Origin of the sequence: Microcoleus sp. M2_D5, from assembly GCF_036701935.1 — a bacterium.
In the GTDB taxonomy this organism is placed as follows: domain Bacteria; phylum Cyanobacteriota; class Cyanobacteriia; order Cyanobacteriales; family Microcoleaceae; genus Microcoleus.
This window is the reverse complement of sequence record NZ_JAUBRP010000030.1, coordinates 1-57,671: the sequence shown is the minus strand read 5'-3', so window position 1 is coordinate 57,671 and position 57,671 is coordinate 1. Positions and strand designations below refer to the sequence as shown.

Below are 57,671 nucleotides of genomic sequence, written 5' to 3'. Positions count from 1 at the left end.
TTTAAGTGAAATAAATGCGAGATTTGATTGAGTTGATGGGGATATTCAATGAAGCTATCTTGCAATTTTAATATTAACTCAGAAGGCGCTACTTGTAAAGACATTTTGTGCAATATTTCTGCATTCACAATCTGGTGCCACAAAAATCTGTGGTGAGAAAGGCTAAACTGCACGTCTCTAGCTTCTATTGCTTCTCTGACATCTTGGCGGTATTCGGGACAGTGCAAATAAATCTGCAATAATTGCGCTTCTGCTTCTTCTAAAAGACTGCGGGCTACGGCAGATAAGCTTGATTTTGAGTTTTTGTTTTCGCCGCTTGCACGCTGCTTTTTATATTGTTTGTTCGGCTTCAGTTTGTTTCTAATTAACAGGGGCATTGTCAAAGATTCGTCTTGACTCTGCCGCTTTGCCCAATCGCTGACTACTTGATTGAGCAAGTTTTCAGCGAGCATTTTTGTGAGTCGAAAATCTCCTTTGCTGAGAATTTCTGCGCTTTTTTGCAAATAATGTGCTAGCTGATTGTCGTCAGTGATGTTAGTTAATAATTTGATAATCTTTTTGGTGACTTGCTGGGAAGTATCTGCTTGGTTCAAATCTTGATTGACGAGCATTTGTTGCAGTTGCCAGTCGATCCACAACGGAGCATTTTCGAGCAATTCTCGATATTGTTCTGGCGAGTAAGTTTTGAGGTATTCGTCGGCATCTTTGCCGTCGGGAATGTTGAGTACGCGCAGTTGCACTTCTCCTTGATAAGCGAGTTTTTCTATTTCTCCAATCGCGCGTTCTGCTGCTTGAGTTCCTGCTTTGTCGGCGTCGAAGTTGAGGATAATTTGTTTGGAGTCAGTGTAGCGCAATAACTGGCGCACTTGGTTTAAACTTAAGGCTGTGCCTAGGGAAGCGACGGCGTTGGAGATGCCGGCTGCCTGAAGTGCGATCGCATCAAAGTACCCCTCTACAACCACTGCGCGATCGGCTTTGCTAATGGCTGTTTTTGCTGTATCTAAGGCGAATAAAGTTTTGCCTTTGTCGAACAGTTCTGTTTCGGGAGAATTGAGGTATTTCGGCTGTTCGTCGCCGAGAGCTCTGCCGCCGAAACCGATGACTCTGCCTTGGGTGTCGCGTATGGGAATCATAATGCGATTGCGGAAGCGATCGTAATAACCGCTGCCGCCATTTTTTCGGGGTACAATTAATCCTGCTTGTTCTACTAATGGCGCCGGATAGTTTTTCTGTTCTACTAAATAACTGTAAAGTGCTTCCCAACCTTGGGGTGCATAACCTAATTGAAATTGTTGGATAGTTTCTTCGGTTAGCTTGCGTTCTGATTTGAGATATGCTAAGGCTTCTTCTCCCTGGGTTTGTCGCAAAGCGTGTTCGTAAAAGTTGGCTGTTAGTGCTGAGATTTCATAGAGTTGTTCCCGCAGAGAAATTTGCCGCTGCAATTCTTGTCGGTGTTCTGGTTCGACTGTTTTGACGGGGACTTGATAATTTTTAGCTAGTTCTAATACTACTTCGCTGAAAGGGCGTTTCTCCAATTCCATGAGAAACTTAAAAGCGTTGCCACCTGCACCGCAGCCGAAACAATAATACATTTGTTTGCCGGGACTGACAGTAAAGCTGGGAGATTTTTCGTCGTGGAAGGGACACAAACCTACGAATTCTTTGCCGCGTTTCCGCAAGACGACGCGACCGGAAATAACGTCTACTATGTCTGCTCTTTGTTTGACTTCTTCGATTGTTTCTGGATGCAGCCGGGGAACTTGCATAGGTCTATTTTAGGCGAATTGAAAGTATGTTTATTTTGAGCGATTCCCTGCGGGATAGCTTCGCTTCACGCACAATTCGATCGTCCGGTCGGCAGAAACCGGGTTTTTTACGAAAATACTGGATTTGAGTCTTTGATACTGGTGAAAAACCCGGTTTCTCTGGTGTTTACGCGTAATTGCTATTTGAGTAAAGCTAGGGCATAACTTTATTGTAAGATATTTACACTAACTGTAAGGAGCATCGAAATTAATGCGAATTTTAATGATGGGCGGTACTCGGTTTATTGGGGTTTATCTTACTAAGATTTTAGCAGCACAAGGGCATGAAGTGGTGTTGTTTAACCGGGGCAACAAGCCTGTACCGGTTTCGGGCGTGAAACAGATTCAGGGCGATCGCACAAATGTCGAACAACTAAAAGAAAAGTTATCGACGGTCGAGTTTGACGCTGTTTTTGACAACAACGGCCGCGAACTCAGCGATACAAAGCCTTTAGCTGAAATATTTAAAGGGCGGGTGCAGCACTTTGTTTACATGAGCTCTGCGGGGGTTTATTTGAAGTCGGATCAAATGCCTCATATTGAAGGGGACGCTACCGATCCTAAAAGCCGGCATTTGGGTAAATGCGAAACCGAAAATTACTTGGCCGAGTCCGGTTTGCCTTGGACTTCGATTCGCCCGACTTACATTTACGGCCCCCAAAATTATAACGATTTAGAGGCTTGGTTTTTCGATCGCATTGCGCGCGATCGACCGATTCCGATTCCCGGTAACGGAATGCACTTCACGCAGTTGGGGCACTGTCAGGATTTGGCTAGGGCTATGGCGGCGGTTTTGGGCAACGAAAGGGCGATCGGGCAAATTTACAACGTTTCGGGCGATCGATTTGTCACCTTTGACGGTTTAGCCCGCGCCTGCATTCAAGCGGCAGGCAAATCCCCTGATGCTATTAAGATTGTACACTACGATCCGAAACAATTTGACTTCGGCAAAAAGAAAGCTTTTCCGATGAGATTGCAGCACTTTTTTGCTTCAGTAAATAAAGCTGTCACCGATCTTAACTGGCAGCCGGAATTTGACTTATTTTCTGGTTTGAAAGATTCATTCCAGAATGATTATGTAGTTTCGGGGCGGGACAAAGCCGAGATAGATTTTTCAGTCGATGACGAGATTTTGAAATCCGTTTAAAGTAAAATCAAAGTAAGGTGCGCGCTGTGCACCTTACGCATTTGAAGGAAGAAAAATAACATGAGATTTATCAATCCTAAAATTAGATTTGCATTCAATAAAATATTTGGTTCCACCAAAAATACGGATCTTCTGATTAGTTTTTTGAATGCTATGCTCTATGAAGGGCAACCCATAATTGAAAGTTGAGAGATCGTAGACCCTTATGTTGTCCTCAAAATACTCGGAGCCAAAGATAGCTACTTAGATATTCTAGCAAAACTTAACAACGGCACGTCTATAATTATTGAAATCCAAGTTCTATACGTGCAGACATTGGCTAAGCTAGTTTTGTACAATAGTGCAAAGACTTATGGAACTCAATTAATGATGGGAGAATTGTACAAGGGATTTCAACCTATAATTTCTTTGATGATAGCGGACTTTGAAATGTTTGAGAATTGTCAAGATGTTACTTCACGATTTGTTTTCAAAGAAAAAACTCACCTGTTTGATTATCCATACAATCAGATTGAGTTGATTTTTGTGGAATTGCCAAAATTCAATAAGAAATTGGAGCAACTGACAACGATTCAAGATAAGTGGATTTACTTTCTCAAACATTGCGGTATTTTAGAAGAAATTCCAGCACAAATGAGTGAAGTTCCGCAAATTCAGATAGCTTTTGAAATGGCTCATGAGGGTAATTTAAATTTTCAGGAATCTGATACGTTACAGAAGCAAGAGTTTTTTGTGCAAGATATGCAAACTTTGGTTGAGGAAGCCCTAAAAGAAGGTCGAAAAAAAGGGCAAGAAGAAGCAAAACAAAAAGGCCAGCAACAAGGACAAGTAAAGTTAATTATGCGTTTGCTGAGTCGCTGTTTAGGTCAACTAGACCTCGACAGTCAAACCAAAATTAGCAGATTGCCGATCGACAAATTAGAGAATCTTGCAGAAGCCATGTTAGATTTTTATAATGCCGAAGATTTAACAGCTTGGTTGGAAGCTAATTCTCCAAAAGACTAGGAATATTAGGTAAATCTCATGCTTGGAATCACACTCAGCAGTCGCTACAGTATTATCCGTCACTTGGGAGGCGGCGGATTTGCTCAAACTTACTTAGCTGAAGATAAGCAGCTACCAGGCAATCACCTCTGCGTCGTCAAGCAGCTTAAACCTCAAGCAACAAATCCCGAAACTCTACAGGTAGCTAGACGTTTATTCGATACCGAAGCACAAGTTTTGTACAAGTTGGGAAATCACGATCGCATTCCCCGACTTTTTGCTTATTTTGAAGAAAATCAAGAGTTTTATCTCGTTCAAGAATTTATAGAAGGGCACGATTTAAGCCACGAAATTATACCCCCCCAAACCCCCCCTTACCAAGGGGGGGCTGGACTTGGTTCCCCCCCTTACCAAGGGGGGGCTGGGGGGGGTTATCCTGGAAATTCGGGAGGTATGAAAGAAGATGAAGTTATTTGTATATTGGAGGAAATTCTCGAAATTTTAGATTTCGTACACCAGCAAAATGTGATTCACCGCGATGTCAATCCCCGCAATATCCTCCGCAGAGATAGAGACGGAAAATTAGTTTTAATTGACTTCGGCGCAGTCAAAGAAATTACTACTCAAATCACCAATCCTCAGCCCAAGAATAGCTTGAGTGTCAGTATCGGTACTCCCGGTTATATGCCCAGCGAACAAGCTCACGGCAACCCGAAACTCAGCAGCGATATCTATGCTGCAGGTGCGATCGCAATTCAGTTCCTCACTGGCATAAATCCTCACCAAATGCCAAGAAACCCCGATACAGAGGAAATTATTTGGCAGGACAAAACCTCAGTCAGTCCTGAATTTGCGACTATTTTAGATAAGATGGTAAAGTACGATTTTCGGCAGCGTTATTCTAGTGCCGGCGAAACGCTGCAAGCTATTAAAGAATTGAAAAATTCTTTCAGCGGTACAGTTCCTGTATTGCCTCCGGTTGCTGCTGCGAATAAGCCTCTAAAATCCAGAAAAAAACTGTATTTTAAAATATTGTCGATCGCCAGTTTAATTGGCATCAGTATTATAGCATCAATTTATGGTGTAAATACTTTTAATTCTGCCAATGCAACTGATTTGTACAACCGAGGCAATACTCTTTACAATTTAAGCCGATTTGAAGAAGCTCTGGCCGCTTACGAGCGAGCAATAACTCTCAAGCCGGACTACGCGGAAGTTTGGCAGGAAAAAGCTAAAACTTTGTACGAATTGAAAAAATACCGAGAATCGCAGGCAGCTTACGATCGAGCCATAGAATTAAAGCCAGAATACTTAGAAGCTTGGACGGGACGCGGTTATGCTTTGGATAAGTTGCAACAGTCTCAAGAGGCGATCGCATCTTTTGATAACGCTTTGAAAATCCAGCCCGACTATGCCGAAGCCTGGGAAGGCAGAGGCGATACTTTGTTAGATTCGCAGCGGTACGAAGAGGCGATCGCATCCTACGAAAAAGCTGTACAATTTCAGTCCAATTTGTACCGTGCTTGGTACAACCGGGGACAAGCTTACCAAAAATTAAAACAGTACGATCGAGCCGTAGAATCCTATCAAAAAGCACTTGAAATCAAATTCGATAATTATGAAGCTTGGTACAATTTAGGCAATGTTTTCCTAGAATTAAACAAAAACCAAGAAGCTTTTGAAGCCTACGAAAAAGCTGTTCGGTTTCAGCCAATTTTTTATCAAGGGTGGTACAGTAAAGGCATCGCTTTGCTGAAAATGCGGAGGCATGAACAAGCGGTAGAAGCTTACGAAAAAGCTGTCAAATTAAAACCTGATTATTATCAAGCCTGGTACAATTTAGGCTGGTCGTACCACGAATTACGCAGGTACGAACAAGCAATTGAGTGTTACAGCAGAGCCTTAGATTTAAACCCGAAAGAATATCAAGCGTGGTACAATAGAGGAAATGCTCAGTCCAATTTAAAGCGGTACGAAGATGCGCTAGTCTCTTACAATGAAGCCGTCTATGTCAGGCCTGACTACTCGGAAGCCTGGTACAGCCGCGGCAATGCACTGATGGCGGTAAAAAGATACGAAGATGCTATCGCCTCCTATGACAAAGCAATTCGCTACAAACCCGATTACTCCGCTGCAATGGAAGCAAAAAAGCGGGCAGAAAGTCAGCTAGGAACCATTCAGCCACAGCCCAAACCACAATAATTATTAATACCAATTTAAAATGTGAAGTTGTATATATTCCGATCCCCCTAAATCCCCCTTAAAAAGGGGGACTTTGAATTCTTGCTCCCCCTTTTTAAGGGGGCTGGGGGGATCGAATTTTTTTAATCTTAACTTTTAGCGAACAGCGGGAGCAATTACGGTAACTCGGCGGCTGTCTACTAACATCGGCCAAAAACCTCGATCGCTCAATGCTTTTACTGCTGCAGTAGCGGCGTTTTGATCCGTTGTATAAGCGACGAATAAAAAGGGACGCTGGCCGTAGGAAGCTAAGCCTACTTGCGTGCCTAATGCTTGCCTGACTTGCGAGGCTAATTCCGGTTGGTTGAAGTAATCTACTAACACTGCATAACCAGGGCCCAGGGGTTGGGGATTAAAGTCAAGATTTCCGGTTGCAGGATTGGTGGTTGGTTCAAAACCTGGTGCTGGCTGAGGGTTGTAGACTGGCAAATTTTGGGGTAGTGCCGCTGCGGGCGATCGTACTACGTAAGCTTGCAATCCGACAACATCTTCGATGTATTTAACCCAATCGCTGGCGATTTGCGAGTCGCGAAAGCCACCAACTCGCGTCACCGTGTCATTGATGTACCGACAAACTGTGTTGTTAGTATTTCCAGGGAAAGAGCGTTTTGCTCTTTCTTGCTGTTCGGGTGTTCTGGTGACAATTAACAGTAGATATTCATCGGGCTGCGGCGGTTGGCAGCTCGACTGAGCTTTAACAGAACTCGATAAAATTGTCAAGACTAAAAGGGCGATCGAAGTAGCAGAAAATAGGGGGAGAGACAAAATAAATTTGTACAATTTACCCCTAATTGTTGTTAGTTGTTTTGTCGGATATTTTGGTCTTTTATTCATGCTGTCTGTAGGGATGCGAGGGCATCAGGAATAGTTGGTGATGGTGCTTGAAATTCACCTGTCAGTACATATTCTAATCGCAGTTTCAACCAGGTGATGAAGACAGGATCGGTAGAAATAATAGCGGCGGCTGGCTGAGGGCATTTTGCTTTAACTTCTGCCATTGTCGGTGCTTCTAGGAAAGCCGGCTGCTTGACCAACCAGAAGTCTATTTGTTTTTCTTGTTCGTTGTAGTTGCGAGTTCTTTCTTTAAACACTTCATCTAGGGCTTCTTCTTCTAGCAAAAAGCGTTGGCTGGCTAAAACGTAGTAGTAGGTTTGCATTTTTCTCGGTTGTTATGGGTTGACGGTTTGCGGTTAATGCCGCCTGTACTGGCCAGTTTTGCCGGTCAAGGGCGGGTTTGCCGAGTTGCGGCAGTTGGAGAGTTCTAGACTCTTGTGCCGTTTACTTTACCTTATTTGCTGTCATCTTGGGTAGATGCAGAGCAAGTCGCCTCAGAAAAATCTTTGGTGGTGAGTGTTGGGGGAGTTGTGAGAGTTGCGAGAGTTGCTGGTTTTTTCGGGATTTGGGCGATTATTTTTCGGGCTGGCGATTTTCGGGAAAATTTAGGTGACAATAGGAAATTAGATGGAATTGCAGGTTGAATAATTACCAATTATTGAGGCAATCTGGGGGCTGTTAAACCTGATTGGGAGTGGTTTGCATATGAAAAGTTGTTGGAGTGCGATCGCCAATCGAGCTTGTTATGACGACTGTAATATATAGTGTAATATAAATCGTAAGGCTCAGAGTTTAAACTCTGAACGTTGTAAACTTTGGTACTTTTTGGGAGCGATCGCCCTAATTAACCCAAACTTTCTCAAACGGGCGATCGCCCTTCACTTCTGCCGTTCCGTCAAGGGCGATCGCCCCTTACGCCCAATTTGTGGTATTTTCCTATTTATACAAATTCCAAGTATTTTGACTTTCTAGAGCCATTTCTTGCCGCAAATCCCAAGGTAGTAAAACTTCAACTTTTGAACCCAACGCTCTCAACCATCTGACGACATAGTAGTCTGTAAGTCGGTACTTGAGTTCGTAGTAAATATCCGTGGTAGGACGAGACTGAAGTATATCTAAAAGAATCTGTCGATTTTCTGGTTTGGGAGTGTATTGTGTGATTAATGTGGCAGCGCGATCGCAGTCTATGGCGCTAAAGGTATGGTGAATGCTGATTCCCTGCATATAACTTTGATGAAAATCGCGATCGAACCGCAATACCATCACCCCGATTTCTTTATAAAAGTCGCAACCCCAAGCTTGTTTTAACATCGCGTTGACTGTTTGAGGGGTTGGTAAGCAATTTACTGCGTATTGCTCTCTTAATAATTGAGGGACGCGGGTGTCTTGCCAATTGAGAGGTTCTAGACGTTTAGAAATAATGCGATCGAGGCGATATTTATACCAATTGATTTCACCTCTAGGGGTGCTGCCATAGGCACAGAGGTATTTGGCATATTCCATAAAGTAAATGCAAACCGGGTAAACAACGCATTCCTTAATCAGATTTTGATGAGCGCTGTGATAGGTGAGGAGTAAAGGGGGAATTTGTCCCGAGTCCCAAATTTCTTGCAATTCGCTCTGAATTTGATCTACAGTATCTTCCATAGGACTAGATTCTGGGACTACATAATCCACGTATAAAAACACGCGATTATTATCTTCATCTAGTTCCTCTTCTGAAATTTGTTCGGCTAACACGGGGAAACTAGGATCGAGAAAACTAAACCTACCCAATGCGCTAGCTACATAAGCTTGAGCTTTTGGAGTTAAATGGCGATCGAGGGGAGAGTTTTCTGTTTGACTGTAAATTGACGGTTTTTTTTCCACCCGGCGATATTGCTTGCTCCTACCAGCAACATCAGCAACCCGTTCCAAGCAATGGCGACTCACCAATAAATCGAAATCACTTTGAAGGGATTTGCGAACTTGAGCAAATAACCTTTCTTCCAATAACTCGTCTAAATCAGTATCGGCAATAGATATTTGCTTTTGCAAAGACTGTCGCCACTCAGTTACAGATACATTCCATTTTGTCAACCACTGTTCCGTTGTTTTGTTGCAAGCACAATGGGGGTTCGGATAGTTAAGAATATCTTCTTGCTTTTCATCCTTATAATTCTCCCCAAAGAAGGCGGCGCGCCAATCGGCATAGGTAAAGGAATTGTCAAGGGCAATATATCCCTCATCGCTGTACAGCCAACTTACCAAAACCCACAATCTGATGGCACGGGTGAGATTTTGAATTTGGTCGAGGGTTCCGTTGGCTAAATCCTGTAACAGCCGGGGTTGTGGGGGATTGCGAAAAGTTACGTTCACTGTCGGTTGATGAATTTATGTTGTATTTTCTAGAGTAACAGCGATCGGAAGGGGGTATTTCCGATAGGATGCAATAATCGGCGTGAAAGTTGAGAAAGACGGAGAGACAGGCTTTATGAGTACATCTGAGTTAGACAAGTACAAGGTTGACCACCTGTTTCTGCTAATTGGGGAGAACCCTTTGCCAAATTATGTAGCGGCGAAGACCTTGGTAGCAGAAGGCGGTAAAGCCTATCTAGTCTTCACCGAACACACCCAAAAACCTGCCGAACGTCTTAAGGACGCATTAGGCTTGAGTGACAACGAAATGCTTCCTTTGGATAACAACGAATCCAATCCTTGCGAAATCAAAAAGAGGATTCGAGACAAAATCAAGGAAATTCAAGACAACCCAGATAATGCAAACAAAAAGCAGTTTGGACTGAACTACACAGGCGGAACAAAAGCAATGGCTGTTCATGCTTATCAAGCGCTACTTCAGCCCAGTCTTGAAGACCCTACATACAAGCTTAACCCTGAACCTAGATTCAGTTATTTAGATTCTCGTAATCTAAAGATGCTGATTGACCAGTCAACTAATCCCATTCCTTTAGATATACCTAAAGACAAACTTGATTTTTCGTTAGAAAAGCTTTTCAAATTACATGGCTTTACCCTCAGTAAACCGCCAAAAACTAAAGTCACACTTCCTGAGTTGGTAGAAGCTATAGTTAAGCACAAATCTGATTGGCAAAATTGGTGTCGCAAGGTACTACGTTTAGAAGCCAGAAATAAGATAGAGCTAGGAGAGGTCAAAAATACCAATAATGAAATAGAAAAAGTTTTTGAATTAGGTGACTGGAAAAATGCTGGTGAAATTAGGAAAATAGCCTTACCAACTCTTGAGTTGCCACAAGAAATTACTAATTTTATGGAAGAGAAAAAATTACTTGATGATAACGGATGTTTATCTATCCCAAAAATAGAAAGAGCAAGCATAATACCAAAACCAAGTCAACCAAACAGATATCCAAAAGAGATTTGTAAATGGCTTGAGGGAGTTTGGCTAGAAGATTATGTTTTACAAAAGTTAAAAGACCTTCAGCAACAAGAGCAAAAAGAAATTGATGAAAAACTAAAAAAAGAGGAGGAAAGGTTAATAGATGAAGTAGGAATGTCATTCAATTTCCCCGAAAATGCTGATATTGGTCATTTTGAATTCGATGTTGCCTTTTTGCGGGGATATCAACTTTTTGCACTATCCTGTACGACTGATACTGAGCCTGGGTTATGCAAGTTAAAACTATTTGAAGCTTATCGTCGAGCGCGACAGATGGGAGGAGATGAGGCACGAGTTGCTTTAGTCTGCTGCTATGACAGGCCTGAGAGAATCAAACAAGGGTTTATGTCTCAAATTAAAGATGATAAGGTGAATGTTTTTGGTTTAGGCGACCTGGCAGACCTATCAGAAAAACTGAAAACCTGGATTCAGGAGGTAGATAAATAATGAGTAAATATATTGCCACAGTAATTGATACCACTGGAATTCAGAAGTACATTTTCGGCAGTAACCGACTGAAGGAAAATGTTGCTGGTTCTTACTTGGTGAAATTAGCGACCGATGATTGGGTGAAAGAATGTTTGACAGATATGGGTAATGTTTACATTCCCGATCGCAATCCCAGTCAAGCTGAACCGCGCATTAACGAAGAGCCTGAAATTATTGCTGAGTTAATCTACTCCGGTGGTGGCAATACGTTTTTATTATTCCGAGATACGGAAGAAAACTATGCCAGAAAGTTTACTGAAGCTTGGAGCAAAAAGATACTTTTTAAAGCCCCAGGACTTAATGTTGAAATTGCCCATCAATCATTTGATTGGAATCAGAGGTTGTTACAAGATGTCATTGAAAATGACCTAATCAAAGGCAAGCTAGACATTCAAAAAAGAAAACCAAGACCTTCGGCTCCTTTATTGGGTTTAGGAGTGACGGCTAGCTGTGTTTCAACTGGATTAGTCGCTGTAGAAACAAGAGAAATTGATGGAGTTACAAGACCAATATCCAGAGAAGTTGTTAAAAAGCTGGATAAAGTTAATGAAGCTAACGGGGAACTGAGAAAAATACTATTTGACGATCGCAAACCTAGAAAGCGTAACGAACAGTATGACATTCCTCTGGATGTTGACGATTTAGGACGCTCAGAAAATGAAAGCAGCTATATTTCAGTAGTTCATATTGATGGTAATCAGATGGGTAAACGATTTGAACGTTATGGAAAAAACCAATCTGATAACCAAAAGTTTATTATTGCAATGCGTAAGCTTTCCTGGGGAGTTAGTGAAGCTAGCCGCAGAGCATTGGAAGCAGTGGGTAGTGCAGTAATTAAGTTAGTTGATGAAGAGAAATTTGAGATTAAAGATAACTACTTACCATTTCGCCCAATTGTGTACGGTGGTGATGATGTTACTTTTGTGTGTGATGGACGATTAGGTTTATCGTTAGCAGTTAAATTCTTAGAAAAATTTGAGGAATTTACTCAGGACTTACCTGATGGAGAAGGTAAAGCAACAGCTTGTGCAGGGATTGCTATTGTTAAAACTCACTATCCTTTTTCACGAGCTTATGCGTTGAGTGAATCATTATGCAGTCAAGCTAAACAGTGGATGAAAAAAGAAACACATGATTATAAAAAACCATTATTTTCTGCCCTTGATTGGCATATTGCAGCTAGTGGTCTTTTGGGAAGTATTGGTGAAATTCGCGATCGCGAGTACAGCGTACAAATTCCAGAAAGGGATAAACCTGGATCGTTGACTATGCGACCAATGCGATCGCACCCTTGCCCAAATCAGTGGCGTACTTGGGCTGGTTTCTCCCAAGTAGTCAATGATTTTCTAACACATAAGGACTGGAAGGAGCGTCGCAATAAAGTTATGGCGCTACGCGAAGTATTGCGACAAGGAAAAAAAGCAACAGAGCAATTTAGACAAGTTTACAGTTTAGAAAGTCTACCAATATTTCCCGAAGCCAATTCTAGTCTTGCAAAAGAAGGTTGGTATACAGACATATGTGGCTATTTTGATGCAATTGAAGCAATGGATTTTTACACATCTCTATAAAAATAACCAGATGAGTACCTACACCCTAAAAATTAAACTTTGGAGCGATACGACCTTTGGACGTGGTGATGGAGTGGCAGGTTTAGTTGACCAAGAGGTAGAACACGATCGCTATGGATTTCCCTATTTACGGGGACGCACTCTTAAAGGTTTGCTGAGTGAGGAGTGCGATAACTTAATCACTGTGTTACCAGATGAGAATCAGCGTCAGCAATGGCAAGAAGTTGCCAATCGTTTGTTTGGTATACCGGGAAGTACCCTTGATACTCAGGCAAAAATTCATGTCGGAGATGCTTGTTTACCTGATGATTTACGAAAGGCGATCGCAGCACAGCTAGATGCAGAGCAAGACAGAAAGCGAAGGGACTCCACATACAAACCTACTATAACTTCAACAGATATTCTTGAATCTCTGACTACCATTCGTCGTCAGACTGCGATCGATCCTGAAGATGGCGCACCTAGTGAACACAGCTTGCGCTCGGCTCGTGTAATTCTGCGAGAATTGCCTTTTGAATCAAAACTTTTATTTGAAACTGAACTCAATAAAGGTTCTGATGACCATAAAGATATGTTAGCGCTTATGGCAGTGGGTACATTAGCACTGCGACGGATTGGAAGCGGACGCAATCGAGGTCGGGGTCACGTACAATGCAGCCTACACAACTCTACCAATGAGATTACAAAAGATATGAATTTTATCGAGCGTTTTGGGAGAATCAGATGAAAGCAGTGAGGTTTTTATTGCATACTCAGCAACCGATTCTAGCGACATCCATACAGGGAGATCCTAACAGTGATGTATCGTATCCCTATATTCCTGGCAGCATGATTCGCGGGGTGCTGATTGGCCGCTATCTCAAGCGTCATGGACTGCGAGAAACCGATGATATTCTAGATAATCAGAGTTTCCCAGATGTAACCAGATTGTTTTTTGACGATGGGAAAACTCGTTATTTGAATGCCTATCCCATCGCTCGTCAGCACAAACGTACTTTACCTGTACCGCGTTCCTGGTACAAAGATAAAGGTGTGGAATTTTCGGAAACAGAAAATAAAACTGTATATGATTTTATTAGCCAAATTCCAGTTGATGAACGAGAGGAAGATTTATCGCCTAAACTCTTAAAGGAAGACTTCTGTACTGTAGAGGATGATGAAATAATTCTGTACAGAGTGAAGCGGCGGATCAATATTCACAATCAGCGCGATCGCCAAAAAGGCAGGGGAACAGAGGCTAACGGTGCTATATTTTGCTACGATGCCATAGATGCAAGGCAGAGTTTTCAAGCGGTTGTCTTATGCGACTCTCAAGACGATAAAGACATCATTGAATCTTTACTGCAACCAAAGGATATCTGGTTAGGTGGTTCCCAAAGTGCAGGCTACGGTCACACCACAATAGAGCTAATATCAAACGATGACGATTGCCATGAAGTAGGAATGGCCACTCAAGAGCGAATAGAACAAAACGAAAATTTAACGATTACGCTTCTCAGTGACATGATTCTACGCAATGAATGGGGACAAGTAGTAGCCGAGCCTGAAGTATTACGTCAGCTACTTTCAGCATCGCTAAATGTAGAACTTGAATTTCAAGAAGGGGGAATATATGCCAGCAGTCTTATTGTTGGAGGATTCAATCGTAAATGGGGACTACCTTTACCTCAAACTTTAGCTTTTGCAGCAGGAAGTGTCTTTGTTTTTCACAAAGTTAACCTTGATTTGCAAAGAATTAAACTACTTGAGGAACAAGGGATTGGAGAGAGGAGGGTAGATGGTTTTGGACGAGTTATCACCAACTGGTTAAATGATGAACATACAGAATACAAGGCAAGACTGCCACAGTCAGAACCCAAATCCGCTAACACACCTGAATCATTATCACCCGACTCATTAAAAATTGCTACCAATATAGCTACTAGAATACTACGGACCAAACTCGATCAACTGTTGTTAAAGGAAGTTAGCAGTATTGAACTGACAAAGAAAGAGCTAATTTCAAATAGTCAACTTTCTCGGTTAATGCTTGTAACTAGAAAGGCATTGTCTGAGCTTGATATCGAGAATGACAAACCGGAAGCTGAACGTAAGACTATTACAGAATTAGCTGAGCCTGTTCGTGAGTTACTACGCAATTTGCCATCTAATGCTCGCAGACAATTTGAGAGTATCAGACTAATCACAGGTGAAAGACTGGATGAGAAAATTCATAATTGGCTGAATTTTCCAGATAGGTGGCTTAATAACTCTTGGCGTAGCGATCCACACACTAAAAACTTAGTGGTTTCTGATCGGCCAACAGTGAGGATTGCTAGTGTACCGCAAGGTTTTGATAATTATACAGCACTCGAATATTCACTCCGCTTAATTATGGCAGTTGCAAAAAAGACCATGAAGGAGAAAAACAATGACTGAACTGCGTCATAAGTCAAATCGCCATATTATCAAACGGATTATTGTACGCGGCACTCTAGTATTAGATACACCCACCTGTCTGGGAAGTGGTGATGCAGATAGTCCAACTGATTTGCCGTTGCTTCGGGATAGTATCAGTAACCATGCTTTGCTGACAGGTTCATCAATTGCAGGTGCTTTACGGAACTATTTACGGGAACGAAACAAGGGATATCAAGAAAGCGACAGACGCTACGACTTAGCAGCCAAAGTATTTGGCGACCTCTTTGCCTATAAAGATGAAAAGGGTAAAAGTGAAAAAGAAAAGATTAAGTTAAGAGAACAAGATTCTCAAAGTCTTCTGATTATTGATGATGCGATCGGCACTAAACCAATCAAAGCTGAACTCAGAGATGGAGTAAAAATCAATGGGGCTACAGGAACTGCAGAAGATAAAGCTAAGTATGACTTAGAGTTGCTGCAAGCTGGGACAGAATTTCCTCTAAGTTTTGAGCTCTTGGTCGAGAGAGAAGCTAATGAAGCTGATTTACTAAAAGGACTAGCGATCGCACTTTCCGGCTTAGAAAATCATGAAATCAGCCTCGGCATGAAAAAGCGGCGCGGTTTTGGTCGCTGTCATGTCAAAGAGTGGCAAGTTTGGAACTTTAACCTCGAAGATCCGGACGATCGCACTGCCTGGTTAAATTTTGAACATTGGCGCACAGATTTATTGCCCGATCGCACAACTTATCCGTCAATTGCGACAGCGCTGGAAGTATCATTAGAGAATGAGAGCGATCGGCGCGATCGCTTCGTCATCCACGCTCAATTCCAATTAGTCGGTTCTCTCCTCATCCGTTCCGGTCAAGATTCTACGGGACGAGCTCCCGATGTCGTACACTTGAAATCTCATCAACCAAATTCACCTAATCCAGAATCAGTATTATCCGGTACGAGTTTAGCAGGAGTATTGCGCCATCGAGCCGAGCGAATTGTTAACACGCTGGGCGCTAGTTCCACACTTGTGAAGGAGTTATTTGGTTTTGTTGAGGGGAAGGAAGCACAATCAAGCCGATTAGTTGTTCGCGAGAAAGTCATTGAAAATGCAACTGATTTAGTACAAACTAGAATTGCGATCGATCGCTTTACCGGAGGTGCATATCACGGCGCACTATTTGAGGAACAACCTATATTTGGTGGCGATAAAACCCTTGTCACTGTTGAGCTAGAGTTACGCAAGCCCGCAAAGTATGAAATAGGATTGCTGTTACTATTGTTGAAAGATTTGTGGACAAGCGATTTACCTGTAGGAGGTGAAAGCAGTATTGGCAGAGGGCGTTTAAAAGGAATTAAGGGAGACTTAATCTGGCATCATCCAGACAATCCGCAACAATGGACAATTTATGAAGAAAATGATGAGTTAAAAATTCTCGATTCACTCAACCCAACTCAGTCGGAAAAGTCAGTTAGAGATAAACTAGAAGGATTTGTTAAAGAATTGTGGGCACATTTAGAAAAGGAGGTAGAGGTATGAAGAATGCGATCGATTGTTCGGGAGAAGTTAAAGAATTTGCGGATGACGATGCTTTGCACATTTGGCTAGAGGAGCAAGCCAAGTCTTATCAGCTACCTTATTTGTTAGCTCATGCTGAGGATGGGGTAATTTGGGGCAGTTTTGATAATGGAATGTTGATAACGGCTGAAAAGGTATTTCACAAACCGGATTTTAATGTTGATTTTCCCAAGCTGCGGTTATTGACATTGCAACAATGTCGTGTATTTGGTGAAAATGGTGAAGTCTTTCTTTGGCAGAGTGGAGGGAAGTGGAAAGGGCGTTTCATCGCTCAGTCAGAACAGGATAAAATTATAGAAAGCCAAATTCTTTATGGAACGCAGGGAAAAGAGAGAGAAGGCTTTACCTTACTTTCTGATGGTTCTCAAGGACTCAGACACGCTGTACCCTTAACAAGTATTACTTTTGATGGAAAAAACCGTCCCGTGCGTCTTGTAGTACATCATTATATTACTCACGATGTTACAGGTGTAGCTCGGATATATCTCAGCCGTCTTGTTGATTTAAAGACTCAGAAAAACTAGGAATATTGAGGATTTAGTATGGCTCCGAAACATTTGAGACAAATCCCAGAAAATCGGCAGGCGATCGCCCCATACAATTTTATCGAACTACCAGATCGAGTTGTAGAAGTGACTGAAGATTATCTGCCCAACAGTAACTGTTACGAACCAAAACGTCACACGGGCAAAATATACTGTACTTTAACTACTTCATCACCTCTATACATTCGCTGCGGATTAACGACAGAAGAATTTAAACAGGAAACGGAAGCTAAAGATTTGCCCGACTTTTTCTATACCAATCCTACTGCGAAAGTCCAAAAGCCTGTAATTCCTGGTAGTAGCTTGCGCGGAATGCTAAGAACGCTTGTTGAAATTATTAGCTTTAGCAAGATAGAGCGAGTATCGGATCGGCAACATTTTTTCTTTCGGGCAGTTGCCACTACTGGAAATGATGATTCTTTAGCTCAAGCATACAAGCAACATATAAATCCTCAAAATGTCAAAGCGGGTTATCTCAAAAAAGAAGGCGATCGCTGGTTTGTTTGTCCTGCAAAATCTCTCAAAGGTGTTACATTTGCTTGGGTTAAAGAGGAAGATTTATCAACTGCTGATTTTCCTAAACTAATCAGGATGGATGAGCTTGGATATTTACCTCAGTACATCCCAGTTAGCTTTAGGGGTATCAATAAAAATAAGACTAACCGTTTTTTTGCAGAGGATGTTAGCCCGCCTCATACTCATCCAATGAATAACGGGATGTTAGTCACCAGCGGTAATATGAAACAAAGTGATGACTCATCTAAGAAAACGACCCGCCGCAATCATTGTATAGTATTTCAGCAGAGTCCAAGTCTGAAGAGATTAGAAATTGACCCGATTGCTATTCAGCATTACTGCGATGCGCTAACTGACTTTCAAAAGTTGAATCCGTTTGATAGTAATTTAGGTGTTTTACAAGATAGCAGACCTATCTTTTACTGTCAGCCACAAAATGGGCAAATTGTGAATTTATTTGGTCAAAGTCCTAATTTTCGCATTCCATATTCTCCTAAAAATGATGGAAAAGCTGCTTCAGCAGTAGATTTTATTCCTGACGGTTTAGGCAAGTCGGATAAAATAGACTTAGCTGATGCTATCTTTGGATTTATCAAAGATAAGCAACCTGGAGAAAAACAAGCAAAAACTCGTTCTGGGAGAGTATTCATCAGTGATGGGATTTGTGACAACGCTACCTCTGATATATGGTTAAGTAAAAACACAATCACACCCAAAATTCTCGCCAGTCCTAAACCAACTACTTTTCAACACTACTTAGTTCAAAGCAGTCATGCTAAAAATGCTTTGAAACACTATGCTAGTAAGCCCGAAGAAGATACTGCGCTCCGGGGACATAAACTTTACTGGCATCAAGGCTCATCTCCGGCAATTCAACATGACAAACCTGATGATGTCTCTGATACGCAAAAAACACAAATTCAGCCAATAAAGCCAGGAGTTGATTTTCAATTTACTATTTATTTTGAAAATTTGACAGATGTAGAACTTGGGGCTTTATTATGGGTGCTTGATATTGCTAAAAATGAAAAATATCGCCTGTCATTAGGCATGGGTAAACCCTTGGGAATGGGAGCGGTGAAGATTGAGTCTAAATTGTATCTCAGCAAGCGTAACATACGATACAGCGGATTATTCGACGGTCTTAAGTGGGCACTTGGCGAAGACTTTGAAGAGAACCCTGATTATCAAAGAGATTTTGAAAATTACGTGCAGGTAAATATTAGGCAAACTGGTAATTTCAGAGATATTGAACGGATTCAAATGCTGTTGGCGATGCTGAGTTGGCAAGATAGTCCTTCAGCAAATAAAACACGTTACATGGAAATTGAACGCCAACAACAACCATTGGACGGCGATCCGAACGAGTATAAAACTCGGCGCGTACTACCTACACCATTGCAGGTAATAGAGAAGCCCGGAGGCTCGCGCCCTGTGCGACGAGCTTCAACACCTCCCCCAAACCAGGAATCAGCCCGTATCACTACTTCACCTCCTGTCAAAATTCCTCAATCTGAGCAAGCCAATACATTCTATAAAGGTCAAATTGTAGAAGCTAAAGTTTTAGAAATTGTGACCAAAGTTATAGACAGTAAAAAAACTAAAACTACGATAGCCTATGAGGTAAATGGCTCAAAGCTTGGGAAGACAGAAGAAATTTATAAAAAGTCGGTTCCGTTCGCTCTTGGTGATGTTGTAAAACTCAGAATTACAGAGGTAAGAAATGACGTTATCAAAAAATATGAGCGTCTGGAACAGCACGATCGCGAGTAACGATCCCCGCCGATCGCCCCTACCGCACCCATCCCACCAAAAGCGATCGCCCTTCACTTCCCCATAAGGCTAAACTAATCTCAGCTTTCCCCTAAAAAATTCTCCCCGATTAATGAACATCGCCTATCTAGTCAACCAATACCCCAAAGTCAGCCACAGCTTCGTCCGCAGAGAACTCCTAGCAGTCGAAACCTGCGGTCTCAAAGTCGGGCGTTACTCCATCCGATCGTGCGAGTCCGAACTCGTAGACGGCGCAGACAAACAAGAACAAGAACTGACCAAAGTCATCCTCGGAGTTGGCGTACAGGGCTTAGCGTGGGGTTTGCTCCGCGCTGCCGCAACTAGACCAATTCGATTCCTCGAAGCTGTGCGGTTAATGTTCAAAGTTGGCTGGCACTCGGAACGGGGGATTTTGCTGCATCTAGCTTATTTAGCAGAAGCTTGCATTCTTTTAAATTGGTTTGCAGAATCCGGTACAGCGCACGTTCACGCTCACTTCGGGACAAATTCGACAACAGTCGCAATGCTGTGCCGGGTGCTGGGCGGCCCGACTTACAGTTTCACCGTTCACGGCCCTGAAGAATTTGATAAAGCCACACTTCTTTCCTTAGACGAAAAAATTAAACGATCGACCTTTGTAGCAGCAGTTAGTTCCTTCGGTAAAAGTCAGCTTTTTCGGTGGTGCGATCGCACTTTTTGGTCAAAAATTCACGTCATACACTGCGGCGTAGATGCTGCATTTTTAGCTGCACCCTACGTCCCCATACCCGCAGCACCCCGCTTAGCTTGCATTGGCCGGCTCAGCGAACAAAAAGGTCATTTGTTATTGCTAGAAGCGGCTAAATTGCTAGCAGTTCAAGGCCTAGAGTTTAAGTTGGTACTCGTAGGAGACGGGCCGCTGCGATCGGAGATTGAACAGCAGATTCAGCAACTCGGCTTGCAAAACCATATAGAAATTACCGGTTGGGCCAGCGGCGATCGAGTTCAGCAAGAGATTTTAGCTTCTCGCGCAATGGTATTGCCGAGTTTTGCTGAAGGTTTGCCCGTCGTAATTATGGAAGCCCTCGCTCTCCACCGGCCCGTAATTAGCACATATGTTGCTGGCATTCCGGAGCTCGTAGAACCCGGTGTTTGCGGTTGGTTAGTTCCTCCCGGTTCTGCAGAAGCATTAGCCGTAGCGATGCGCGCGGTATTGGAAGCACCTGTAGAAAAGCTAGAACAAATGGGGAAAACAGGAGCCGAAAGAGTTGCTCAACAACACAATGTTGATTTAGAGGCAAAGAAATTAGTGGCGCTGTTTGAGAGTGCTTGAGAATGGTGCAAAACCTATTGATTAACTGACAACTTGCACCATTATTAATAAGTGTTTCAATGGCGGGATCTCCTGCCCACCCCACAGGAAAATTAATTGTTTGTGGAACAGGCATCTTGCCTGTTCCTTTAATTAAAGCAACCTACTTACAAACTTTTTAAGGAATAGGAACAGAGCGCAATAACTTGTCAACAATCGTTTTAGCCCTCCTTCCCCCCGCCGGAATCAACCTGTGAGAAAGTACGTGCGGCGCCAAATCCTTCACATCATCCGGGGTAGCAAAATCCCGCCCCGAAATAAACGCCAAAGCCTGGGACGCCCGGTGCAAAGCCACCGCACCACGGGGACTCACCCCCAGAGTAATCTCCTCATCCTCCCGCGTCGATCGCACCAAATCTACAATATACTGTTTCAAAGAGCCTTCCACCTTCACAGCAGCGCACAAACGGCGCAATTCCTGCACTTCTTCCAAAGAAATACAAGGCTGCAAATCTTCAACAGCAAAACTATCAGAAAGCCGTTCCAACATTTGCAACTCTTCCAAAGCAGCGGGATAGCCCAAAGTCAAAGACAAAGTAAACCGATCCATCTGCGCTTCCGGCAGCGGAAAAGTGCCTTGATATTCGATCGGGTTCTGAGTCGCAATCACAAAAAACGGCGCCGGAACATTCCGAGACACTCCATCTACTGTCACCTGCTTTTCTTCCATCACTTCCAGCAAAGCTGACTGAGTTCGCGGCGTCGCCCGATTGATTTCATCAGCAAGCAAAACATTAGCAAAAACTGGGCCCGGCAAAAACTCAAACTCTCCGCTGCGCGGATTCCAAATATTAGTACCGGTGACATCCGTCGGTAACAAATCGGGAGTGCACTGAATCCGCTGAAACTTCCCATCGATCGATCGCGCCAAAGACTTCGCCAGCAGCGTTTTTCCCACACCCGGCACGTCTTCCAGCAGCGCGTGTCCGCCCGAAAGCACGGCTACCAGCACCAAGCGAATAGCATCCGCTTTGCCGACCATAGTTTTGCCGAGATTTTGTTTGAGCCGCTCAATATGTTGTCTCATATCCCTGATTTCTAATTGTTAATTGCGAATTGCTAATTGCTAATTGTTGAAAAGATATCAAGATTGCCAAATTCTTGAGTCTTTGCCTTGCGGACTTCGTATTTCTACAACTAGAATTTAGTCTGACTCCGAAGAGCACCATTTTTAAAAGCGATCGCCTGTTCTAGATCGCAGAATTATTAGACTTTAGCAGCTAATACGCTTCTAGCAATATCGCAATCTGCCTCAATTTGAGTTTTGAGATCATCCAGAGAAGCGAATTTTTGTTCTGGTCGCAAAAACTCAACCAAACTCGCGCTCAAGGTTTGACCGTACAAATCCCCAGACCAATCTAACAGGTGAACTTCCACAGTGGGTTGCAGGCCGTCTACTGTCGGGCGACAGCCAACATTCATCACCCCATTGACAAAAGATAAATTTGATGCTGTGCCGGAGATTAGAGATTTGGGATTTTCCCGCCGATAGGAAGAACTTTCCTCTTTCATCTTTTCCCATCCATGCTTCACCGAGACTCGCACCGCATACACGCCAAAACGCGGCAAAAATTTTTCCGGCGGCAGTTCGATATTAGCAGTAGGAAATCCGATCGTCCTGCCCAGCCGCTGTCCGCCCACCACAGTCCCGACTAAACTGTAAGGTCGCCCCAGCAACTGATTCGCTCTTGTGAGGTCGCCGGATGCCATACCTTCGCGGATTGCAGAACTGCTGATCCGATCGCCCTCACCGCAATTGTGCAGCGGTACAAGACCAACATCAATACCGTAACCAGAGGCGATCGACTTTAGATCGGCTGCCGTCCCAGCGCGTCCCCGTCCAAACCGAAAATCAACCCCCACACTTATTCGACTCGCTTTTAGTTGTCGCACCAAAATTTCCTCGACAAACTCAATAGCCGTCAAAGCCGCCAATTCTCGATCGAACGGCAGCAGCACAAGTTGCTCGACGCCCATTGCTGCTAGCAATTCTACCTTTTCTGCCAGAGGCGTCAGCAGTTTTTTCGGTTGACCCGTAAAGAATTCTTGCGGGTGCGGATCGAATGTGACCACAGTGCTGTAAAGCCGATCGACCAAATCAGAATCGCCACCAGAGAGGCTGTTGCCATCAGCCCTGGGGCCTATCAAACCATCATAATTACGGCCGCTGCCGGCTCGATCGGGCGGTGCTGCTGAGTCATTTTCGCAGGTCGCCGGATGTTCTGTTTCCCAATTTTGCTTTTTGCCAGCGTTGGAGAGCAAGTTTTGCCCCGACGCAATCACCGTCGCAGAATTTTGGCCGGGCGATCGATTTAAAATTGGCTGCACGACTTGTCGATGCCCTAGGTGCAAACCGTCAAAGTTTCCCAAGGCAACAGAAGTTGGAGTCAGAGCAGCGATACAAGAAGAAGTTACCCACACGCTTAAAATTTTGACATACTTAGTGCGATCGCCAGTCGATTTTAGATTTTAGATTTTAGATTTTAGATTTTACTCCACAGATTAATCTGGAAAGTTGAACTTTGGTAAGCAAGTTTTTGGTTTTCCACGACAGGAGTACGTGGCACGGTATCCGCCTTGGAGGTCAGCCCTAAGTTAAATTTGAGATTTCCCACCTCAAGATTTCAGAACCATCGGGCAATCTCACATCCATCAGACAGGCACTTGAGGCCCTTGCACCGACACTTCAGACAAATCGTTATCAGGAGGCAGCAATTGTAACGACAAACCTTCCCGCGCCATCAAACTGTTCGGGAATCTTTGAGCCACTTGTTCTCCCACCTTGTCTAAAAACTCGTCATTGTGCAGCGGGTCGTGGTGAAAAATCACCAACTTTTTGACATTAGCAGCCTTTGCCACCTTCACCGCTTCCTGCCAAGTCGAATGTCCCCAGCCGACCTTGCTGCTTTTCTCCGCATAATACTCCTCATCGGTATAAGTAGCGTCGTAAATCAGCACCTCAGCATCCTGAGCCAAATACACCACATTTTCGTCTAAACGATCGGGAAAATGCTCGGTATCAGTCACGTAAGCAGCCGCATACCCCCGCCAGTTTACGCGGTAGCCTATAGCTTCGCCCGGATGGTTCAGCAAAGCAGTTTCCACCTTAATCTCTCCGAGTTCCAGCGGTTTGCCCACTTCTATATCGTTAAATTTCAGGTCTGCCCCCATAATTTGCAGGGGTACCGGAAAATTGGGGTGCAGCATCTGGTCGTGGAGGCGCTGCTGGATAGTAGCCTTATTAGGAGCAATAGCCCCATAGATGTGAAAGCAGTTGCCAGGAATAAAAGCTGGGACAAAAAATGGGAATCCTTGAATGTGATCCCAGTGAGAGTGAGTAAAAAACATATGAGCTTTTACGGGCATCTGGGACAGGAGAGTTTGTCCCAAAACCCGCAATCCAGTACCGCCATCGAAAATTAGGCGACTCTCACCCACTCGCATTTCTACACAGGGCGTGTTGCCCCCGTAACGTACTGTTTCTGCTCCGGGAGACGCTATGCTACCTCTAACGCCCCAGAAGTGAACCGTGAATTGGTTGTGCATACTAGACATGGGTTTTCTTGCAAGATTGTTCCGGCGAGTTATCAGTAAGGTGTTTACATATTACTAAGGGCTTGTGCGATCAAACCCAAGTTCTTTGACCGTCGAGTTCCCCACTTGTTGGAAGTGCCAAGAGTCCCGCCGATGGCGAGAATGCAAAACTGTTGGGCTTGACAACTGAGCAATAAATTACAAGCTAGACTAATGAAGTCTCGATCGTAACTATTCTTTTCGTCTCTTCACTAGCCTAACCTCCACAGACACACTTTGGGGCATCAGTTCTGTCTGACTTTGGTCAAAAGCCGCTGTTTTTCCAGCCTCCGCAATTGCCGAACACGATCTGTGGGTTGTTTGCCTTGCTGCTTTACCGGTTGGAACCCGGATGATGGGCTTCCTCAACTGAGTCAAGCTCCCATTGATTCAAAAATCTTAGCAGTTTAGGAATGCTCCTGCTAATTATCCAACAATACTGTCTGTGTCTGGATTCTCTGCCCGCCCGGAGGCTGCGGTTCGTCCCGCTAGCGGTCAAGCTGAACCCAGCTTCATCTGACACCGGGGTAGCAGCGAGAGTCCGGGGCTGCGGGCAAAAGGCTAAATTTTCGCCGTGCATTTCTGGGCGGACGAATTGAATCACTCAAAATTCCCCTATTTTCGGAAATTAAAAAATTTCGATTTTTTGCCATCATGCCAACTCCGATCGCCCTTGGGCCTCAACAGTGATTCAGAAATATTCGCTGTTAACCTATCGTGATTTTCTCAACAATCTTCAATTGCTCTATTTTTGGTAAGGATTTCTCGGAATTCGGCGCCTTTGCGGTACTCGCCACGGGTTTGAATTTCCGGTATCATAGAAGCTTAGAGTCTTATTTGCCGAGAATCTAAATCAGTGCTAAAAAAGCCTGGATAACTTTAAGTTATTTTTCAAAAAAGTCAGTATGAATCAAGTTAAAAAAACTACAACCAAGCTGAATAGATCGCCGGTGAAACTGTCCGATCGCACTTTGGAACTCGGTAATCCCCCCTTGAGCGACCTGTCTTTAGAAATAACTGATGGTCAAGCTTTGAGAAACTTGAGTTCGGACGATCGCCCGCCGGCAACCCCAACAGCCACAGGCCAGACTGCCGAAACAAGACGCCGGAGGGTAGATGGCAAGACCTCCTGGGCCCGATCGCCTGTGGTTTCTACTGCGTTTCTCAAATGGCTGCTAGAGAGTTTGACTCGATCGAAAGGTTGGCTGGCAGTTGTCACCCTGGCAGCAGTTTGGGGGTGGTGGAACAGTGAATTACTGTTTTCCACGGGCCTGGGGATAGCAGCGATGATGCTGGTTTACCGAGGGCAGTCGTGGGACTGGCAATTGCTGCGAGCAAAAGGCGAGGAATTTTGGGAGGGGCCGAACCGCCGATTCGTTTTAGCCGTGGGTACGGGCGGGATTGCTACCTTGGGCGCTTACATGAGTTTGGCGATTTGGGCGGACTCAGAGAGCCACTGGATGGCTTTGAGCCTAATTTTGCAGAATTTGGGTACGATCGCAATTGCAGGACTGTTGCTGTGGCAAGGGTTGAGTCTGGGGGCCACAAAAGATGAAGTGGCGCTCGATCGCATCTTGGCGGATTTGACTGATGCTGACCCCGTGAAGCGTTTGATTGCTGTGCGGCAAATGACCGATTTGGTGAATCAGGGTGGGTTTGGCCCTGTGAGCTCTGTCAAAAGTTCGCTCGCCCGTTCCCGCGCTGCCGAGTGCTTTCGCCTGATGCTGAGTCGGGAACCAGAAGCTTTAGTCCGCAATGCCCTTCTCGAAGGTTTGCAGACTTGGGACGCTACTTATGGCATGGCTTTAACTAATGCGAATGGGAAGTCCCGCGCTCTACCGAAGGTGAGCGTCGGGATGAAAGCTCGCGGTGAAAATAAATTGAGCGACAGCGAATCAATATAGTTTTTGTGTGCTAGGCTCATCTTATCGGTATTCTGCAATCTTGATAAATGTATAAAGCCTACAAGTACAGAATCTATCCCACAAGTGAGCAAGAAACCTTGCTTGCAAAGTCTTTTGGTTGTGCGAGATGGTTTTGGAACTATGCTTTAAATCTATGTCAAGAAACTTACAAAAATACTGGCAAAGGACTATCTAGGGCATACATACAAGGCTTGCTCCCTCCACTCAAAAAAGAATACGAATGGCTAAAAGAACCCTATTCTCAATGCTTGCAGGTGGTGGCATTGAATCTATCTACTGCCTACAAAAACTTCTTTGACAAGAGGGCGATGCTGCCCAAATTCAAGTCAAAGCACGGCAGGCAGTCGATCGGCTACCCTCAAAATGTCAAATTCGACGGTGACTATATCAACCTACCTAAGATTGGTTTAGTTTTCTGTCGGCGACATCGTGATTTTGAGGGCGACATCAAGACCGTTACCGTGTCTCGCAACCCGGACGGCAAACATTTTATTTCTGTTTTGATTGACGATGGGAAAGAAAAGCCTGAGTTAGTCCCAGCAGATAAAGCTATTGGCATTGATGTAGGGTTAACTCATTTTGCGATCGCCAGTGATGGTTCTAAGTTTGGCAATCCCAAACATTTTATCAAGCGTCAACGCAACCTAAAACGTAAGCAGCAAAAGCTTTATCGCAAAAAGAAAGGTAGTCAAAACCGAAAAAAGGCAAGACTGGTAGTGGCAAAAGTTCACTCCAAAATTGCTAGATGCCGTGAAGATTTTATACAGAAGCTATCCCGCAAGATAGTTAACGAAAACCAAGTTATTGCAGTGGAAAATCTCAATATCAAAGGCATGGTCAAGAATCATAATTTAGCTTCATCAATTAGTGATGTTGGCTGGGGTATGTTCTGCACGATGCTTAAGTACAAGTCCGAGAGTGAAGGAAAACAATATGTCGAGATTGATCGATGGTTTCCTAGCTCTAAGACTTGCCATGTATGCCTAAATCGAGTTGATAATCTCACTCTTGATGTTAGAGCATGGAGTTGTCAGCGTTGTGGTACTCACCATGACCGTGATGTAAACGCAGCAATCAATATTAGAAATGAAGCCTTGCGGATTTTGGCGTTAGGAACTAGCGCTTCTGCCTGTGGAGAGGATGTAAGTCGATCTGGTAAAACTTCGGTTTTATTGGACGCTATCCCCGTTGAATCAGGAAGCCAGCGCTGTACCCCTTAAGTGGTCAGCGTCTGGTAGTTCACAATCCAAACATCAAGTCATCGACTATTAGCTGACCGTCAAAAGCGTAAAAAGTAATTTTATGAATATTCGGAGCTTTTACGCGCAGGGGAGTCCTAGGGTCGATCGGAGAATTAGACCCCACCAGATTGGGCGCGGGCATTTCATCCTGAACTATTGGGTTGCCGTCAATGTCACACGCAGATAAAACAGTTCGCCGCGAACTGGTGACAAGTCCTGACACCCAGCGAACTGGATACTTAAAAGTTACTTCTATCAGTCCGCTTTTGGGGGCCCCCATTAACACTGTTGCCCCAGAACCTGTGAAAAATGCTGGGTTTGAAGGTTGGATGGCGACGGCATTGCTAAAAGTCACCCCCCAATGTGCAAACTGGTGTTCTACTACTTCAAAGCATTTCAAGTCTTCTAAAGCTACCCGGACGATCGCAGGTACCGTGGCGCGCGATCGCACCTCTGACCCTGCGCCCGAGCGTTCTGGAGTGGCGACAACAGACTTTTTGCCGTTTAAATCCATGCTTCGACAGGCTGTGTCAAACTCTGCCAACCCGTCTGATTGAAGACTTTTCGCATCAACCATAAAACCCTCGCGATCCCTTTTTCTGAGCAGTTGCATTTTAGTAGACCTCCCTGAGATTAGTTATTTCTTGTGTTTTGGAATTGATAACGGCGAGGCCCGTGATTGCCAAACCTGGAATTAGGAATCGAAACCCCATCGCCCGCCCTCCAACAAAGACTTTCGACCTCAAAAGCCACTGCTCCGCAAAATATCGTGATTAATGATTTGTGATTGGCGAGCCTCCGCCAACCTCCCGCCTGCCTGAAAGCGAGTTCTAATACTCCTCCTTTCCGAGCGCCTGCTTTCGGGGTTGGCGAACAGACTCTATTTTGTTGAGGGGTCTTACCCATCATTTTGCTATTATCTCCGATCGGCGGTAGTTTGCAAGGGTAAGGATAACTACACAGCCGAATTGCCCAAATCGCAAAACTTACTTGCTGTGTGTAGTTTCAGGCTTCACCTGTACTAAAATAGATTTGAATCATTACTCAATCTTTACAAAAACGCCACCAGCTTTGCAAGTTTTTTAAACAAAGACGGGGCGACCCAAAAGAATCTAAAATATAACAGCGATTAAGGTTAGTTTATGCTTGTACCCCTCGGCTTCGGTCAGCGATCGATAGTTACTTCTCTCGGCAGAATGGTTTACTACACTGCTGAAAAAATGCCTTGGATGGGGTTGCCGACCTCAACTTCGGAAAATAAGCCGAACTTAGTATTTTTTCACGGTTTTGGCGGCGGGTCGAGTGCCTACGAATGGTCAAAAGTTTATCCGGCTTTTGCCGCAGAATATCGAATTTTAGCACCGGATTTAATCGGTTGGGGGCGATCGGAACATCCGGCAAGAAATTATCAGGTGGAAGATTATATCACAACTTTGATCGAATTTCTCGAAAAAACTTGCGGCAGTCCGACAGAGGTGATTGCTTCTTCGCTAACAGGGGCGATCGCGATTCGAGCTGCGATCGCACGGCCGGATCTCTTCAAATCCCTAATTTTGACCATACCCAGCGGTTTGTCGGACTTCGGACAAGACTACGGCAGCAGTTTCTTCGCTAAGCTAGTCAACACGCCGATTTTAGATCGCTTGCTCTACAGTACCGGAATCGCCACAGACGGCGGCATCCGTAACTTCCTAGAACAGCGCCAATTTGCAGATTCGCGTCGCGTTTACCAAGAAATTGTTGATGCTTACCTCCAATCTGCTTTGGAACCAAATGCAGAATATGCAGCCCTGTCTTTTGTGCGGGGAGATTTGTGCTTTGACTTGTCGCTGTACATCACTCAGCTAACAACGCCGACAGCGATTATTTGGGGAGAAAAATCGCAGTTTACCGGGCCCGATATCGGCCAGCGGTTGGCAAACCTCAACCCCGAAGCAATCAAAGTTTTTCAACCTCTGGAAAACGTAGGTTTGACTCCGCAGTTAGAAATTCCCGCTGTCACGATTGGCTTAATTAGGCAATACTTAAAATTGCTTTCGGAAGGGTAAAGAAGTTCGGCCACGGATTTTTTAACGAATTTTGTAACGGATGTAACGGATGTAAAGGATAGAAGGAAGAAGGAATATGAATTCCCTCTTCCCATTAGCAATGACTACTGACTACTGACTACTAATTATTCTTTTACTCGCACGTCGATAACGCTGGCGTTGAAAATGTACTTGTTGCCTTCAAGCTCTAGCGTAGTGCCAATTTTGACTTTCGTATTACCTAAAACCGGGCCATTTTCAGTAAGTTGACCTTTTCCCTCTAAGGTAAACATCATATTTTTGCTGAAAGCTTCTTCTTCTCTGGGATCGGGGAGAGCTTTCAGAGTGCCGTTGGGCTGAGGAACTGCTAGGGTTCTGGTGAGAGTTTTGGCAGATTTGATGGTAATCTGACCGGAGGGTTGATTGCGGATCACCACATTGATTTTATCACCTGGTTTGAACAAATCTTGAACGTTTGTTCCTTTGAGACCGATCGCAATTGCATCAATTTCTACAGGTTTGACACTGGTGCCGACTTGGGCGACGGAACCCCCAGAAGTGCCGGGAAAGAAGAAGATTCCGACTGCAACTAGCAGTACGATTAGAGCGGCACCTACGTCTAGGATGCTGAGTTTGCCGAACAGCCGGCCTTGAGAATCCAAAATTTTCATAAATCGCCTATTATACTGATAGCGACAGGAGTATGTTTACAAGCTCAGGACTTACGCAGACATCGATGAAAAACAGATGCTGCTATTGCTGAGCTACCGCTGCCAATGACATACTTTATTGATGCGTAAGTCCTGAAGCTAAAAGATATTACCACAACGATCGCCCAAAATCCGCATGACTTGGGCACTTAACCCAGAAGGCAGTTGACGGCGGTTGGTTAGCCGACAGGTCTATCGCCCAGAAGCTGGTGGCGCGGTTAAAAATTGACAAAAAGCTAGAATAGCAACTAAGCAGCCTCAAATTGCGTCTGCCTATTTAGTGACTTTTCGAGTTTTTCCTACAATTTTATCTAACTTCTGGCACGTATCACTCATGTTAAAAAGTTTTTGGTTGACTTGCCGGCGTACTTGTGGCCGGGGGATTTATCTGTTTATGTCCCTGATTGTGGCTGCGGGTATCTGGGTGGTTTCCCCGGAACCGACTCAAGCATTTTCTTTGCCTGAACTAATTTTTCGAGGGATTCAAGTTATTCAATTGTCGAATATGTCCGATCGCCAAGAGGTGACTATTGGCAGACAAATTAATCAGCAGTTGACCAGGAGCCAGTTTAAGATTGACCGCGATCGGGACACTACAGAATATATTAACCGTATCGGTCAACGACTCGCTCAAGAAAGCACTCGCCCCAATATTCCTTATACTTTTCAAGTGATTGACGACGAGGATATTAATGCTTTTGCAACTATGGGCGGTTTTGTTTATGTGAATAAAGGTTTGATGACAGCGGCGGACAATGAGGCAGAATTGGCAAGTGTGATCGCCCACGAAATCGCTCACATTAATGCTCGCCACGCGATTCAACAAATGCGTCAAATGGCCATCGCTTCAGGTGTAGCTTCGGCGACTGGGCTCGATCGATCTCAGGCGGTTCAGATTGGCGTGGAATTGGCTTTGCGCCGTCCCCACAGTCGCCAAGCTGAGTATGAAGCCGATCAGTTGGGATTGCAAACTATGGGGCGAGCGGGCTACGCTCAATCTGGGATGGTTGATTTTATGAAAAAGTTGCTCAACAAGCCTTCTCCTCCTAGCATTTTGAGCACTCACCCGGCAACTGGCGATCGGATTGCTGCTATTTCGCAGGCTATAGATCCGGATCTTGCTAGCGGTGAAGGTTTGAATAATGAGGATTACAGGCTAGAAATCCGCAGGCTTTTGGGTTCGTAGAAATTCTCAATCTGTCAGGGGCTCTATTGTTTTCTCTTCTATTTTCTTCTCTTTTCTTACTTCGCGCTCCTCGCGTCTTCGCGGTTCGTTAAAAAATAAATCCAGTTATATCATGTCCCATGGATTAACCATAATAGCCCGGTAGGGGCGGGTTTTTGAGATTGGAGATTGTTGGCACGTATTCTTGGTGAACCCGCCCCTACAAAAATCGCGGTTCCTCCACCGGACATGATATTACTAGGGTACGTCAGAAGCAGGTTAATTTCGATTTAATCGATCAAACTTAAACTGACGCAGCCTACAAAGAAAACTTGATTTAGCACTGCTGTTGAACAATAGAATCGATCGCAGCTTGGGGGGGTGGAATCGGCTGCGGCTTCAATTGCCTGACAACTTCGTCAAAGGGCAAAATTCGGACTTGATTGTTAAATACATTTACTTGGTAAACTCTGCGGTAGCTGAGGTCAAATCCTGTCAGCCAGCCGCTTTTGGGATGATAAGCACCCGTGTCAATATCCAACCACCCTTCGCCCCTGACTAATTCGCCCGGTCTGACCCCATGAAAGGTAAAGGTGATCGTGTGACCGGTGATAATTAATTTATTGGGAAAATAGGGTTTCGACATGGTGTGAAATTCCCTGCGAATCCAACACAGTTGTTCGATCGACTGTTCATCGACCGACAGATGGGGGTCAACGCCGGCGTGAACCAGCCAGATGTCCCCTAAGTCCAGGTGCGTGGGGAGCGATCGCAGCCACTCTAAGTGTTTGTAGGGCATCATCCCTGTCTCTCTGTAGCTCGCTACTGTCGCATCGCCGCCGCTGTAGAGCCAAGATTGCCACGCTCGCATATCCATCGGCGTTCCCGACAAAGCCTCCAGCATCAGTTGTTCGTGGTTGCCCAACAGAGTGTGGTAGGGGCTTTGCTGCACAAAATCTAATACCTGAGCGCTTTTGGGGCCCCGATCGATTAAGTCTCCCAAAAAATAGACGCGATCGTCCAAGCCGGGGGCAAGTGCCTCTAGCAGGGTCATTAACCCGTCGTAATGCCCGTGTACGTCCCCGATAACAATGCGCCGGTGCTCCATTGTGTTTATCCGCTTCCCTGACTCAAAACCCCCATCTCCAGCTTATAGCATCTGATTTTGCTGCTATTTGCCTCCCCTCTTGTACGGTGGAGGGGTGTCACCCATTATACTGCTTTGTATAAATGTCGTGTAAAGCTCGCCAGTATCTGTTTGCGTAGCTACTGATAGAAACACAGGCAAGCTGTTAATTGTGCTTCTGCAACTGCTGTTACTGAGGCAAAGCTTTGAGTTATTTCACACTTTAGGGTGCATCAGCGATTAGCCGACGGATTAAGTCGAAAATAATCCTAGCTGACACACCGTAAAATACGATCGAGCTTTAACGATTGTCACTGAGTCAAAGCTTTGAGGAATGTCTGGAGTTCTGCCAAAAAACCTTTCTTTTTTAGGGGTTTTGCAGGTGCGGTGGAGTCAGGATCGGCGCTTGGGAGAGAACCGGCTAAAATCCGCTCTAAATCGTCTCCCACAGGTTTTTGGGCGGTTTCAGAAATTAGTTCGTATTCGTCGTTTGTTTCCAGCCACACTTGCCACGATTGGGGGTAACAGCGGAATAAAGCAGCAGTGTCTAGGGGTCTGATGTAGTAGCAGGATTCAATTTTGCTGAGGAATCGATCGCGCAATTGGCGGCCCGCATAGCCTATACCTATGGTGGCAACATCTTCCAGACGCGGGTTGAGTAGAATTACGGGGCGACCGGCCGCAGCTATATAAATTTTTTCAACTTGGGCAACTTCTACGGCGGCTGGATCGATCAAAATGAAAAGTTGATCTTCCGGTGATATTTTATCTTCAACAGGGGTGCGACTGCTACCCAAATCAGTGACTTTAAACGGTGTTTCTCCCCAGTCGCGGCGCGCGAGGGCTGCCGCACCGGTGTCGGGAAAAAAGACTTTTACTCCGGGATAAATTTCCTCAAATTCTGGGAGAAATTGTAGGGTGATAGACTGTGCTTGCAGGGCGATTTCTGGAAATACTAATTCGACTTGCAGTAGAGTTTTGCCGTCCGAGAGGGCAGCGGCGGTGGCAATGCGGGATTGGGCGATCGCCTCGTTGAGATCCTTGGGCAGTTCTGTCATTAATTTAATTGTTTTTACTCGACTTCTCTCAATCTAATTTTACCTGAGATATTGCACCATTCTCAATTACCTATTTAGGAACAGGCAAGATGCCTGTTCCACAAAGAGTTAATTTTCTTGTGGAACAGGCATCTTGCCTGTTCTTGAGCATAATGCAAAATGTAAATTTTACCGCCTCAAGCAACAAAAGCTAACACCGACACGGGCGAACCGGAACCTCCCAAAAGGCGCAATATTCCGATAACTAAAGTGATTTCAGCCGCAGGTAATAAGTCGAGATTTGCTAGATTTTCCAGCACAATTCGCTGCTTTTCCAATACCAATTTGTTAACCGCAAAACTTTCATCTTGCCCGGTATCGACTCCGTGAGTGTCGGTTCCAATTCCCGCGATAGAGCGTTCTTCTAGCAAAAATTGAGTGGCTGCTTTGCCAAATCCGGGAAAGTGGCAAATCCCGCGATCGTCTCGGTTGAAAAATGCTCGCGCGTCATCCCATTTTTCTTGCCATCCAGTATACAATAAAACTATATTTCCCGGTTCTATAAGTTTGTGCTGCCGTTCCCAAGTCAATATATCATCAATTGTTAAAGTGTAGTCGGGATTGGCAAGGCTTTGCTCTCGGATGTCGATCGCAATTGCCTGCACAACGAGCGACTGCGGGGAATAATTATCAATGCTGGCGCCTCCTGCATAAAAGCTGTTGGGTGCGTTGATGTGAGTGCCGCTGTGTTCTCCGATTGATAATTTTCGCAGGAAATACCCGTCTGTTTCTATTTGAGAGACAGTGGCAATTTCTGTGGCTGGATCTCCGGGCCAGATGGGAATATTTGGGTGAATTGCATGGGTTAAGTCTACAATTTGGCTGTAGGCGATCGTTTTGAGATTATTTAAGTCTAATTGGTTTGTCATATCGTTGGCGATTGTTTTTGAAGTATTTAACCGCAGAGGGCGCAGAGGGCGCGGAGTTAGAGAAGAGAGGGATGGATGATTCGGATACGAATGGATTTGATATCATTAGGTAAAGTAGATTGATTATTTATTAAAGCTGGTTGATTTTTTGACCGTCTGCACTCTCAATCTAAAATCTAAAATCTAAAATCTAAAATTCGATTAGTCGATCGAGCGTTGCTTCCATCACATCCTTTGTTTGCCCGGAAACAGTATACACCAAAGCTTCTCGATAAACTCTGCCGGCGGGGTGTAGCACACCGTTAGCAGCGCCGCTAGAAACTGCAACCGCAGCGTGCCCGCAACGCACCGCTAAGTCAATGGCTCGAGCTCGCAGCGCTAATTGTTCTGTTTTGGAGCTATGTTGAGATTGTGGGAAATTCTGTTTTAGCCGATCGAGCTTTTGCTCTAGTTTTTGGCAAGCCGCCGCTATAAAAGGTGAATTCTTAGCAGCCGCCGCTGCTGCAATTACATCCAATCCCGCTCGAATACAGCCAAAAGTAGCCGGAACAAAATTCAGTATATTTTTGCTGTCGTTTTCCGCAATCCAGCCGACAGGTTTAACTGAAATTATTTCCGATTCATGCAGCAACCAATTATCGAGAGTTGCTGTCACAGTATTAGTCGAGTTCATGGCGATTAACTGCATGATTTCGCTACAAGCTATTTTACCCGATTCGCGTTCAATATTGGCAAAAGGTACTAAACCGAAAACAGCGCGTTCGTCAGGAAGTACCGCCGCTACAATAAACTTTTGAAACAAGCCAAAACCTGTTACCCAAGGAACTTTTCCTGACAGTAAATAGCCCGCTTTTGTGGGAGTTGCGGTGACGGCAGGATTGCCCGATCGCCTCAAATGCGAAAACCCAATACCCAAGCGTAACTCTTTTTGGGCGATCGCCCGCAAGTATCTGCTTTTTAGCATTTCATTGTCGCTGTTGGCAAGCATCGCAGTTGCGCTGTGGTGCTGAGTTTGCAGGAAAGACAAAGCGCCGGAATATCGAGCCGTCAATTCCTGATATTGGTAAAAAATCGGGAGTGCAATTTCGGCGCCGCCCCATTTTTGGGGAACTCGCAATGCTAAGAGCGATCGATCTTCCAATCCCGCAACTGCTGTTTTTAGCGCTTCCGAGTCGCTGTCGATACTTTCCGCGTGGGGTGAAACGCACTTTTGCAGGTAAGTTTCTGTGCTGTTGAGAATAGCTTGGGAATCCATTTTATATGATTATTATATAGTTTTTTTTCTCTAAATTATTGTAAACCAACCTAACACTCTGCCCCCAAACTAACTTCTTTCCTCACATTTTGCACCATTATCTAGAACAGGCAAGATGCCTGTTCCACAACCAATAAATTCTATCTATTGTGGAACGGGCCGGAGAGCCCGTTCATAAAAGGCGGGTTAAGAATGCAACAATTAACTTATTTCCACACTTTCCAAGGAGCCTTCCCTTCATCCCAAAGTTCGTTTAAATACTTGTACTCTCGAAAAGTATCCATCGCAAAGAAGAAGCCCTCATGACGGTAAGCCATCAACTGTCCGTCTGCCGCCAAACGCTGCATCGGCTCCTGTTCTAAAATACAATCATCTCCCCCCAAATAGTCAAATACCCGGCGGTTAAATATCATATATCCAACACTGATCCAGCCGTCGATCTGAGGTTTCTCAGAAAACTGTACTACGCGGCTATCGCTGTCTACATCCAAAATCCCAAAGCGAGAAATCGGACGGAATGTAGTGACAGTTGCTAGCTTACCGTGAGACTTATGGAAATCCACTAAGGCGTCAATATCGACATCAGCAACTCCATCGCCGTATGTCACCATGAAATTCTCGCGATCGATATATTTTTCGATCCGTTTTACCCGCCCTCCTGTCATGCTTTCCGCGCCTGTTTCAGCCAGTGTCACCTTAAAATCTTGTTCGAGATGTTCCTCGTGATAAGTGATGGTATTTTGGCGTCCCAGACAGATAGTAAAGTCATTGTTCATGGCTTCATAATTGAGGAAATATTCTTTAATCATGTTGCCGCGATAGCCCAAGCACACAATAAAGTTTTGGAAACCGAAGTGTGCATAAATCTTCATGATGTGCCAAATAATCGGATGTCCCCCCACATCAACTAAGGGTTTGGGACGAAATTCTGTTTCTTCTCTGAGACGAGTACCGAGACCACCTGCTAGGATAACTACTTGCATTTGTTCGATTTTTTAAAGATGATCAATTAATTTATCATCAATCATCAGTGATTTATTCAAATAATTATTAACTTTTTCTCATACTGAGTGAAGCTTTGTAAACCACAGAAATCACGAAGTATTCTCAATAATCGTAGGGTGGGCGCCGAGCACCATTTATTTACTTCTATTTATGAATAATCGTAGGGTGGGCGCGGAGAACCATGTATCTAAATATTTCGCGCAATTTCTCACTAACAGTAGGGCGCACACTGCACACCGTATATTTAAATACTGCCCGTAATTTCTAACTTACGAATGGTAGATTAGGAAATAAACAAAAAAACCAACTCCTGTATTAAATATAAGGAAGAGATTCAACGCCATGAAAAATCAACTCGATCGCCTAAAAAAGTTTTTAGGTATCCTCTGCGCGATCGCCTCCATAATTATATTATTCCAATCGGCTATACCTGGTGTTTACGCCACGGTTGTTGCACCGGAAGGCTCAACGATACCACCAACGACAGTAGCTTTTGTACCCAATATACCGGGCGGCGGATTAGAATTTCACGAATCAGCAGGAGGACACACTTTAGAGAGACACGTTGATAAAACAGAAGCACAACTAGCACAGCGACTCGCAAGCGAAACGAGAATTTCTGCGGCATCTTCTTTTACTAACCGTTCCGTTGCCGAAGCGGCTATTGCGGAAGCAATGAACAGAAATCAAAGTGCGATCGACTCTTGGGTGAAAAGTCGAGGCAATCGTTATACGATCGACTACAATGCCAACAGAATAATTGGCATTACTCTGCGTCGCCGCGCATCCAAAGCAACTTCAACATCTCGCCTGAGAATCGTCCTCCAGCGCAGCGCCAAATTACCTCCCGGATACTTTATTCTCACAGCTTATCCCCAATGATCGATCAATTTCCTCATTTAACCCAATTTTTCAGTTCCTACTTTCACCAAGACTGGCCGTTAGAAGCTGACACTCCCAGCGATGTAGTGAACAACTATCGCAGCAGCGAACCGCGCCCCAATGTTGAAGCTGCATCGCAAGAAATCAGCAAACTGCTCGAAATGCCGATCGCCCCAGCCGATTTAGAAGCATTCATCCTCGATGAATTAGGGTGTTACTACGATCCGCAATCCGAAAATCAAACAGTCAGAGAGTGGTTGGAATCTGTGCAAAAATCTTTAAAAAATCCCAGCTAAAATCTACTGACATCAGCTACCGCGCGATCGATAAATCCGTAGGGGCGGGTTCACCACTAGCCTCAAAAAGTACAGATAGGTTAAATAAACCCGCCCCCACCCCGCGATTTCTCTTCAAATCAAGCTCACTTGCTAACCGTCAACAAGTACCCTTCGTGGACGTTGAAATTAGGGATAACATAAGCCAAGCTGCCACTACCCACCGAAAAACTTTCTTCTTTAACTGTGACAAGCTGTGGCACGGCCCCTTCTTGAGTGTTGGGAATCTTTTCTAACTTTATACTTATTTTCTGACCCCTTTGAATACCTAGCTGCTCCAAATTGCCCAGGGTTAATGTTACCGTTGTTGCTGAGGAAAAATTGGGGTCGAAATAACCTAAAAGTATCTGTGCTTTACCTTCTAGATTTGACTTGCTGGCTAAAGCGACAAGGCGATTGTTATTTGACCAACTCCGCACCCGCGAATTAACTCCGTCAGCATAAGCTTTGTAAGTCCACCAAGCTGCCCTCGGCTCAAAAGTATTGGGCGTCACCATCCCGCTCAGCGTATTGTTGAAGCAATTGCTAACTTTATTTAGCCCTTTACTCTCCCAACAAGCTCTGCAAGCACCGTCAGCTTTTGCATACTCTAAGTTATACAAATAACCTAATATTTCCCCCGGCTGGTACTGCGCTAAGTTCCCGACAATTTCGTTGACGTAAATTTTTTGCAATTTCAGTTCCTTGTAAGAGGGACTTTGCTGAAAATTCCGTTTAGCATCAATTACATGGTCGTCAATAAATAAGATCGCGGTATCGTTGAGTTCGTGCCATGAGAGGAAGTTTACTTCAAGTTTGTTCGCTTTGCAGTAATCCAAAAAAGCGGCGATATATCCTTTGTTGTACTTGGTAATGCTCGGCCCGCCGATCGTGGCTGACGGCCCCAATTCTTCTCGCAAAATTTTGTAAGCTCTTTTGTAGGTTTCAAAGAATTGTTCTCTGCTTCCATTCCAAAACGGATTTTTTAAATCTGGTTCATTCCATACATCCCAAATAATTTTTTTGCCTTTATTTTGCTGGGCTAACTGTCGGATGAATGCTTCCCACGCGGGGTAGTTTTGATAGGGCCAGCCATTGGGATTGCTACCGTAGCCCCACAAGTCGCTGACTACTAACTGAAACTCGGCTCCGCTGGCGATTACTCGATCGTAAATATCGAGTCTCCCTGCCCGCCAAAGTTTCGGCTGCAAGGGTTTTATCGAGCTATCCGGGGGTTTTGCGGTATCGATTCCGTGCAGGATGCCACTCATGGAAATTGTACCGGTGGCCGGCTGTCCAAAATCTACTGTCACGTTCGATCGCACTTGGCCGATCGCTCTTGGCTGTCCCAAATATGTGATTAACAGAACAGTGACAATAGCTAAACCAATTGGCAGCAGTTTATTAATACGTGGGAACTTGAATGTAAATTGCATATCTTTTGTTTGGTTGATGTTTTGTGGAATGGGCCGGAGAGCCCGTTCCTAAGAATGCTGCAAGAACTCAGTTTTAACGAACCGATGAAAATACTTCAAAACCCTGTATTGATTCTATCACTTGTTGCCAAGATCGGGAGTCTATCAGCTCGTTGGTATCGAACGGAACTCCTTTTTCTGCTGCGAAAATACCAAAGTTTTTCACCCAATCAAAGATAGTTTCTGTGGTAAAATAAGGCGTGCAGGCCCAAGCAGATTGCAAATTATTCGCCATCTCGGACATATCTCCCCGATTGTAAGCCTCCCAAGCTTTCCACACTAAATAATAGTATTTCAGCAGGCTATCGGCTTGCTGTAACTGCTTTTTGAGTTTCGGACTAATAGAGAAACTGTCGCTCTCACCGTCACTTACAAATGCCTGTTCAATTATTTCTCCATATTCCCGAAGCATCCGTTCTTCTTTGAATAGTTCTTGGGCTCGCGCTTTGCACGCTTGTCCTGCCAGTCGGCGCAATTCGGGATTTTCTGCCCATATTTCCACGGTTTCTACCAACTCTTTTACTGTTCCTTCTGGGTCGATTGTAGGATCGGGCAGTAGCTTTCCCGTATCTCCCAATTCTTCAGGAATCCCGCTGACTGCTGTGGCAATTACGGGCAATCCTTTCGCCATTGCTTCCATAATTGCTAGCGGCATTCCTTCTGCTTGGGGAGATAAAATAAAGATGTCGCTGGCGTCTAGCCAATCGGCAATATCCCAGCGCTGTCCTAAGAATTTAACCTGTTCTTCTACTCCCAATTTGCTCGCAGTTGCTCTTAATTCAGGTTCCATATTGTCGTGAGTAGTAGACCCTGGCCCGGCCCACACAAAGTAAATTTGGGGCCAAATTGAACGAGATTGGAGTTGGGCGATCGCCTGCAATTGATACTGATATCCTTTAATTGGAGTCAATCTCGCCGCCGTAAAACAAACCACAGCATTTTCGGGGATTCCTTGTTCTTGACGCAGGCGTTGGCGAGTGGAAAGATTCGGCGGCTCAAAATAACTATTTGGTCTGCCATAATAGATTACTTTTCCTCGTTCCAGACGCGCTTTAAATAGACTTCGGAACAAGTTTAAATTCTCGTGGGAAACTGCTACTGCTGCTTTGGCTACCATGTACTGATAGGCAACTGCATCGAAATAGGGAATTCGATCGCCGCGATCGAAGGTTTCATAATTGCGATTGATATAACCCAGACTGATTATGTACGGTATATTTTGCTCGATCGCAACTTGTTTAGCTGCAAAGTTAGCCATCGGCCAGCCGTCACTAAATATAATTAAATCCGGTTGAGCCCGGGCGTAAATCTTTTGGGCATCATCCAAATTGTAAGCAATTCGCAAAAACTCTTTCATCGTGTCGAACTCTAGCCAAATATGTTCGATACCTAGCTGTTTTTGTTCGGTAATTAAAGGGTTAGAAGCTTGACTTTGAACGCTGGTCACTCGGTAGCCATCCGCCGCTAATTTACACATCAGCGAGTGGTTGAACTGAGCCAAACCGCCGACTCCGGGGTCTTCTGTGTACAGGAGTACGTGCTTTGTTTGCTGCCGGTAAATCGAACAGGGAGCCGATTGAAACTGATAAGGGTTGTTCGCTGCGATCGCCACTATGTCTTGCCATTCCTGTAAATTGGTTAAGGCATAGGCATCAAAGCTGTCGCCGTACTGTTCTGAAACCCCCTTAAAAGTTTCCAGCCAATTAAAAACAGTTTCAGTGCCTGTCAAATGAGTGTAATACAGAGATTTTTCCAGACATTCGACCATTTCTGCCAAATATCCGTCGCGGTACATCCGCCATGCTATCCATACTAAACACTTGTAACGTTCCGCGCGTTTCAAGTCGCGGATGTGCTGAGGCAAATCAGGCCTCGCGAAAAATTGCTCCATCAAAATTTCCGTATTTTTCATTAATTTGGAGCCGTTGGACATAATATTGGTATCGTGCTGACGATAGCAGGTTAATATCTCTTTTAACCAAACTGACTTGCAGCCTTTTAAACCTAAACGCAGCACAAAATCTAAATCTTCGGTTGGCGGCAAGCGATGATCGAAACCGCCCAATCGTTCCCACCACTCGCGCCGCAGCATCATCGCGCTGGGCCGCACTGATTTGTAGAAAACAAAGGCTTCTAAATCTAATTTTGGTGCTTCTTCCCAAGGCTTTACTGCATAAATGCCTTCGTCGTTTTTGCCAACGATAACCCAACCTGTTTGCACCATATCTAATGTGGGGTCAGCGTCAAAGCAAGCTACTTGTTTTTCTAGTTTTTCTGGTAAGAAGAAGTCGTCAGCATCTAAAAACGCTAAAAACTCCCCTTTTGCTAATTTGCAAGCACTATTTCGGGCAATTGCTGCTCCTTGGTTATCTTGGTAGATGTATTGAATTAAATCGAGGTAAGGTGCTAAAACTTGGCGAGTGTTGTCAGTTGAGCCGTCGTCTGCGACGATAATTTCCCAGTTTTGATAAGTCTGACCCAGAACACTCTCTACGGATCTGACAATGTAGCGCTCGCAGTTGTAAGCCGGGATAATGACACTGACGCGCACTTTTTGGGGAGGAATAATATTAGCCATTAACTGTTTCCATTCTGGTATTTTTCTGAGAGCAACGCCATCAATTGGGCAGCCGTAGGTGTTAGAAATTCCGATAAGGCGCTTTACCCAATCTATTATAGTTAGTGTCAGCGAAGACGGGGTGTAATCTAAAGATTTTTCCAAATATTCCGTCATTTCTGCCGGATAGCCGCTGTAGTAAAGTTGCCACGCCATCCATGTCAGAGCTTCATACAACGCCTGCTTTTCTAATTGGCGGATGTCCTCTGGCAAGTCGGCTCGATAGAAGAAACTTTGCTTTAATTTAATACAAAGGTTTGCCTGTTTCAGCGCTCTCTGGATGGACACATTTTGCCCGTGCTGGCGGTAGCATACTGTCACTTGAGGCAACCAAGCAGCTTCGCAACCAGATAGTGCTAAACGCAAGATTAAGTCGGCATCATCTACTGAATCATACTGAGAATCAAAACCGCCGACTCGTTCCAGCCACTGCCGCGAAAACATCATGGCGCTGGGAAGTAGGGGCATATAAACAATCCAGGTTTTTAAGTCTAGCTGAGGCAAGTATTCCCAGGGTGTTACATCGAAAATACTTTCGCCTTGCTCTTTAACCATCCGCCAGCCACTATTAACAATTCCTAGTGATGGCTGAGCGTCAAATAACGCAACTTGTCCAGCTAACTTATCGGACAAGAAAAAGTCATCTTGATCTAAAAAAGCAATTAATTCACCTCGCGATTCCTGAATTCCTCGGTTGCGGGCGGCAGCTACTCCTTGGTTTTCCTGATAAACATAGCTAATTGTGTCAAAATAAGGCTGCAATGCTTGGCGGGTGCCGTCGGTTGAGCCGTCGTCTACGACGATAATTTCCCAGTTTTTATAGGTTTGGCTGATGATGCTTTCTACCGCTTGCGCGATGTAGCGATATCCATTATATGCGGGAACAATTACACTTACTCGCGGTGTCGGATTTGCCATTGACATGAATTTTATCGGTGAGAAGGAAGGGTGCGGGAAAGGATTCTGAAACGGATGTAACGGAGGTCAATCGATTGCGCGATTTTAGATTTTAGATTTTAGATTGAATCATTGACTTGCGCGAGATAAATTTGGGGGGGCAAGTTTCTCGGATACAGGTTTTTGATTTCTGGACCGATCGATCGCGTGGCGGGTATCCTGGATGCTTTCGGTCAGGAAGAAGGAATATGCAATTATAATGCTGACACAAATCATAGTTTGAAAGGTAAATCTGGTATTTTAGCGGGCATAAAATACAGAGTCAATGCCCTGTACTTCCTCGACTAATTGTTGCCATTCTGGTGAATTAATTAAAGAATATGTATCTAATTTATGCCCTTTTGCTGAGCAAAAATTGCCAAAATATTCTACCCAGTTTAATAGCGTTTCTGTAGTCAAAAAAGGTGTGCACTGCAAAGATTCTTGAAGCCACTTCTGCATTCCGCTTAGGTCTTCTTGACAGTAAGCCTGCCAAGCATTCCATACTAAAGAGCTGTAATGCACCCGGCTTTCTATTTTCGCCATTGACCTCTGCATCTCTTTTTTAGTAACAAATGGATCTGTTTGGCGATCGCAAACTAAAGCTTTTTCGATCGCCTCCATCGACTCTGCCAACATCCGTTCCTCTTTAAACACTTTCTCGGCCCGCTGCTTGCAAGCTTGACCGATTTGATGCCGCAATTCTGGATTCATCGCCCAAGCTTCTACAGTTGCCGCCAATTCCCTCGCGGTTCCCTCTGGATCGGCATTAGGATCGGGCAACAATTTTCCAGTATCGCCAAGCCCTTCAGGAATGCCGCCCACAGCCGTTGCAACGACCGGCAATCCCTTAGCCATCGCTTCCATGACTGCAAGGGAAGGCGCTGCATCTGCTAGAGAAGTCAAAATGAATATGTCGCTAGCATCCAGCCAATCTAGGATATCCCAGCGCTGTCCGATCGCCTTCACGCGATCGCTCACCCCTAACTCTTTAATAGTTTCCCTCAATTCTATTTCTACATTGTCAGCGCTTCCCTCACCAGTTCCTGCCCAGACAAAATACAGTTTAGACCACACAGGAGACTGCCGCAACTGCTCGATCGCTTCGATCTGATATCGATGCCCTTTAATCGATGCCAATCGAGCAGATGTGAAACAGACGATCGCATCTTCAGGAATTCCTATTTCTTGTCGCAGGCGTTGACGATTCGCAGCATTAGGAGGTGCAAAATATTCAGGAGAACGCCCCAAGTAAATCACTTGTCCTCGCTCTTTTGGCAACTTGAAATGTTGGCACAATAAATTCAAATGTTCGTAAGCGCCAACAATCAAGGCTCTAGCTTGCAGGCAGTGGTAAAGCACTCCTTCTACATAAGGCACTACATCCCCGCAGGCAAAAGTTGCGTGTTCTGGCATAACTAACCCGATTACCATCATGTATGGTATTCCCATTTGAATAACTACCTGTTTAGCAGCAAAATTGGAAAATGGCCAGCCATCGCTAAAAATAATCAGATCCGGTTTGTTACTAGCAAAAAGCTCTCGTGCATCCTGAGTATTTCTTAACACCCGCTGTAAATCTTTATGCCCGCTAAAATCCAGCCACAAGTGTTCTATACCTAACTCTCGTTCTCGCTCAAGCAAGGGGCTAGAATGTTTGGCTTGCACGCAGGTGACTCGATAGCCTAATAGGGCTAACTTACAGAGAATGGCATGATTGTACTGCGCTAATCCTCCCACGCCCGGATCGTCCGTGTTGTAGAGTAGAATGTGGGCTTGCGCTTTTGAAGGTGTGGGAATAGAACTCTGTTGAGATTGGGGTGGATTAGTCATCACCATCAAAATTATCTCTTGCCATTGGGCTAACTTACTCAGCGAATAAGCGTCAAATTTTTCACCGTATTCTTCAGAAGCCATCTGAAAACTTTCCAGCCAATTCAAAACTGTTTTCGTGGGCGAAAAAGGTGTATATTGCAATGACTCTTCTAAACACTGGGCCATCTCTGCTAGATGACCGTCGCGATACATCCGCCATGCCAGCCACTTTAAGCATTGATAGCGTTCCTGGTTTTTTAACTGCCGGATTGACTGAGGCAAATCGGGTCTAGCGAAGAATTTTTTCATCAGAATTTCTGTATTCTTCATTAGCCGGAAACCGCTTGACATGAGATTGTTATCGTGCTGGCGGTAACAGGTAAGTGTCTCTTCTAACCAAACTGCTTTGCACCCCTTTAAAGCTAAACGCAAGGCAAAGTCTAAATCTTCCGTCGGGGGAAGTCCAGAATCGAAACCCCCCAAGTATTCCCACCACTTACGCCGCAGCAGCATCGCACTCGGTCGCACGCATTTATAGAGAATAAAGCTTTCTAAATTTAATTTAGGCGCTTGCTGCCAAGGCTTGACCGCAGAAATATTTTGCCCTTTTTCATCTACCATGAACCAACCTGTTTGCACCATATCTAATGTGGGGTCAGCGTCAAAGCAAGCTACCTGTTTCTCTAGCTTTTCTGGGAGGAAATAGTCATCGGCATCTAGAAAAGCTAAAAACTCGCCTTTGGCTAGCTGGCAAGCACGATTCCGAGCTATTGCTGCGCCTTGATTTTCCTGATAGGTGTAGCGAATTCTGTCAAAATAAGGCTGCAATACTTGATGGGTGCTATCTGTAGAACCGTCATCTACAACAATAATCTCCAAATCAGTAAAAGTTTGGGACAGCGCGCTCTCCACGGCTTGTACGATGTAGCGAGATCCATTATATACAGGTATAATTACGCTTACTTGCGGTGTTTGAGTAGCTGTTGACATTATTTAGCTCGCTGTTAACCTATGATTATCTAGTTTATATTAATGTTGCTGACATTTAGCGCTATTTATTTGCCCATCGGCCGATGTATTTACTTGAATTTGAATTTTGACAAGTTGTACCATACAATAATACATAGAATTATTACTCAACAGGAACGCAGGAAGTGAATTCAGAAACAGCAGCGGTTGATTTTCAACAACAGGCAGAAGTCTATTTGGCTTTAGGGAATTTGGATGAGGCGATCGCACTTTGCCAGCAAGTTTTGGCATCGCACCCCAATTCGGCCAAGACTTGCAAGACCTTGGGGAAGGCGCTGCAAGCTCAGGGTAAACTAGAAGACGCAAGGTATTGGTATAAAGTTGCGATCGCCCTGCAACCGGATTTTGCCGAAGCTTTTGCTAACCTCGGCACTCTCTGCGCTACTTTGGAACAGTGGCAAGAGGCGATCGCCTGTTACCAAAAAGCCATCTCCCTGCAACCCAACTTTGCAGGATTTTACCGTAATTTGAGCCGGATATTTACCCAAGTCGGTCAAGCTGAAGAAGCAGCAGACTTTTGGTATCAAGCACTGATCGTGGAACCGATAGAAATAGCAGAAGAATATCTCGATTTAGGTAATACTTTGCTTGCCCAAAAAAAGCCCAAAAAAGCGCTAGTTTGTTACCACCGCACTATTTATTTAAACCCCAGCTTTTGCGAAGCTTACTGCAAAATAGCCGAAGCGGCTAGCGAGCTAAAGCAGTGGGACGAAGCTATTATTCACTACCGCAAAGCTATTCAACTCCAGCCGGATATTTCGGAGTTTCATTACAAATTAGGCAATGTTTTGCAAGCTAAGGAACTCTGGCGCGAAGCGGAGGCTGCCTACCGAAAAAGTATTGATTTAAATCCCAATTCTTTTTTGTCATACTACAACTTAGGCAGCGTGCTGCTCAATTTAGAAAAATGGCAAGAAGCTGCGATCGCTTACCGCACGGCTGTTGAAATTAACCCGGATTATTCTTGGTCTTACTACAGCATCGGTGCAGCTTGCGATCGATTAGAAGAATGGTCTGAATCCGCCGCAGCTTACCAGCGCGCTACTGAAGTAGACCCGAATTTTTTCGCAGCTTTTCACAAGTTAGGAGATGCTCTTTTTCAGCTAGAAAAATGGTCAGAAGCTGAGGCTGCATACGAACGGGCGATCGCCCTAAATGCAGATTTATTTTGGTCTCATTATAACTTAGCTTTGACTTTAGTTAAACTTCAAAAATTTGCAGAAGCAACACTCGCTTATCGGCGGGCGATCGCACTCAACCCCGAATTCTCTTGGACTTACCACAATTTAGGAGAAGCCCTGTTAAAAACAAAACAGTGGAAAGCCGCAGCTACCGCTTACCAACGTGCTATTGAACTTAATCCCACTATTTCTTGGTCTTATTACAATTTAGGCGATGCTTTGAGTGGAAGTCACGCATGGAACGATGCTGTTTCCGCTTACCTTTGCGCGCTTAAAATCGAGCCGTATCTACCGAAAATCTACATAAAGTTAGGTGAGGCTCTAATTAAAAGAACTCCGGTAGATGCAGATGCAGCAACTAGCTACTATCACCACGAAATGCAGCCGCTGCACCCTCCTGAATTTTACTGCCAAATAGCCCAAAATTTTGCTGAGAGCGATCGGTATAACGAAGCCATAATGTTGTACTTGATGGCATTAGAAATTAGACCAAAAGATCCAGAAATATCCCAAAAATTAGAGGAAATTTTAGAAAAACAGCGTCAAACAGGGGAATCTTCTCTATTATTAGAGTTGGAGGCTGAGGATATTCGCGATCGCTATATCGCCAGAGTCGCCAAAGGCAAGACTTTTGCAGAAGTCGGTGGCTTGTGGGGAACTGTCAGCGAAAAAGTATCTGTAGCTAGCAAATACGGTGCAGTTTCTCTAACGATGATTGATGCCATGCCCGCATCCATCCACTGGTGGCAAGATTTTTGCGATCGCATGACAAGTTTAAATATTGCTAATTATAATTGTATCAATCGAGATATAACTCAGATTCAGCTTGCAGAAATTGGCGAGCCTTACGATGTAGTTCACTGTGCAGGAGTTTTGTACCATCACCCTCACCCTTTGCAAATTTTAACGAGTTTGCGTCAAATAACTGGGGAGTATTTAATCTTAACTTCAGCTATTACTCAAGAAGTTATAGAAAACGAGCGGGGACGCTACGAAATTCCAGCTTCTGGGGTAATCTTCATTCCCGCTTTAGGCGAAGCAGAACGAGCTATCTTAACAGCTTACTGGCAGCAGCACGCCGACGGTTCACCCATTTTAGGAGTAATTCAGAAAGCAGTTTTTGATATTAACGACTTTGGGCCGTGGTGGTGGCTGCCTACAGCTTCGGCTTTAGAATCTATGTGTAAAGTCGCGGGATTTAAGGTTGTAGATAAAGGATGGACTTGGAACAATAATGCTCTGACTCTACTGCTGGGGATTTGAGGATTTGTAAACGAATAATAACAGGACTTGCTTTTTCACAAACGGCTAAACACCCGGTTTATGACCGTCTTCCTCGTTTTCTTTTCCCCATATTCCTACTAAAAACCGGGTGTTTTCAGTAAGTCCTAAATACAATAGCTGCCAACATTTTTTTTGTGAAGAAAACAGGAACTGGGAAATAATCAATGAATAGTCAGCAACCAGAGACGCCACTAGGAAACATTTTAGTAGTAGATGATACAGCAGAAAACCTGCGTCTGTTGTCTACGATGTTGACTCAGAGGGGGTACACCCCCCGCTGCGTAATTAACGGAAAAATGGCTTTGAGAGCGTGCAATTCTAATCCACCAGATTTGATTTTGCTCGACATAATGATGCCGGAAATGAACGGTTACGAAGTTTGTCAGCATTTGAAATTAGAACCTAAAACTCGCGAAATTCCGGTTATTTTTATCAGCGCTAAAGATGAAGTATTTGACAAAGTAAACGCATTTGCTGTAGGAGCAGTTGACTATATCAGCAAACCATTTCAGTTTGAAGAAGTGCTCGCCCGCATCGAAAGTCACCTTAGCCTGCGGAATTTACAAAAGCAGCTAAAAGAACAAAATATGCTGCTGCAAGAAGAAATCACAAGCCGCTTAGCAGTAGAGAAAACTCTTCAGGAAAAAAATCAAATTCTGCAACAAGAAATCAGTACCCGTCGCGCCGTAGAAAAAGCTCTGCAAGAGCAAAATTTGGTACTCCAACAAGAGATATCCCACCGCCAGCGTGCCGAATCTGCTCTATTAAAATCTAACCAAGAATTGGCGCGTTCCAATGCAGAACTAGAACAATTTGCTTATGTGGCTTCTCATGACTTGCAAGCGCCTTTAGCAACCATTGCCAGTTACGCTCAACTTTTAGAAAAACGCTACAAAGACCAACTCGACAGCCAAGGTAGTAAGTTTATCGGCAATATCGTTCAGGGCTGCACCAGAATGCAAACTTTAATTGACGATTTACTCGAATATTCCCGCGTTGGCAGGAGTCGGAAACCTTTTGAACTGACAGATTGCAATCAAGCAGTCGAGCAAGCACTCGCGAACCTGCAAGGGGCGATCCGCGAGACTAATGCCGTTGTCACCTACAGCGAATTACCAACGGTAATGGGGGATATTTCTCAACTCGTGCAACTCTTTCAAAATTTAGTCAGCAATGCGATTAAATATCGCCACGATGCACCGCCTGTGGTTCATATTACCGCTTGCAAACAGGAGGAAAACTGGTTAATTTCTGTCTCAGACAATGGAATTGGTATTGCTCCGCAGCATCAAACACGTATCTTTCAAATTTTCCAGCGCTTGCACACTCAAAGAGAATATTCTGGGACAGGTATTGGTTTAGCAATTTGTCAAAAAATTGTGGAACTTCACGGCGGATGTATCTGGGTCGAATCGCAACCGGATCGAGGTTCAACTTTTTACTTTACTCTCGCTTAATCGAGACATAGTTTTGGCAAAATGTATAAGCTATAAGGTAGATAAATTTTATCTTTTTATAATTTTTAACTCCTCACCTCGAAGCTATAATGCAGAAGTTAATACTATTTAATATTGTCGGCGAAAGTATTGCCTAATAGGGAAATACTCTGACTAGAGGGTTGGGGAGACTGGCTACAGTTAGATTCTTTTTTTAAGGGTATAAATAGCAAGTTAGAATAAAAATAATTTTCCATTGACAGTCCACTTAGCGCGTGATAAAATTTTAACTATTAAACAAAATTTTTGTAGCGCTTGCTTGCACCCAATTAGACGGTTGATGTATGTGAACGTGCAATTGAATGACTGCTATGAAAATACTCGGTGAAATTCAAGTTAGTTTAACATTTTATTGATTATAAATATTATGAAAGCAGTTTTTAACTTAGCTTTGCCTCCTATCTGCTTTAAAGTTTTGTTAGTAGAAGACAACCCTCATGAAGCTGAGCTGATTGAAGATTTGCTGTCAGAAATAAGCGGCGCGCAGCGTATAGTGCTGACGAAAGTAGAGCGCCTCAGCGAAGCGAAGCAGCGATTAAATCAAGAAACTTTTGACATAATTTTATTAGACCTTTCACTGCCAGATAGTCTGGGAATCGAGACGGTGGCTCGGATACAAGAGTACGGGGTAAATGTGCCGATCGTAGTTCTGACCGCCCAAAACGACGAAGAACTTGCCCTGCGGTTGATTTCTGTCGGCGTACAGGATTATTTGGTAAAAAGAAAAATCGACAGCGAACTGTTAATTCGATCGCTCCGCTACGCGATAGAACGCCAAAACAGTCAAGATGCTTTGCGAAAAAGTGAAGAAAAATATCGCTCGGTGGTGGAAAATTCCCTGATCGGCATTGCAATCATCGCTCCAATTATTGACAGCGAAATTCCTCTAAATTGCCACTGGATAGAAGTTAACGATGCTCTGTGCAATTTGCTGGGCTATGAGCGCTACGAACTCGTGCAAAAGAATTGGCTAGAGTTGACTCATCCAGAGGATTTGGAGGCTAATTGTGAAAAATTTTCTCAGATGTTAGCAGGTAGGAGCGACGGTTACATCTTAGACAAAAGGTTGCTCAGAAAAAATGGCGAAATAGTTCACACGCGAGTTTCCCTGCGCTGCATCCGCCGCCTGGACAGGTCGATCGACCGGATTATCGAAGTAGTTTTGGACGTGAGCGATCGCTACCGCTACGAAGCAAAACTGAGAGCGTCAGAAGAATTTTTAAACCACACCATAAATGCTACGCCCGATCCAATTTTTGTCAAGGATGAGCAACACTGCTGGATGATATTAAATGATGCTTTTTGTCAGTTAGTCGGCAAATCGCGGCAAGAACTGATCGGCAAATCAGATTATGACTTTTTCCCCCCATCAGAAGCTGCTGTTTTTTGGACAAAAGATGAAGAAGTATTGACAACGGGTGTCTGCTTGGAAACCGAAGAAAAATTCACATACTCTGCCGGAAAACAACACATAATTTCTACAAAAAAAAGCGTTTTTCAAATAGCAGACGGCAGTAAAGTAATAGTGGGTACAATTAGAGATTTTACCGAATACAGACAGCAACAAAAAGCCCTGGAACAAAGCGAAGCTCGCTTTCAAAAATTGGTAGCAAACCTGCCGGGAACAATTTATCAATTACGAATGTCAGCAACTGGAAAATTGTCTTTTCCCTACGTCTCTTCAGGCAGCAGCCAAATGTACGAATTAGAAGCTGAAGCAATCGAGCAAAATGCGGAACTGATTTTCAGCGGAATTCACGCAGACGATTTCTTAGATTTAAAAGCATCGATCGCAATTTCAGCCGCTACCTTGGAACCTTGGCAGCGGCAGTGGCGGCAGACTTTGCCATCTGGAAAAGTTAAGTGGCTGCAAGGAGCTGCGAGACCAGAAAGGCTCACTAATGAAAGCAAATCTGGGAGCGAAAGCGATATTCTCTGGGACGGTTTAGTGATGGATATCACTGAATTAAAGGAGGCACAAACAGAGCGCGATCGTTTTTTCACTATCTCCTTAGACTTGCTTTGTATTGTAGGTTTTGATGGCTATTTTAAACGTTTAAACCCAGCTTGGTCAACAGCTTTAGGCTACAGTATTAGTGAAATATTTGCCAAGCCGATGATCGAATTTGTTCATCCAGACGATCGAAAAGCTACCGCAGCCGAAGGAGCAAAACTAATAGCAGGTACTTCGAGTATCTCCTTTGAAAACCGCTATCTCTGCAAAGACGGTTCTTACAAATGCTTCCTGTGGACATCATCGCCATTTAGCGAAGAAGGTTTAATCTATTCAGTCGGTCACGACATTACCTCTCGTAAAGAAGCCGAGTCCCAACTCCAGCGACAAGCAGTAGCAATGGCCGCTGCTTATGACGGCATCGCTATTTTTAATAATAACAAAGAATGTATTTATTGCAACAACGCTTATCTCAAAATGTACGGCTTGGATAGCCCTAGCGAAATGTATGGCAAGAAATGGAAAATGCTCTACAGCAAAGCAGAAAATATGTTTTTTGAATTACAAATAATGCCGATGATTCTGCAAAAAGGGTACTGCAATATAGAAGCGACAGGTCAGCGCCGTGACGGTACTAAGTTTCCTCAAGAATTGTCGCTGACAATGCTTGTCGGTGGCGAAATCATTTCTATAGTCCGCGATATAACTAATAGAAAACAGGTAGAATCAGCCCTGCGAGCGAGCCAGCGCCGCTACCAAACTTTAGCAGAAGCATCGCCTGTTTGCATATTTCACACCGACACATTGGGAAATTGCCTTTATGTGAATCAACGGTGGAGCGAAATTACGGGATTAAACGCAGAATTAGCAGCAGAAATTGGCTGGATGAATGCCATACATCCAGATGATGTGGAGCGGGTCAAAAATGAATGGCACAGCTCAATTATTGATACAATTCCTTTTAAATCAGAATACCGATTTCAGCGTCCAGACGGTCGGGTAATTTGGGTGATCGGTCAGGCAATTGCAGAAATCGGAGACAAGCAGGAAATTAAAGGCTATATCGGCACTATTACTGATATTAGCGATCGCAAACAAGCAGAATTAGATTTGCTGCGAGTTACTCAAGCGGTGGAAAGCACCAGCGATGCGATCGGCATTGCTGACTTGACAGGGCGATCGATCTACCACAATCAAGCCTTTGTTCAACAGTACGGCTACACCGCAGAAGCACTAAACACAGCAGGCGGATTAACAGCAATTTATCCTCAAACTAAAGTGCTGCTAGAAATGTTTAAAACGCTCCGTAAAGGTAAATCTTGGCAAGGCGAACTCAAAATCAACACTAAAAACAACGAACTGGTAACAACTTTAGTTCGCGCCGACGGCATTAAAGATGAAACTGGTCATTTAATCGGATTAGTGGGAGTAATTACCGACATCACCGAACGGAAACAAGCGGAGATGGCCCTGCAGCAGCAATTAAGGCGAGAACGGCTAGTAGTTGCTATGCTCGATCGCATTCGCTCCTCCCTAAATTTAGAAGAAGTCTTGACAACTGCTGTCAAACAAGTGCGGCAATTTTTGCAAACAGACCGCACAGTTATTTACCGTTTTAATCCCGATTGGAGCGGCTTTGTCGTTGTGGAATCCGTGGCAAAAAATAGAACATCGCTGCTAAATATTCACAATATTGATGGCTGTTTTAAAGAGAAATTTGTTGAGATTTATCAGCAAGGCTGTATTAGAGCGATGGAAGATATTTACAGAGAAAAATTGACGGAATGCCACATGAAATTTCTCGAAGGAATTGAAGTAAAAGCTAACTTAATAGTCCCAATTTTAAAAGCACGAGAAAGCATTTCCCAGGCCCAACAGACCGCAGAAAATGAGCTCTGGGGACTGCTGATCGCCCAGGATTGCAGGGGCCCCCGTCCCTGGGATTCCTCAGAAATAGAATCCCTCCGGCAATTGTGCGTGCAATTGGCGATCGCGATCCAGCAATCGACGCTATTTCAACAAGCACAAACCGAAATTGCCGATCGCAAACTGGCAGAATCTGCCCTCCAACAAGCTGCATTAGCTGCAGAAAGCGCCAACCGCGCCAAAAGCGAATTTCTTGCCAATATGAGCCACGAACTACGCACGCCTTTAAACGGCGTTTTAGGTTACACTCAAATCCTCAAAACCGACAAAGACTTAAGCTCAGATCACCAAGAAAGTCTCAGCAATATTCAACAGTGCGGCGAACACCTGCTGATGTTAATCGACGATGTTTTAGATATTTCCAAAATTGAAGCTAGAAAAATGGAACTCTACCCGGAAGAGTTAAATTTTCTCAAATTTACCAAAAACATTGCCGATCTCTTTCAGATGCGGGCCTCTCAAAAAGAAATTTTCTTCCATTACGAACAAGTATCTCCCCTGCCTAGCTGCGTTCGTGTAGATCCAAAAAGATTGCGCCAAATTCTCATAAATTTACTCAGCAATGCCGTTAAATTTACTAACAGCGGCGGTGTGACTTTCAAAGTCGGCTATGTCGGCACAGGGGCCTGGAGTCAAGGGCAAGGCGAAAATTATGAGTTCTCGACTTTGAGTTCGGAACTGAAAGAAAATTATATGCGCTTCGCCCACAATCCCATTGCAGCCAAACACGCTTTAAAAATCCGCTTTCAAGTCGAGGATACCGGCACTGGAATAGAGCAAAGCAAGTTAGAAGAAATATTTTTGCCTTTCCACCAAGTAGGAGGGAATACATTTGTTGAAGGTACAGGTCTCGGACTCTCAATTAGCCAGAAATTAGCGAAACTAATGGGAACCGAAATTCGCGTCCACAGCACTTTTGGAAAAGGCAGCACTTTTTGGGTAGATTTAGAATTGCCAGCAGCTAAACGGTACTTGGAGGTGTCTATTTTGCAGGAAAAACGCTGGGTTGTCGGTTTTATCGGCAACAAGCGGAAAGTGCTAATAGTGGATGACAATCAACTGGATCGCGATTTGTTGTGCAGGCTGCTGCTGCGTTTGGGATTTGAGGTGGCAGAGGCCCAAAACGGGCAAGAATGCCTCGACAAAACAGTTAAATTTCAACCGGATGTGATTTTAATGGACTTGCGGATGCCTGTAATGGATGGCTTAGAAACTGCAAGAAGACTGCGGCAGTTGCCGGAAGTAAAAGATGTTGTGTTAATCGCTATGTCAGCTAGCGTTTTCGAGGCTACCCAGCAAGACAGCATCCTCGCAGGGTACGATGCTTTTTTTCCCAAACCAATCGAAGCAAATCACTTTTTGGAACAGTTGCGCGTGCATTTGGGACTAGAATGGATTTATGGGGAATCTTCGGAAAACAACAAGCGCAAAACTCCCAGTTTGTCACCAGCCTCTGATTTTCCTGCTTATTCTTCTCTCTTACCTGCGGCTTCTGAGTCGGTAGCAAAAATTTTGAAACTCGCAGCTATGGGCGACATTGAAGAAATTTTTGAGGAGAGTGCTAAGCTGGAGAGTTTAGAACCTAATTTAGTGCCGTTTGTCTCGAAGCTGCGCCAACTTGCTAAGGGATTTCAACTCAAACAAATTCGGAATACTTTAAAACAATATATCGAGGGGAAGTAGTCAGCAGTCAGTAGTCAATCGATTTTAGATTTTAGATTTTAGATTTTAGATTTTAGAATTGAAGTATTGACTTGCGCGAGATAAATTTGGGGGGCAAGTTTCTCGGATACAGGTTTTTTATTTCTGGACGGATGAATCGTGGATGCTTTCGGTCAGTAGTCAGTGGTCAGTAGTGATATCATGTGCGATCGCTCGATAGGACATGATATCACTCTAATAGCCAACCAAATAATTCTCCTACTGTCAGTTGCAATTCCCTGGCAAAAGATGGCACGGGCAATAACTGTTCCGGTTCGTCAAACACCTCCGTTGATTGAGTCGGCCGATATACAAAAACCGATCGCTCCTCTGGATCGATTAACCAACCCATTTGAGTTCCGTGTTTGAGACAATATAAAATATTTTTAGTAACTTTAGTTGGGCTTTGGTCGGGGGAGAGGATTTCAATTGTCCAATCCGGGGCGATCGCAAACACATTTGCCACACCACCATTTTCTTGACGGGGAATGCGTTCCCAAGTGAATACAGTCACGTCTGGAACGATCGCTCGACCGCCAAAAATGCACCGTAGTTGTGGAAATGCTCGCGCCACCTTTTGAGGTTTAACAGCAGTATTAGCAGCGCTTGTCAACTCGCCTTGAATGACACTATGTTGTCCTTGAGGGATCGGTTTTTGAATGATTTCACCGTCAATGTACTCGCTGGCTGGTTTGGTTTCTGGCAACTTCAGAAACTCTTGGAGTGTCAAAGATTTTGGCTGGGTTTGTACCATCCAATTTTACCGATAAAATAGAGTTTCATCTGCTATTTTACCAAAAAGTCCCGGACTCGTGCGATCGGCGATCCACTTACTTCAACATCCGGCTATACCACCTTGCATCCTGCGGCTAATCTTGCTTCTATATATTCAGAGACAGTTTTTGAGAGAGTTGGGATTGAAATTACTTTGCCTCAGTAACGGCCACGGAGAAGACGCGATCGCCCTTCGCATCTTGCAGGAACTGCAACAGCACCCGCATCCGCCAGAATTAGCCGTGTTTCCGCTAGTGGGCGAAGGGCAAGCTTTCGCTCAACTAGAAAACGCCCGCATCATCGGCCCGGTGCAGCGAATGCCTTCAGGCGGCTTTATTTACATGGACGGGAGGGAATTTTTGCGCGATGTCAAAGGCGGCCTGCTGCAGTTGACAATCGCTCAGTTTAAAGCCATCCGCGCTTGGGTGCGGACTCAACAACAGTCTGGGAATCAAGACGGCGTTATTTTAGCCTGCGGGGATATTGTACCGCTGCTGTTTGCTTGGGTCAGCGGTGCGCCCTATGCCTTTGTCGGTACTGCCAAGTCCGAGTATTATTTGCGGGACGAGGACGGGCCTCTGGGGAGCAAATCTAGGGTCTTTGGTGGGTGGAATTGGTCGCGATCGGTTTATTTGCCTTGGGAACGCTGGTTGATGACTCGATCGCGCTGTCGGGCCGTTTTTGCCAGGGACGCGCTGACTGCCGAGACTTTACAAAAGCTGGGCATTCCCGCTTACAATCTCGGAAATCCGATGATGGACGGACTCGAACCGGAAAATCCAGCCGGTTTTTACGGCCCTGACGCAGAGTTTCGGGAAAGGTCGCGATCGCTAGTCATCACCTTACTCCCCGGTTCTAGAGCGCCGGAAGCCTATGCTAATTGGCTGCTAATAGTAGAGGCTGCAGCCGGAATTTTATCGCTGTTTGCCGATCGCAAATTGTTATTTTTCGGAGCCATTTCTCCAGAGTTAAACTTAGAAGCTTTGCGACCTAGTTTAGAATTTTTCGGCTGGCGCCAAGACGGGGAAACTAGAACGCAGCGACCCGAAGGAAGTATTTTGCGACCTCCTGTTTCTAGCGATCGAGAAATTCGGAAAGAATCTCCTAATTTGCTATTGCCCTTGACATTTGTGCAGAGAAACGCCACGATGATTTTGACTCAGCAAAGTTTTAACGATTGTTTGTACGAAGCCGATTTAGCAATAGCAATGGCCGGAACGGCTACAGAACAATTTGTAGGTTTAGGAAAACCCGCGATCGCCATTCCGGGAAACGGCCCGCAATTTACTCCAGCTTTTGCAGAAGCTCAAAGTCGCCTGTTAGGCCCGTCATTAATTTTAGTCAAACATCCCGCTGAAGTTGCCGGCGCCGTCCAGTCTTTGCTCCGCGATCCCGACAGATTGCAGCTAATCGCTGAAAATGGCTTGCGCCGCATGGGAGAACCCGGTGCCGCAGCCAGAATTGCCGAGTGTTTAATTCAGCGCTTCGGTAATTTTTAATTCCCTCCAATACACTAGAAAACAACAATGTTATATTCCTACCGAATATCTTTAATTCTACTTTCTTTTAAAAAAATCTTGTTCGCTAACTACGGAGCGCGAATTAAATAACTGATAATTTTAATTGTTATTGTGGGATGGGCGTCGCGCCCGTCCAAAAAGGACGGGCGCG

At 44.5% G+C, this 57,671-nt stretch carries 40 protein-coding genes and 1 pseudogene (1 of these 41 running past the window's edge); 22 read left to right on the top strand and 19 right to left on the bottom strand.

The genetic code is table 11. The annotated features are described in order from the left end of the window. Nucleotides 1-1,766 carry the 5' portion of a DNA primase gene (dnaG, locus tag QUA50_RS14765; protein WP_333264802.1) on the bottom strand. It extends 253 nt beyond the left edge of the window, so only the first 1,766 of its 2,019 coding nucleotides appear in the window; its start codon is at nt 1,764-1,766; the stop codon falls past the left edge of the window. 250 nt (nt 1,767-2,016) lie between these two features. Here dnaG and QUA50_RS14760 point away from each other — a divergent pair, with 250 nt between their 5' ends. From QUA50_RS14760 to QUA50_RS14750, 3 genes and pseudogenes are all read left to right on the top strand, one after another. Continuing rightward, nucleotides 2,017-2,952 carry an NAD-dependent epimerase/dehydratase family protein gene (locus QUA50_RS14760; RefSeq protein ID WP_333264803.1) on the top strand — a complete coding sequence of 312 codons (936 nt, stop codon included), beginning with the start codon at nt 2,017-2,019 and terminating at the stop codon, nt 2,950-2,952. A gap of 60 nt (nt 2,953-3,012) precedes the next feature. Continuing rightward, nucleotides 3,013-3,957, top strand: a pseudogene (locus QUA50_RS14755) (Rpn family recombination-promoting nuclease/putative transposase). An 18-nt stretch (nt 3,958-3,975) separates the two neighbouring features. Then, the gene (locus QUA50_RS14750; protein ID WP_333264804.1) at nt 3,976-6,138 is read left to right on the top strand and encodes a tetratricopeptide repeat protein; all 2,163 of its coding nucleotides are present in this window, start codon (nt 3,976-3,978) and stop codon (nt 6,136-6,138) included. A 135-nt stretch (nt 6,139-6,273) separates the two neighbouring features. On the opposite strand, the gene QUA50_RS14745 is transcribed toward QUA50_RS14750, so the two are convergent. Both QUA50_RS14745 and QUA50_RS14740 read right to left on the bottom strand, forming a co-directional pair. Beyond that, nucleotides 6,274-7,011, bottom strand: coding sequence for a hypothetical protein (locus tag QUA50_RS14745; RefSeq protein ID WP_333264805.1), 738 nt, complete (start codon nt 7,009-7,011; stop codon nt 6,274-6,276). Beyond that, nucleotides 7,008-7,334: an MgPME-cyclase complex family protein gene (locus QUA50_RS14740; RefSeq protein WP_172192102.1), complete on the bottom strand. Its 327-nt coding sequence runs from the start codon at nt 7,332-7,334 to the stop codon at nt 7,008-7,010. The genes QUA50_RS14745 and QUA50_RS14740 overlap by 4 nt, the downstream gene beginning before the upstream one ends. Nucleotides 7,335-7,448: 114 nt before the next feature. On the opposite strand from QUA50_RS14740, the gene QUA50_RS14735 reads away from it, so the two are divergent. Then, a complete protein-coding gene (locus QUA50_RS14735; RefSeq protein WP_333264806.1) occupies nt 7,449-7,655 on the top strand; it encodes a hypothetical protein in 207 nt (68 codons plus the stop codon). A 292-nt stretch (nt 7,656-7,947) separates the two neighbouring features. Here the strand turns inward: QUA50_RS14735 and QUA50_RS14730 are convergent, their stop codons facing one another. After that, the gene (locus tag QUA50_RS14730; RefSeq protein WP_333264807.1) at nt 7,948-9,369 is read right to left on the bottom strand and encodes a TIGR03985 family CRISPR-associated protein; all 1,422 of its coding nucleotides are present in this window, start codon (nt 9,367-9,369) and stop codon (nt 7,948-7,950) included. Nucleotides 9,370-9,451: 82 nt separating this feature from the next. On the opposite strand from QUA50_RS14730, the gene QUA50_RS14725 reads away from it, so the two are divergent. The 8 genes from QUA50_RS14725 (at nt 9,452) to QUA50_RS14690 (ending at nt 20,584) form a co-directional block, all read left to right on the top strand. Further along, nucleotides 9,452-10,855: a hypothetical protein gene (locus QUA50_RS14725; RefSeq protein ID WP_333264808.1), complete on the top strand. Its 1,404-nt coding sequence runs from the start codon at nt 9,452-9,454 to the stop codon at nt 10,853-10,855. Then, nucleotides 10,855-12,468, top strand: a complete 1,614-nt coding sequence (locus QUA50_RS14720; protein WP_333264809.1) for a Cas10/Cmr2 second palm domain-containing protein — start codon at nt 10,855-10,857, stop codon at nt 12,466-12,468. Before QUA50_RS14725 ends, QUA50_RS14720 begins: the two co-directional genes overlap by 1 nt. 10 nt (nt 12,469-12,478) lie before the next feature. After that, a complete protein-coding gene (locus QUA50_RS14715; protein ID WP_333264810.1) occupies nt 12,479-13,195 on the top strand; it encodes an RAMP superfamily CRISPR-associated protein in 717 nt (238 codons plus the stop codon). After that, the gene (locus QUA50_RS14710) at nt 13,192-14,886 is read left to right on the top strand and encodes an RAMP superfamily CRISPR-associated protein (protein WP_333264811.1); all 1,695 of its coding nucleotides are present in this window, start codon (nt 13,192-13,194) and stop codon (nt 14,884-14,886) included. The genes QUA50_RS14715 and QUA50_RS14710 overlap by 4 nt, the downstream gene beginning before the upstream one ends. Then, nucleotides 14,879-16,399, top strand: coding sequence for an RAMP superfamily CRISPR-associated protein (locus tag QUA50_RS14705; protein WP_333264812.1), 1,521 nt, complete (start codon nt 14,879-14,881; stop codon nt 16,397-16,399). The genes QUA50_RS14710 and QUA50_RS14705 overlap by 8 nt, the downstream gene beginning before the upstream one ends. Then, complete coding sequence (gene csx19, locus QUA50_RS14700; protein ID WP_333264813.1) at nt 16,396-16,962, top strand: type III-D CRISPR-associated protein Csx19; 567 nt, start codon at nt 16,396-16,398, stop codon at nt 16,960-16,962. Before QUA50_RS14705 ends, csx19 begins: the two co-directional genes overlap by 4 nt. Before the next feature lie 18 nt (nt 16,963-16,980). Then, complete coding sequence (locus QUA50_RS14695) at nt 16,981-19,272, top strand: TIGR03986 family type III CRISPR-associated RAMP protein (RefSeq protein WP_333264814.1); 2,292 nt, start codon at nt 16,981-16,983, stop codon at nt 19,270-19,272. A 112-nt stretch (nt 19,273-19,384) separates the two neighbouring features. Beyond that, complete coding sequence (locus QUA50_RS14690; protein ID WP_333264815.1) at nt 19,385-20,584, top strand: glycosyltransferase; 1,200 nt, start codon at nt 19,385-19,387, stop codon at nt 20,582-20,584. Between the two features lie 157 nt (nt 20,585-20,741). Here the strand turns inward: QUA50_RS14690 and QUA50_RS14685 are convergent, their stop codons facing one another. The 4 genes from QUA50_RS14685 to QUA50_RS14670 form a co-directional block, all read right to left on the bottom strand. Beyond that, complete coding sequence (locus tag QUA50_RS14685; protein WP_333264816.1) at nt 20,742-21,650, bottom strand: MoxR family ATPase; 909 nt, start codon at nt 21,648-21,650, stop codon at nt 20,742-20,744. A gap of 179 nt (nt 21,651-21,829) precedes the next feature. After that, a complete protein-coding gene (locus tag QUA50_RS14680; RefSeq protein ID WP_333264817.1) occupies nt 21,830-23,044 on the bottom strand; it encodes a bifunctional riboflavin kinase/FAD synthetase in 1,215 nt (404 codons plus the stop codon). A 231-nt stretch (nt 23,045-23,275) separates the two neighbouring features. Further along, nucleotides 23,276-24,178 (bottom strand): MBL fold metallo-hydrolase, encoded by a 903-nt coding sequence (locus QUA50_RS14675; protein ID WP_333264818.1) that lies wholly within the window; start codon nt 24,176-24,178, stop codon nt 23,276-23,278. A 352-nt stretch (nt 24,179-24,530) separates the two neighbouring features. Then, nucleotides 24,531-24,800 (bottom strand): hypothetical protein, encoded by a 270-nt coding sequence (locus QUA50_RS14670; RefSeq protein WP_333264819.1) that lies wholly within the window; start codon nt 24,798-24,800, stop codon nt 24,531-24,533. Between the two features lie 301 nt (nt 24,801-25,101). On the opposite strand from QUA50_RS14670, the gene QUA50_RS14665 reads away from it, so the two are divergent. After that, entirely contained in the window at nt 25,102-26,100 is a 999-nt protein-coding gene (locus QUA50_RS14665) for a hypothetical protein (protein ID WP_333264820.1), read from the top strand. Nucleotides 26,101-26,147: 47 nt separating this feature from the next. Next, complete coding sequence (locus tag QUA50_RS14660) at nt 26,148-27,341, top strand: RNA-guided endonuclease TnpB family protein (protein ID WP_333264821.1); 1,194 nt, start codon at nt 26,148-26,150, stop codon at nt 27,339-27,341. A 19-nt stretch (nt 27,342-27,360) separates the two neighbouring features. Here QUA50_RS14660 and QUA50_RS14655 read toward each other — a convergent pair whose 3' ends face one another. Further along, the gene (locus QUA50_RS14655; RefSeq protein ID WP_333260697.1) at nt 27,361-27,975 is read right to left on the bottom strand and encodes a hypothetical protein; all 615 of its coding nucleotides are present in this window, start codon (nt 27,973-27,975) and stop codon (nt 27,361-27,363) included. 529 nt (nt 27,976-28,504) lie between these two features. Here QUA50_RS14655 and QUA50_RS14650 point away from each other — a divergent pair. Then, on the top strand, nt 28,505-29,410 hold the full coding sequence (locus QUA50_RS14650; protein ID WP_333233804.1) for an alpha/beta hydrolase: 906 nt from the start codon (nt 28,505-28,507) through the stop codon (nt 29,408-29,410). A gap of 125 nt (nt 29,411-29,535) precedes the next feature. On the opposite strand, the gene QUA50_RS14645 is transcribed toward QUA50_RS14650, so the two are convergent. Beyond that, nucleotides 29,536-30,060 (bottom strand): DUF4330 domain-containing protein, encoded by a 525-nt coding sequence (locus tag QUA50_RS14645; protein ID WP_333264823.1) that lies wholly within the window; start codon nt 30,058-30,060, stop codon nt 29,536-29,538. A 373-nt stretch (nt 30,061-30,433) separates the two neighbouring features. On the opposite strand from QUA50_RS14645, the gene QUA50_RS14640 reads away from it, so the two are divergent. Continuing rightward, the gene (locus QUA50_RS14640) at nt 30,434-31,285 is read left to right on the top strand and encodes a M48 family metallopeptidase (protein WP_333264824.1); all 852 of its coding nucleotides are present in this window, start codon (nt 30,434-30,436) and stop codon (nt 31,283-31,285) included. A gap of 316 nt (nt 31,286-31,601) precedes the next feature. Here QUA50_RS14640 and QUA50_RS14635 read toward each other — a convergent pair whose 3' ends face one another. The 5 genes from QUA50_RS14635 to rfbF all read right to left on the bottom strand — a co-directional run bounded on the left by QUA50_RS14635 (nt 31,602) and on the right by rfbF (nt 36,594). After that, complete coding sequence (locus QUA50_RS14635) at nt 31,602-32,372, bottom strand: metallophosphoesterase family protein (RefSeq protein WP_333264825.1); 771 nt, start codon at nt 32,370-32,372, stop codon at nt 31,602-31,604. 329 nt (nt 32,373-32,701) lie between these two features. Beyond that, entirely contained in the window at nt 32,702-33,448 is a 747-nt protein-coding gene (locus tag QUA50_RS14630; RefSeq protein WP_333264826.1) for a DUF1995 family protein, read from the bottom strand. A gap of 176 nt (nt 33,449-33,624) precedes the next feature. Then, on the bottom strand, nt 33,625-34,356 hold the full coding sequence (locus QUA50_RS14625; protein ID WP_333264827.1) for a cyclase family protein: 732 nt from the start codon (nt 34,354-34,356) through the stop codon (nt 33,625-33,627). Nucleotides 34,357-34,546: 190 nt separating this feature from the next. Beyond that, complete coding sequence (locus QUA50_RS14620; protein WP_333264828.1) at nt 34,547-35,611, bottom strand: acyl-CoA dehydrogenase family protein; 1,065 nt, start codon at nt 35,609-35,611, stop codon at nt 34,547-34,549. A 206-nt stretch (nt 35,612-35,817) separates the two neighbouring features. Beyond that, a complete protein-coding gene (gene rfbF, locus QUA50_RS14615) occupies nt 35,818-36,594 on the bottom strand; it encodes a glucose-1-phosphate cytidylyltransferase (RefSeq protein ID WP_333264829.1) in 777 nt (258 codons plus the stop codon). A gap of 364 nt (nt 36,595-36,958) precedes the next feature. Between rfbF and QUA50_RS14610 the strand changes: the two genes are divergently transcribed. Both QUA50_RS14610 and QUA50_RS14605 read left to right on the top strand, forming a co-directional pair. Beyond that, on the top strand, nt 36,959-37,498 hold the full coding sequence (locus QUA50_RS14610) for an RNase A-like domain-containing protein (protein WP_333264830.1): 540 nt from the start codon (nt 36,959-36,961) through the stop codon (nt 37,496-37,498). Continuing rightward, nucleotides 37,495-37,794 (top strand): contact-dependent growth inhibition system immunity protein, encoded by a 300-nt coding sequence (locus QUA50_RS14605; RefSeq protein WP_333264831.1) that lies wholly within the window; start codon nt 37,495-37,497, stop codon nt 37,792-37,794. The genes QUA50_RS14610 and QUA50_RS14605 overlap by 4 nt, the downstream gene beginning before the upstream one ends. Nucleotides 37,795-37,919: 125 nt before the next feature. Here the strand turns inward: QUA50_RS14605 and QUA50_RS14600 are convergent, their stop codons facing one another. From QUA50_RS14600 to QUA50_RS14590, 3 genes are all read right to left on the bottom strand, one after another. Beyond that, on the bottom strand, nt 37,920-39,248 hold the full coding sequence (locus QUA50_RS14600) for a GH39 family glycosyl hydrolase (protein ID WP_333264832.1): 1,329 nt from the start codon (nt 39,246-39,248) through the stop codon (nt 37,920-37,922). Between the two features lie 73 nt (nt 39,249-39,321). Further along, the gene (locus QUA50_RS14595) at nt 39,322-42,828 is read right to left on the bottom strand and encodes a glycosyltransferase (protein WP_333264833.1); all 3,507 of its coding nucleotides are present in this window, start codon (nt 42,826-42,828) and stop codon (nt 39,322-39,324) included. Between the two features lie 273 nt (nt 42,829-43,101). Beyond that, a complete protein-coding gene (locus QUA50_RS14590; RefSeq protein WP_333264834.1) occupies nt 43,102-45,645 on the bottom strand; it encodes a glycosyltransferase in 2,544 nt (847 codons plus the stop codon). Between the two features lie 164 nt (nt 45,646-45,809). Here QUA50_RS14590 and QUA50_RS14585 point away from each other — a divergent pair, with 164 nt between their 5' ends. The 3 genes from QUA50_RS14585 to QUA50_RS14575 all read left to right on the top strand — a co-directional run bounded on the left by QUA50_RS14585 (nt 45,810) and on the right by QUA50_RS14575 (nt 55,208). Then, the gene (locus tag QUA50_RS14585) at nt 45,810-48,128 is read left to right on the top strand and encodes a tetratricopeptide repeat protein (protein ID WP_333264835.1); all 2,319 of its coding nucleotides are present in this window, start codon (nt 45,810-45,812) and stop codon (nt 48,126-48,128) included. A 185-nt stretch (nt 48,129-48,313) separates the two neighbouring features. Continuing rightward, nucleotides 48,314-49,606 (top strand): ATP-binding protein, encoded by a 1,293-nt coding sequence (locus QUA50_RS14580; RefSeq protein WP_333264836.1) that lies wholly within the window; start codon nt 48,314-48,316, stop codon nt 49,604-49,606. Between the two features lie 406 nt (nt 49,607-50,012). Then, a complete protein-coding gene (locus QUA50_RS14575) occupies nt 50,013-55,208 on the top strand; it encodes a PAS domain S-box protein (protein WP_333264837.1) in 5,196 nt (1,731 codons plus the stop codon). A gap of 208 nt (nt 55,209-55,416) precedes the next feature. On the opposite strand, the gene QUA50_RS14570 is transcribed toward QUA50_RS14575, so the two are convergent. After that, entirely contained in the window at nt 55,417-55,980 is a 564-nt protein-coding gene (locus tag QUA50_RS14570) for a Uma2 family endonuclease (protein ID WP_333264838.1), read from the bottom strand. Between the two features lie 163 nt (nt 55,981-56,143). On the opposite strand from QUA50_RS14570, the gene QUA50_RS14565 reads away from it, so the two are divergent. Then, nucleotides 56,144-57,499: a lipid-A-disaccharide synthase-related protein gene (locus QUA50_RS14565; RefSeq protein WP_333264839.1), complete on the top strand. Its 1,356-nt coding sequence runs from the start codon at nt 56,144-56,146 to the stop codon at nt 57,497-57,499. The last annotated feature ends 172 nt before the right edge of the window (nt 57,500-57,671 follow it).

Excerpts from the sequence above, each read along its gene's own strand:
- QUA50_RS14590 (WP_333264834.1), bottom strand. The coding sequence starts at position 45,645 with ATGTCAACAGCTACTCAAACACCGCAAGTAAGCGTAATTATACCTGTA.
- QUA50_RS14600 (WP_333264832.1), bottom strand. The coding sequence starts at position 39,248 with ATGCAATTTACATTCAAGTTCCCACGTATTAATAAACTGCTGCCAATT.
- QUA50_RS14750 (WP_333264804.1), top strand. The coding sequence starts at position 3,976 with ATGCTTGGAATCACACTCAGCAGTCGCTACAGTATTATCCGTCACTTG.
- QUA50_RS14630 (WP_333264826.1), bottom strand. The coding sequence starts at position 33,448 with ATGACAGAACTGCCCAAGGATCTCAACGAGGCGATCGCCCAATCCCGC.
- QUA50_RS14760 (WP_333264803.1), top strand. The coding sequence starts at position 2,017 with ATGCGAATTTTAATGATGGGCGGTACTCGGTTTATTGGGGTTTATCTT.
- QUA50_RS14645 (WP_333264823.1), bottom strand. The coding sequence starts at position 30,060 with ATGAAAATTTTGGATTCTCAAGGCCGGCTGTTCGGCAAACTCAGCATC.
- QUA50_RS14715 (WP_333264810.1), top strand. The coding sequence starts at position 12,479 with ATGAGTACCTACACCCTAAAAATTAAACTTTGGAGCGATACGACCTTT.
- QUA50_RS14605 (WP_333264831.1), top strand. The coding sequence starts at position 37,495 with ATGATCGATCAATTTCCTCATTTAACCCAATTTTTCAGTTCCTACTTT.
- QUA50_RS14740 (WP_172192102.1), bottom strand. The coding sequence starts at position 7,334 with ATGCAAACCTACTACTACGTTTTAGCCAGCCAACGCTTTTTGCTAGAA.
- QUA50_RS14575 (WP_333264837.1), top strand. The coding sequence starts at position 50,013 with ATGAAAGCAGTTTTTAACTTAGCTTTGCCTCCTATCTGCTTTAAAGTT.
- QUA50_RS14625 (WP_333264827.1), bottom strand. The coding sequence starts at position 34,356 with ATGACAAACCAATTAGACTTAAATAATCTCAAAACGATCGCCTACAGC.
- QUA50_RS14685 (WP_333264816.1), bottom strand. The coding sequence starts at position 21,650 with ATGAGACAACATATTGAGCGGCTCAAACAAAATCTCGGCAAAACTATG.
- csx19 (WP_333264813.1), top strand. The coding sequence starts at position 16,396 with ATGAAGAATGCGATCGATTGTTCGGGAGAAGTTAAAGAATTTGCGGAT.
- QUA50_RS14610 (WP_333264830.1), top strand. The coding sequence starts at position 36,959 with ATGAAAAATCAACTCGATCGCCTAAAAAAGTTTTTAGGTATCCTCTGC.
- QUA50_RS14650 (WP_333233804.1), top strand. The coding sequence starts at position 28,505 with ATGCTTGTACCCCTCGGCTTCGGTCAGCGATCGATAGTTACTTCTCTC.
- QUA50_RS14635 (WP_333264825.1), bottom strand. The coding sequence starts at position 32,372 with ATGGAGCACCGGCGCATTGTTATCGGGGACGTACACGGGCATTACGAC.
- QUA50_RS14720 (WP_333264809.1), top strand. The coding sequence starts at position 10,855 with ATGAGTAAATATATTGCCACAGTAATTGATACCACTGGAATTCAGAAG.
- QUA50_RS14705 (WP_333264812.1), top strand. The coding sequence starts at position 14,879 with ATGACTGAACTGCGTCATAAGTCAAATCGCCATATTATCAAACGGATT.
- QUA50_RS14595 (WP_333264833.1), bottom strand. The coding sequence starts at position 42,828 with ATGTCAATGGCAAATCCGACACCGCGAGTAAGTGTAATTGTTCCCGCA.
- rfbF (WP_333264829.1), bottom strand. The coding sequence starts at position 36,594 with ATGCAAGTAGTTATCCTAGCAGGTGGTCTCGGTACTCGTCTCAGAGAA.
- QUA50_RS14570 (WP_333264838.1), bottom strand. The coding sequence starts at position 55,980 with ATGGTACAAACCCAGCCAAAATCTTTGACACTCCAAGAGTTTCTGAAG.
- QUA50_RS14695 (WP_333264814.1), top strand. The coding sequence starts at position 16,981 with ATGGCTCCGAAACATTTGAGACAAATCCCAGAAAATCGGCAGGCGATC.
- QUA50_RS14665 (WP_333264820.1), top strand. The coding sequence starts at position 25,102 with ATGAATCAAGTTAAAAAAACTACAACCAAGCTGAATAGATCGCCGGTG.
- QUA50_RS14745 (WP_333264805.1), bottom strand. The coding sequence starts at position 7,011 with ATGAATAAAAGACCAAAATATCCGACAAAACAACTAACAACAATTAGG.
- QUA50_RS14640 (WP_333264824.1), top strand. The coding sequence starts at position 30,434 with ATGTTAAAAAGTTTTTGGTTGACTTGCCGGCGTACTTGTGGCCGGGGG.
- QUA50_RS14580 (WP_333264836.1), top strand. The coding sequence starts at position 48,314 with ATGAATAGTCAGCAACCAGAGACGCCACTAGGAAACATTTTAGTAGTA.
- QUA50_RS14620 (WP_333264828.1), bottom strand. The coding sequence starts at position 35,611 with ATGGATTCCCAAGCTATTCTCAACAGCACAGAAACTTACCTGCAAAAG.
- QUA50_RS14675 (WP_333264818.1), bottom strand. The coding sequence starts at position 24,178 with ATGTCTAGTATGCACAACCAATTCACGGTTCACTTCTGGGGCGTTAGA.
- QUA50_RS14660 (WP_333264821.1), top strand. The coding sequence starts at position 26,148 with ATGTATAAAGCCTACAAGTACAGAATCTATCCCACAAGTGAGCAAGAA.
- QUA50_RS14655 (WP_333260697.1), bottom strand. The coding sequence starts at position 27,975 with ATGCAACTGCTCAGAAAAAGGGATCGCGAGGGTTTTATGGTTGATGCG.
- QUA50_RS14710 (WP_333264811.1), top strand. The coding sequence starts at position 13,192 with ATGAAAGCAGTGAGGTTTTTATTGCATACTCAGCAACCGATTCTAGCG.
- QUA50_RS14690 (WP_333264815.1), top strand. The coding sequence starts at position 19,385 with ATGAACATCGCCTATCTAGTCAACCAATACCCCAAAGTCAGCCACAGC.